The sequence below is a fragment of the Rhizobacter sp. P2_H3 genome, assembly GCF_056403355.1.
The window spans coordinates 1-57671 of record NZ_JBFUFQ010000002.1; the positions used below are offsets into that span (position 1 = coordinate 1).

The following is a 57671-nucleotide window of genomic DNA, read 5'->3' on the forward strand; positions in this document are numbered from 1 at the left end:
GCGCGGGTGCGGGCGACGGTGCGGGGGAAGGAGACGGCGCGGGAGACGGCGCCGGCGCATTGCTCGTCGGCGGCGGGCTGGCCGAGGGGCCCGAATCGTCACCTCCGCCCGAGCCGCAGGCCGACAGCGCCATCGCCGCGCTGAACATCATTGCCACCGTGGCGAGTGCCTGCGACCTGCTGCGCGACCCTGCGACCGCCGTTCTCTGCGTTTTTCCCATGGAACCCTCCCGTTTTTCCGATCAGCCGATACGGGCGGTTACCTGCCCGTGCTCGTGTGCGACTTGTTCGAGCAACGGGTGCAAGAGGCATTCCAGACCAGGAGTGTCACGTCGGCCGCGGCACGTGCCGCGCCGGCGCCATCACCAGTTGTGGATCTCCGCATTCACATACGTGAAGTCATTCGGGATCGCCAGGTTCGAGTACGAGAAGGACAGGCTCACGTCCAGCGAGGTCACCTGGTGCCACCAGCCGAGCGGCAGGAACATCGTCTCGCCCGGTTCGACGATCACCTCCAGCACCTTCACGCTCGCGAAATCGGGGTGGCGCACCAGGTCGGGCGCGTCGAGGTCGATCGGGCTGTAGACGCGGAAGTGGTTGTAGAGCTTCGGCGTCTCCAGCGGCGAGATGAAGCGCCAGCGCTTGCGGCCGACGATCTGCGTGTGCATCAGCATCAGCGTGTCGTGGTGCAGCGGCGTGCGCGTGCCGGCCGGGCCGAACCAGAACGACGAGCGCTGCGCCAGTTGCGCCGGATCGCAGATCTCGGGCAGCGTGCCGATGTCCTTCAGCAGCGGCGCGAACTCCGGGCGCCGCAGCACCTCGTTGTTGGCGGTCAGGTAGTAGTCGTTGGTCGCACCGCCGGCCAGCACCTGGTCGACGAAGTTGCCGAGCCGCACCGTGCGCCGGTGCTCCAGCTTGTTCTGCTCGTAGTTCGAGTCGGCGTTGCGCTCGGCCTGGATCTCGACGTCGAGGTGGCCGAAGCGCGTCTTCAGGTCCTGCGGCGACCAGCGCGTGACGGCCGGCCAGTCGCGCGCCGCTTCGGTGAGCACCAGCGGGCGGCTGCCGCGCACGTAGCGCTCGATGAACTCGTCGCGCGACACATGGCTGCGCTTCTCGACGCGCCCGTAGTGCGGCGACGATTCCCACAGCTTCTGCTGGTTGGCGAGCACCGATTCGAACTTGCGCTGCATCTGCTGGTAGCGCTTGGCCGCGAGGTAGGCCGGATCGCTGTCCATGCGCACGATCGCCGCCTCGCTCTCGGCGCGCGACAGGCCGGCGGCCGTCATCGTCTGCAGCATCGATTCCATCGCGCAGTTGCGCAGCTTGTTCTCGGCCACCCATTGCAGCCAGCCGTTGTCGATCGGGCGGTGCTGGGGTTGCGGGGCGGTCTGGGGTTGCGGAACGGCCTGGGCCTGGAACTCGCGCGGGCGCGGCGCGGGCATCAGCGTGGAAGAGCTCATGGCAGGGCGGGTCTCGGTTGGGATGGAAGGGCGGCGGCCGATGCGGTGGCCGCGGTGGAGTCCGGCAGGTCGGGGCCGCTGCCGCGCAAGCGACGCCGCCACGGCACCTCGATGAATCGGTAGCACAGCACCGACGCGGCCACCGTGCCGAGCAGGAACAGCAGGTGCACCGCGGGCGTGCCGGCCGCGCCGAGCCAGCCCAGGCGCAGGAAGGTCGTCACCGACCAGTGGATGATGTACAGCGCATAGCTCGCCTCGCCCAGCAGCACCATCCAGGGTTGCTGCAGCAGCACGCTGAGGAAGGTGCGCCCCGACGCCACCGCGAGGATCAGCGCGCTGAACGGCACGATGAAGATGCCGTACTTCATCGCCACGTCGAGCAGCCAGCGCCACATCTCGGGGCCGACGTAGTCGGGCAGGCCGATGCGCACGCCGGCGGCCACCAGGGCCGCCAGCACGATCGCGTCGCGCACGCGGCGGGCACGGGCATCGGTGCCGGTCAGCCAGGCGGCGCGCGGCCAGCTGCCGGCCTGCAGCTGCAGGAACGCGAGGCCGGTCAGGCAGCCGCCGAGGAATTCGCTGTAGCGCAGCAGCGGGTTGTAGACGAGCACGATGTACTGCGTCTGCCCTTCGGTGTGCAGCACGACGTTCATCCACCAGATCACGCCGACGTAGGCGCCGATGCCGAGCACGGTGGTGGCGGCCAGCAGCAGTGCGAGGCCGCGCAGGCGCAGCCGCAGGCGCAGCAGGCCGGCGCACAGGAACGGGAAGGTCGCGTAGAAGAAGAGCTCGGCGGCCACGCTCCAGGCCGGCGTGTTCCAGAACATCGCGAACGGCACCGCCGGCACCCAGGCCTGCAGGCCGACCAGGTTCAGCAGCCACGAGGCCCACCAGGTCTGGCCGACGTCGGCCAGCTGCCCCGCCTGCGCGCGCTCGACGATGTGCCACGGCGTGTCGAGCAGCAGCCCGAGCAGGTAGATCGGGTAGATGCGGGCGAAGCGGAAGCGCTGGAAGCGCCAGAAGCGGCCATCGCTGACGCCACCCGCGAACCATTCGTGGTAGCGATAGGTCAGGATGAAGCCGCTCAGGATGAAGAAGAACGTGACACCGTACTGGCCGCCGACGATCGCGCGCAGCACGCCGTCGGGGAGCGGTCCGAGCAGGTCGCGGTAATGCAGCACCAGCACCGCGAAGGCCGCGATGAAGCGCAAGCTGGTCAATTCGGGCAGGTGATCCTGCGGGGCGGCTTTCGCGCCGGGCAATGCCATGAAGATCCCTCCGATGCGGTCGACGCGGGCGTCCTGGGTGGCGTCCGTCTGCCCTCTTCCATTGCGCCGGGAATGTTACGGGCGCCAGGGGGCGTTGGACAACGGGGAATCGCCGGATCGGGGTGTGGAGGCGTAACGGTTGGTGAGCGGGTGGCCGGGCGCACTTCAGAGCACGTAGGAGGCGATGTAGGCGAGCGCCGTGAAACCCGTCATCCAGGCGAAGACCTTGGCGACCTTGCGGATCGGCCATGCACGGGCGGACGCCAGGCAGCCGGCCACGGCAAAGCAGATCGAAGGAAGGAACAAGAACGCCATGAACGCCGGCAAACACCACCAGGTCGGGTTGTGTTCCAGGTCGCATCCCCCGCCAGAAGACCGGATGCGAGGAAGCTTGGCGCGACTCACGGTGTAGAGGCACACCCAAGTGACGGCGAGTCCGAACACAAATCCGGCAAGCGTGGCAGCGAAGCGCTTCAACCAGCTCATTCCACTCATCTTGGGCCAATCATGATGCAAGGACGGACCAGGAAGAACAGAGTCCCAAGGGTCAGCGCCCCAAACACGACAGCAGTCTTCTTGATGGGCCAAGCTCGAGCCTGTGCAAGGTAGCCCGCGACAGCGAATCCAACCGACGGCAGAAGGTAGGCCGCGAGAACATCCCGATCGAGAAGCGAGCGAAGGACTCCCATGACGGGGTCAGCGTCGACTTGTTCCAGAGGTCGATGTGGTCCCCCGTGCGATGCTGACTTTCTCCTGCCACTCCTTGCCGGTCACGTTCTCCGGCTTCAGCGGCAACCCGATCAGGTGCTGCGTCTTCAGCCACGCCGCCAGTTCCTCGGCCCGGATCGCCAGCCGCTTGCCGTCGACGGTCACGGTTGCGCCTCGAAACGATTTCATGTCGACGCCCGCCGCGTGCAGCGCCACGCTGACCTTGATCGCGCACTGGTTCTCGAAGCCCTTCGGCGGCTTCGGCCTGCCGGCCTGCGCGGATCCTAGGCCAAACCCGCCTACGCCAACGCCCGGCCCCGGGGGGTACATGACTTTCGTCGCTTTACCCCCCGGGCGGCTTTTCCTACTCTGAGGACCATGGTGCACCGTCCGTGCGCCCTTCGTCTGCACAGCAAGCGCACCCATGGCCAATCCCATCACGCTGAGTTCACCGCTTCCGGCTGAAGACCTGTTCTTCGAGTCGATGACGTACTCGACCGGCCTGAGCTCGCTGGGCGACATGCAGTTGTCGCTGCTGAGCGAGAAGCCCGACCTCAAACCGCAGGACCTGCTCGGCAAGCTCGTCACCGTGAACGTGACGCTCGCCAACGGCAGCAAGCGCCATTACAACGGTTACGTCACCCGCTTCGGACTCGGCGGGCACAAGGGCCGCTACTTCGGCTACCGCGCCACCGTGCGGCCGTGGCTGTGGTTCCTGACCCGCACCACCGATTGCCGCATCTTCCAGGACATGTCGGTGCCCGACATCGTCAAGAAGGTGTTCGGCGACCACGGCGTCGCAAGCTTCGAGCCCAAGCTGTTCCGCTCGTACCAGCCGTGGACGTACTGCGTGCAGTACCGCGAGAGCGACTACAACTTCATCGCCCGCCTGCTGGAGCACGAGGGCATCTACTGGTACTTCGAGCACACCGACGGCGCGCACAAGCTGATCCTCGTCGACTCGCAGAGCGCACACGACGCGGCGCCCGGCTACGAGAGCATGCGCTACATCGAAGACAGCTCGAACGCGCCGCCCGACCAGGAGTACGTCTGCGACTGGGTGTTCGACGAATCGGTGCGCACCGGCAAGACGGTGATGACGAGCTACGACTTCGAGCGGCCGTCGACCTCGCTGGAAGTCGAGACCTCCAACACCCGCTCGCACGAGCTCGCCGACTACGAGAGCTTCGACTACCAGGGCGACTACGTGCAGAAGGCCGACGGCTCGCAGTGGGCCGAGAACCGCATGGACGAGGTCCAGGCGCGCTACACGCAGCTGCGCGGCGCGTCGAACGCGCTCGGCCTGAAGGTCGGCTGCAACATGAAGCTCACCAAGCACCCRCGCGAAGACCAGAACAGCGAGTACCTGGTCACCTCGATGTCGGTGAGGGCCGAGCTGGGCGTTCACGAATCGAGCGGCGCCGGCGCCGGCTTCCATTGCGCGTTCTCGGCGATCCCGAGCAAGCAGCAGTTCCGCCCGCAACGCGTCACGCCCAAGCCCTTCGTGCAGGGCCCGCAGACCGCGGTGGTGGTCGGCCCCGGCGGCGAGGAGATCTTCACCGACAAGTACGGCCGCGTGAAGGTGCAGTTCCATTGGGACCGCTACGGCCAGAACAACGAGAAGAGCTCGTGCTGGGTGCGCGTGTCGTCGCCGTGGGCCGGCAAGAACTTCGGCGGCATCTCGATCCCGCGCATCGGCCAGGAAGTGGTCGTCGGCTTCCTCGAGGGCGACCCCGACCAGCCGCTGATCACCGGCCGCGTCTACAACGCCGAGCAGATGCCGCCGTGGGACCTGCCGGCCAATGCGACGCAGTCGGGCATCCTGACGCGCTCGTCCAAGGGCGGCGGCTACGGCAATGCCAACGCGATCCGCTTCGAGGACAAGCAGGGCGCCGAGCAGCTGTGGCTGCACGCCGAGAAAGACCAGCTGACCGAGGTCGAGAACGACGAGGCCAAGTGGGTCGGCCACGACCGCACGAAGACCATCGACCACGACGAGACGGTGCACGTCAAGCACGACCGCACCGAGACGGTCGACAACAACGAGACCATCACGATCGGCGTCGACCGCACCGAGAAGGTCGGCAACAACGAAGACATCACGATCGGCGTCAACCGCAACGAGAAGGTCGGCAGCAACGAGACCATCGCGATCGGCGTGAACCGCACCGAGACGGTGGGCGCCAACGAGACGATCACGATCGGCAGCAACCGCACCGTGAGCATCGGCGCCAGCAAGACCGAGACGGTGGCCCTGCAGCGCACCCGCGCGGTCGGCATCAACGAGACGGTGGCGATCGGCGCGGCCCAGGAAGTGGTGGTCGGCGCGGCGCAGAGCATCTCGGTGGGCGCCACGCGCTCGGTCTCGGTGGGCATCAACGAAAGCCACTCGATCGGCGCCAAGCAGAGCATCGATGTCGGCTCCGACCGCAGCCTGAGCGTCGGCGGCAAGCAGAGCGTGCAGGTGGCCAAGGCCCGCAACACCACCATCGGCGAGGACAACACGCTGAAGGTGGGCAAGAACTACGTGCTCGAGGCGGCCGACTCCATCACGCTGAAGACCGGCAGCGCGAGCATCACGATGAAGAAAGACGGCACGATCACCATCAAGGGCAAGGACATCACGGTGGAGGGCTCCGGCAACATCAACAAGAAGGCCGGCGGCAACATCGTGATGAAGGGCTCCAAGATTCTGCAGAACTGAGGCACACGATGAGCGGCCGCGACACGCTGGACCAACAACTTCTCGAAGCGCATGCGCGCGAGGAAGCCACCCCCATCGGCGACCCGGTCGATGCGCTGCAGCCGCTGCTGCAGTCGCGCGCGGCGGTGCTGCGCAGCGAGCCGCTGCCGTCGGTCGTGGTCGGCGAGTTGATCGCGATCACCGATGACGGCGCGACGCCGCTGGTGCTCTACCCCGGCCAGCCGGGCACGGCCGCGCTGCGCGCGCGCGCGGTGCTCGACCTGCATGGCGCGCACATCGGCGCGCAGGTGACGCTGATGTTCGAGAACGGCGATGCGGCCTTGCCGATCGTCACCGGCGTGCTGCGCCCGGCTGCCGGCTGGCCGCTGGCCGACCGGCCCGACCAGGTGCAGCTCGACAGCGACGGCCAGCGCATGCTGGTCAGCGCGAAGAAGGAGCTGACGCTGCGCTGCGGCAAGGCCAGCATCACGCTGACCGAGGCCGGCAAGGTGCTGATCCAGGGCAGCTACGTGTCGAGCCGCTCGACTGGCGTCAACCGCATCAAGGGCGGCTCGGTGCAACTGAACTGACCGCACGGCTGCAGTAACCACATGGAGCTGATCAACGCGACCCGCATGACGGCGGGCTACAACATGGGGCTCGAGCCGAGCGGCCGCGAGTCGCTCGTGGTCGTCATCAAGGGCACCTTCCGCTTCCCGCAGGCCGGCGAGCCGGCCACGCATTTCGCGCTGCACGACGAGCAGCTGCCGCTGGTGATGGCCGACACCTTCACCGGCGAGCCGGGGCTGTCGGCGCCGGTGTACGAAGTGGATTTCGCGCCGCTCAAGCAGCGCGTGGACGTGTTGCTGCTGGGCAGCGCGCACGCGCCGCACGGCCGGCCGGCCACGCGCGTGGAGACCGGCATCCGCATCGGCCACTGGAGCAAGCGCATCGCGGTGGTCGGCGCGCGGCAATGGGATTGCGGCCTGGCCACGCTGCGCGCGACGCCGGCCGAGCCGTTCGTCACGCAGCCGATCAGCTACGACGTGGCCTATGGCGGCGCCGACCTGGCGCATGAAGACCCGTCGCAGCATGCGGCCTACATGGCCAACCCGGTGGGCGTGGGATTCCACAAGCACCTGAAGAAGTCCTGGGTCGACGGCAAGCCGCTGCCGCGCACCGAGGAGATCGGGCGCAGCATCAGCGACCCCGACAGCGACTACGCGCCGATGTCGTACGGCCCGCTCGGGCGCGGCTGGTCGTCGCGTTCGCGCTTTGCCGGCACGTACGACGACGAGTGGCTCGACAAGCACTTCCCCTTTTTGCCGCCGGATTTCGACGCGCAGTATTTCCAGGCGGCGCCGCTGGACCAGCAGCTGCCGCTGGAGTCGTTCGCCGGTGGGCCGGTGGAGGTGGCGCTGGCGAACCTGACGCCCGAAGGGCTGACGCGCTTCACGATTCCGAACCTGGTGGCGCCGGTGCACGTGTTTCCGAAGCGCGGCGAGCGCGAGGACTACACCGCGACGCTGGACACGATCGTGATCGAGCCTGAGTTGCAGCGCTTCAGTCTCACCTGGCGCGTGGCGCGGCCACTGCGCAAGAACATGCACGAGATCGCGCAGGTGCTGGTGGGCAAGAAGGGGCGGGAGTGGTGGCAGTTGCGGGACCAGTCCGTTTTCCCGATTCCGGTGGTGATGATTCCGGCCGGTCCGATGTTCGTCGCGGACGCCGACGACAAGGTGGCGCCGTGAGCACATCCCCGCTCGCTGTCCTCGGCACCGGCCTGGTGACGTCGGTTGGCCTCGACGCGGCCTCGACCTGCGCGGCGCTGCGTGCCAAGCTCACCAACCCCAGCGACACGCAGTTCATCGACTCCGCCGGGCGGTGGATCGTCGGCCACCAGGTGCACCTGTCCCGCGGGCATCGTGGCCTCGACAAGCTCGCGGCCATGGCAGCGATGGCAATCACACAAGCCCTCGATCAGCGCCCGAAAGAGACCTGGGCGGAGCTGCCTGTGCTGCTGTGCGTCGCGGAGGGCACGCGCCCCGGGCGCATCGCCGGGCTTGACGACCGGCTCTTCGCCGCGATCCAGGATCTGCTCGGCGCGCGCTTCTCGCCGGCTTCTGCGGTGGTGCCACAAGGGCGCGTCGGCGTGGCGGTCGCGCTGGCCAGGGCACGCGCGCTCGTGCAGCAGCAGGCGGCACGGGAGGTGCTGGTGGTGGCCGCCGACAGCCTGCTCCAGGGAGAGAGTCTCATCCACTACGACCAGGTCCGGCGCCTGCTCACCGAATCGAACACCGACGGATTCATGCCCGGCGAAGGCGCCGGTGCCCTGCTCGTCGGCGTGCCGGATGGCCCGCATCGGCTGCATTGCACCGGACTCGGCTTTGCGAGCGAGGCAGCGCACGTCGACTCGGGTGAGCCGTTGCGCGCCGAAGGGCTCAATCGCGCAGTGCGACAAGCCATCGACGAAGCGGGCGTGGCCATGCACGAGATGGATTTCCGCATCACCGATGTCTCCGGGGAACAGTACTACTTCAAGGAAGCATCGCTCGCCCTGTCGCGCTCGATGCGGGTCCTGAAGGAGGATTTCGAACTGTGGCACCCCGCCGAATGCATCGGCGAGACGGGCGCCGTGTCGGGCATCAGCATGATCGCGCTGGCCGAGGCGGCCTGCAGGAAATCGTATGCCCGAGGCCATGCGGTCCTCGCGCATTGGTCGAATGACAACGGGCTGCGCGCCGCCGCGACCCTTCACTACGGACACGCGTGATGGCGAACCAGGTCTTTGCCAACAACATGGAGATCTCGTGCAAAGCGGCCAACGGGAAGGGCATTTGCGCGTTTCCCGACGTCTGTTTCACGCCGCCGCTGACGCCGGCCACGCCGCCCGGCGTGCCCATTCCGTATCCCAACACCGGCATGGCCTCGGACTGCTCCGACGGATCGAGTTCGGTCAAGATCTCCGGCCAGGAGATCATGCTGAAGGACAAGTCGTACTTCAAGAAAAGCACCGGTGACGAGGCCGGCAATGCGCCGAAGAAGGGCGTCGTGACCAGCAAGATCACGGGCAAGGTGTTCTTCACGGTGTGGTCGATGGACGTGAAGGTCGAAGGAGAGAATGTCGTTCGCAACCTCGATCTCGCAACGCACAACCATGGCTCGATGCCGGGCAACTCGCCGCCCTGGGTCTACACCGACACCGTCGGCACGTCGGTGGGCATCACGGACGATCCTTGCAAGAAGACGCGTGACAACGCCAAGAGTGCCTGCGAGGAGGGCTACCAGAAGAACGTTCGCACGAAGGGCAAGCAGAAGGGCACCGTGAACATGGCCGGCGCCAAGCGGGAGATGTGCAAGGATCCCTGCAAGGAAGCCATGAAGTGCGTACTGGCGCCGTTCGCCTATGGCTGCTGCGACGACGATGAAGGCAACGCGAAGACGCCTCACCACCTGGTTGAAGTGCATTGCTTCACCGAGATCGGGGGGCGCGACGAAGGCCGGGTGATGTCCGAGTTCACCGGCTACGACGACACGAAGGCGCCGTGCGTGTGCGCCTCGGGCCCGCGCCATGACAAGGAGCACGGCGCCTGCCATGCCATCCAGGGCCAGTACGAGGCGGCCTACAACCAGCACGCGCGCAACGTCCCGTTGAGCAGCGGCGTCTCGAACTGGAACTACGGCGAAGCCCGCAAGGCCGGCGTCGTCGCCATGATGCTGGTCTTCCCCGACTGCGACCCCGATTGCACGGAAGCCCAACTGGACAAGTACCACAAGGCCAAGAACCCGGACGGACCGGGTGTCGACGACTCGACACCCGTTCGCTCCGACCTGGTGAACCGGTCTGCTGGCGACCTGACGTCCCGCCAGCAGGGCCAGCTCAATTCCAGCATCCTTTTCTCGATGATCCGAAGCGGCTTCTGAAACCCCTCGATCCAACATCATGAACAAACCACCGATCAGCTTCGGCCACGGCAGCGCCGAAAACGCATCGATCGTCCGCGTCATTGCCCACATCGGCGAAGGCCGCGATGCCATTCCGGCCCTCGCGCATTGGGACGGCCAGGCCGGCAAATGGGGCCTGTTCCCGATGAAGTGGATCCCCAACCGCGTGGCGACCCTGCGCGGGCCCAAGCCTTGCGCATTTGCGCTCGGGACCGAAGGCACGGTGGGCCTCGGGCACGGCGACTACCGCGAAGAGCAGATCGATGCGTCACCCGCGGGCACGCGTGCGCGTGGCCCGATGCGCGACATCCGCGTGATCGGCGACACGGTGTTTGCCGCCGGCATGGGGCGCCAAGTCTATCGGCGCACGGCGGGAGCCTGGGTGCGCATCGACGAGGGCGTGGTCGCGCCGCTGGGCGAGATCGCCGTGAGCGGCTTCTCGTCGATCCACGGCAGTTCACCCGATGACCTGTGGGCCGCCGGCATGATGGGCGAGATCTGGCACCGTGATGCGCAGCGCTGGACGAAGCACGACAGCCCGACGAACCTGATGCTGCATCGCGTGGTGGTGGTGTCGCCGAGCGAGGCCTACGCAACCGGCCAGAAGGGGCTGGTGCTGCGCTTCGACGGCGCCGGCTGGAACATGGCCGCGAGCGATGCCTCGATCGGCAACCTGTGGGGTGCCGAATGGTTCGAGGGCGCCCTCCATGTCTCCTCCGAGCAAGGCATCTTCCGCCTGCACAACGGCGCGCTGGATCCCGTGGCGGTCGATGGCGTGAAGAGCTTCGGCCATCTCGACGCCGTTGACGGCGTGCTCTGGTCGTTCGGCACCGGGAAGCTCGCCTTCACGACCGACGGCAAGGCATGGCAGTCGCTCCCGCCGCTGATCTGAGCATGTCCGCCGTTCCGATCGTCATCCAGCAGCACCACGAGGTCGCAGTCTCGCTGCGCCACACGCGGTCGGTGCTGGTGCGCGCGCCGCACCTGCGCCTGAATCGCCTGGCGCGGCTGGACGAGCGCATCGCGGCCAGCCTCGACGGCCTGTCGCTGGCCGGCGGCGAAGGCGAGCGCCTGAGCCGGATCGGACTGGAAGACCCGGGCTCCGGTGCAATGTTCGCCGCGACGGTCCTCGCCCTCGAGAGCCGCAACACGGTCTGGCTGGCCCAGTTGCTGGCGCTGGCCGAGGCCGAGCCGGCGTCGCGACGCGGCCTGGTGTCGGCCTTCGGATGGGTCAGCGCGCCGACACTGCGCGGCATCACGCGATCGCTGCTCGACTCCGGCCAGCCGATGCATCGCCGCGTCGGAATGACGGCATGTGCCATGCACGGGGTCGATCCCGGCACGTCGCTGGACGAAGCGCTCGCATCGACGCAGCCGGAGGACGTCGCCCACGCACCGGCGGTGGCTGCGGCGATCGGCCGCATCGACCTGCTGCCCGCCTGCCTGCGCCTGTTGAACGGCGTCCCCCTCGAAGCGGCGTTCCCCGCCGCGCGGGCAGCGCTTCTGCTGGGTGATCGCGGTTCCAGCCTGCAAGTGTTGCAGGCGCTGTCGGTGGATGCCGAGCACCCGAGCCGCGCCGAGGCCATCGACCTCTGGCTGCGAGTCGTCGATCCGCAACAGGGACACGATCTGCTGCGCCTGCTCGCCAAGGAGCCCTCAATGGCACGACTGCTGATGCGTGGCATCGCCGCTGCCGGCGACACCCAGTTCGTGCCCTGGCTGATCCGCCAGATGCACCAGTTGCCGCTGGCCCGCAAGGCGGGCGAGACGTTCAGCACATTGACCGGCCTCGATCTCGCGGCGCTGGACCTTGAACGCAAGCCGCCGGAGGGTGCCGAATTCGGCCCCAACGACGATGCAGCCGATGACGCCGTCGCGCTCGACGAAGACGATGGCCTGCCATGGCCGGACCCGCAGCGCATTGACGCTTGGTGGCAGTCCCAAGGCGCCAGCTTCGCCGGCGGCACGCGCCATTTCATGGGTGGGTCGGTGTCGGCGGCACACTGCCTGTCGGTGCTGCGCAGCGGTTTCCAGCGTCAGCGTGCGGCAGCCGCGCAGCACCTGTGCTTGCTGAATCCGGGCACGCCGTTGTTCAACGTCGCGGCACCTGCGTGGCGACAGCAACGGCTGCTCACCTCGATGGCTCCCCGAAGCTGAACTGGCGCAGTGCCCAGGCCTGACAAGCCCCATGCAATACTCGCCGCGCCCCCTCGCGCGGCCCGCCAGAACACCCAGGGAGAACCGATGCCACCCATCGACGCCAAGCTGATCCTCGCCATCCTCGGCCCGGCCTTCCTCGCGCTCGGCCTCGCACGCTGGCTCGCCGCCGGCCGCGTGATCCCGCAGGCCAAGGCCTGGCTGCTGGTCGGCGCGATCTTCTCGGCGGTGGCCACGTGGTTGTGGTGGCAAGCACTTTCTTCACACGGATGACGGGGTGAAGCGGTTCTGATCCGGCCCCGGGTCGGGGCACAATCTGCCGTTCGCCCCCAGCGGCGCCGCTCCCACCCGGGCGGCATCCCGGCTGCCGGGCTCCGCTCACTTCGACTGAAGATGGAACGCATGATCGCAACCACTGATCGCTCGGCACCGTCCCGCCTCGCCGGCACGGCTGCCCTGATGTCGGCGCTGGTCGCGGCGCTGGCGCTGTCGGCCTGTGCCACCAAACCGGCCGACCCACCCCCGGAACCCGCCGCCACCACGCCTGCGGCGCCGGCCCCCGCCCCCGAACCCCCGCCCCCGCCGACCCCGGCGATGCAGGCGCAGGCCCAGAAGGTCGCGCAGAGCGTCGTCGAGTTGCTCGAGGGCGGCAACGAAGAGCAGGCCCGCGCCGAGCTGCAGCGGGCGCTGAGCCTGGACCCCGCCAACAAGCTGGCGCTGAACCTGCAGAAGCAGATGACCGAGGACCCGCAGGCCACGCTCGGCCGCGAGTCGTTCCCGTACGTGGTGCGCTCGGGCGACACGCTGTCGCGCATCGCCGGCCGCTTCCTCGGCGACATCTACGCGTTCCACATCCTCGCGCGCTACAACAACATCAAGGTGCCGCGCCAGGTGGGCGAAGGCACGACGATCCGCATCCCCGGCAAGGCGCCCCCGCCGGAAGTGGCTCGCCCGACCCGGCCGGTGCCGACCAAGCCCGAGCCCGCGCCGGAGCCGACGCCGGCACCGCCGCCGGTCGCCGCCGCCCCGGTGGCACCGGCCGAGCCGTCGGCCGGCGAAAAGGCCTTCCGCTCGGCAGAAGCATCAGCCAAGGCCGGCAACCTGGAACGCGCACTGGCCGACTACAAGCAGGCCGCCAGCCTGGGCGTCGCCGCCGCCGGTCCGAAGGTGGATGCCACCAGCAAGCGGCTGGTCGACACCCATTCGCGCAATGCCCGCTCGGCGCTTGCGCGCCAGGACCTGGACGGCGCGATCAAATCCTGGGACAAGGTGCTCGAGCTCGAGCCGGCCAACGAGACGGCCAAGCTCGAAAAGCAGAAAGCCCTGCGGCTGAAGGAAAAGGTCAACGCCCTCTGACCGGGAGGAGCGGCCGGCCTGCGATGTAGGAGACGGCTTACGCCCGCACGGCGTGCCGTCCGATTTTCGTGGCCGACCGGGCCGGGGAACCTTGGGCCACCAAGGAGGACACCCCATGACGCAAGAAGCCCAGATCATCGGCAAGGTCGAATACCGCGAAGGCGACGGCCAGCCGATCGAGATCCGCCCCGGCCCGATCGAGGTCGAGACCACCCTCACCGACGCCACGCTCAGCTGGGTCGACGGCGACACGCACGGCTCCACCGCGATCCCGATCGGCGATTTCCAGCGCTACGTCGCGCGCGGCACCATCGAGCTGAAGCACGAGACGGTCTGAACCTCCGAGCGTCGCGCATAGAGTTCGAGCAGCACCTCGCTGACGTTGCCGAGCAGCAGCCGCGCGACACCCTCCGCATAGAAGTTGAACTGCGTGCTGACGCGGTAGCGTGTGCGCATCGCGAGCCGGGTGCCGCCGCGCTCGGGCTGCAGTTCGAACGCCGTGTCGAGCAGGTCGAAGTACAGGCCACCGATGCGCACGTGGTCGTCCAGCGCGCCGGCGGGCACCGAATCGGCGGCGAAGCGGTAGGTCCACGCGATGCGGCGGGCCGGCTGCCACTCGGTGATGTCGCCGTCGAAGTGGATGCCCTTGCCCATCCGGAAATGCTGCACGCGCTGCCCGGCCGCCCCGGTAACGCCCGATTGCGGCGGCGGCACGCCGATGCGGTACGCCCAGCCGCGCGCGACCTCGTCGGCCCGGATGTCGGGCAGCTGCGTCAGTTGCTGCCACACCGCCGCCGGCGGCGCAGCGATCCACAGGCTGCGTTCGACCTGGCTGTGCTCGTCCTGCAGCACGGTGCCGGGCACCAGGGCGCCCATCAGCAAGGGCAGCACGCCGGCGGCGTACAGCGTCGGCCGCGGCCAGCCCGAGACACGGCAGGCGATGCCCATCAGCAGGCCGCCGAGGCTGCCCAGCACTCCGAACAGCGGCGCGATGACGATCGCGCAGATCAGCCCCTCGATGTTGATCAGCAGCGTGCCAACGACGAACAGCGCGGTGGCGAGGAACGGCGCGCCGAGGTAATACAGCCATGAGCGCCGGTGCTCGCGTTCGGCCACGTAGACGGTGACCATGCCCACTGCGATCGGCGCGAGGAACACGAAGGCGCCCGCCATCGCGGACCAGTGCCCGCCAGCCACGCCGGAGAACACCAGCCGCAGCGCGATGCCGGCCAGCGCCCCGGCCAGCACCGGCCAGCGGTAGCGGAAGGGGAGATGATCGGCACTCATCGCGTGTGCGAGATCCACAGCAGCACCGCGAGCACGCCGATCGTCAGCTTCTGCAGCAGCGAGACGGCGTGCGCGAAGCGGCCGCGCAGGTCGATGCGCGGCTCGGGCGGGCTGATGCGCAGGCCCTGCGCCAGGGCCGTCGGCGGGCGGCCCAGCAAGGCCGGCAGCGCGTTCACGGCCGGCACGCTGCCGCGCTCCAGCAGGCGCATCGTCTCGGGGCTGAAGGCCTTCTGCGGCAGCAGCTGCGCCACACGGGCCGCGAGCTTCATCAACGGCATCGGCACCGGCAGCCACAGCGGCCGGCCCAGGCCGAGCGCCGCGCGGTAGGCGGCCAGCATCTCGCGGTAGCTCACGCTCTCGGGGCCGCCGATCTCATGCACCACGCGCAGCGTGCCGCGCTGCTCGACCAGCCGGGCGATCGCCTCGGCCAGCTCGTAGACGTGCAGCGGCTGCAGCCGTTGCGCACCGCGCCCCGGCAGGCTCACGATCGGCAGCGCCGCGAGTGTCGCGAACAGCGCGGCGCTCGCGCTGCGCGGCCCGTAGACCAGCGACGGCCGTAGCACCGCCCAGTCGATCGGCAAGGTCGCGAGCAGGTCGTCGGCGAGCAGCTTGCTGTGCAGGTATGCGCTGACTATGCCCGCGGGGCCGACGCCGAGCGCCGACACCTGGATCACCCGCCGCACACCCGCGAGCGCCGCACCGCGGAACAACTCGATCGGCCCCTGCGCATGCACGCGCTCGAAGCGCTGCCCGCGCGAAGGCACCAGGATGCCGACGCAGTTGACCACCGTGTCGACCTGCGCCTCGCGCAGCCGCGCGGCCCAGTGCTGCGGCGACACCGGGTGGGAGAAATCGAGCGGCCAGTGCTCGCGCGCCGCGCCCGGCCGGCGCGAGGCTTCGATCACCTTGTGGCCGCGCGCACGCAGCGCATGCACGACCGCTGCACCGATGCAGCCGGTCGATCCGCAGACGAGGACCTTCATGATGGACTCCTTGAGAAGCAGCAGCGCGCCGGCGCCGCGGCATCGAACGCGCGTACCGCCTCGGGTTCGAGCGCCTGCAGCGCGGCGCGGGGCGGCAAGCTGGCCGGCAGGCTGATGTCCCACACGAGGCCGGCCCGCTGCAGCGCGCACAGCACCCACCAGCCCGGATCGGCCTGGCCGGGGTACAGCCCGAGGCGGGCCGAGCCGGGAAACGCGTGGTGGTTGTTGTGCCAGCCCTCGCCGAAGGTGATGAGGCCGCAGCCGCGCACGTCGTGGCCTTGCACGCCGGCGCCGTCGACATGCCAGCTGCGGTGGCCGGTGCGGTGCGCGAAGTGGCCGACCATCCAGTGCCCGGTGAGGCCGACGACGCAGCGCAGGCACACGCCCCACAGCACCCAGCCGATGCCGCCGAGCGCGAAGAACAGCAGCGCCCACGGCAACTGCTGCAGCAGCCAGTGGCGCTCGAGGGCCATCAGCACACGGTCGTTCGCGAGGTGCGCCGGCAGCTCGAAGCGCGGCGGCCGGGCGAGGCGCAGCTCGCAGTGCAGCTGCCACCACGCGTCGACGAAGAAGCTGCGGCGGTGCGCGAAGAAGTCGTGGCAGCGCGGCTGGCGCTGCGCCCAGTCGCGCAGGTCGTGCGTGCGCATCATGCCGGCCGGGCCGGCCATGCTGACCAGCACGCCGAGGTAGACCAGCACGCGTTCGAGCCACAGCGGGCAGGCATACGCGCGGTGGATCAAGCGGCGGTGCATGCCGAGCGAGTGGCCGAGGCACAGCGTGACGGCGCTGCTCGCGAGGAACAGCGCGAGCCCGCTCCAGCTGGCGTAGCGCGTGACGGCCAGCACGCCGCCGGCGAGCATCGCGAACCACCACAGCGAGCGCTGCGGCGCCCACGCGACGCGGCCCTCGACCGCGCTGCATCCCTCCGTGGCGTGAACCGTGGTGACCTCGTTGCGCATGGCCGCCTCACTCGCCGCGGTGGGTGCGGCAGGCGCCATCGCGGCAGGCCTGCATGCGTGCCGCCATCCGCGCCGCACGGACCCGCCGGATGCCGCGCACCAGCGGTGCGCTCGCTCGCGAGATCGCCTGGCGATGGCGTGCGAACCACCGGTAGCCCAGTTCGAACGCAGGCTGCAACGGCGCCCAGCCGACCGGCTTCAGCACCCAGCCGAGACCGACGGCCTCGTAGGCCAGCCGCAGCACCTGCACGCCGTGCAGCACCCGGCCGTCGGCCGCGACGGCGTGGATCTCCTCGTTCATCGCCTGCAGCGTGATGCCATACGGTGTCGGGTCGAAGCCTTCGGCGCTGATGTCGACGAAGGCCAGGCGGCCCGCCGCATTGCGCTCCCACAGGTGGTCCATCTCCAGCGAGCACACCGGGCAGGCGGCGTCGTAGAGCAGCGTCATCGGGTACAGGGCGTTGTTCATGGCAGATCGCTCCGTCAGTAATTTCTGTCTTTAGAGAAATTAATCGGCAAAAAATTTTGAGATCAGGGCCCGAGCAACTGCGCGGGGTTGATCTCCTCGGGCGCCGCGTTGCCGTCGCGGCCCAGCAGCTTCTTGATCTTCGCGCCGAGCTTCAGCACCTTGGTCAACGTGTCGGTGTCGAGCTTCAGCATCTCGTCGCTCCACGCCGTCAGCGTGACCAGCAGTTCCTGCGTCTCGCGGATGCGCAGGCGCGCTTCGGCCGGGTCGCGGCTCAGTGCCGGATCGGCCAGCAGCTCGTTCAGCACCTCAATGGTGGGCGCGATCTCGCGGCGTTGGCGCTCACGCACCACGGTGCGCAACAGCTCCCACACCTGCGTGGAGGTCTCGAAGTGATCGCGCCGGTCACCGGCCAGGTGCACGAGCTTGATCAGGTTCCAGCCCTGCAGCTCGCGCAGGCTGTTGCTGACGTTCGACCGCGCCACATCGAGCGTGTCGGCGATCTCCTCGGCATGCATCGGCCGGCCGGTGATGAACAGCAGCGCGTGGATCTGCGCCACCGTGCGGTTGACACCCCAGCGCGTGCCCATCTCGCCCCAGTGCAGGACGAATCGGGACAGGGTCGGAGACAGGTTCATGGAGCGGACTCTAGGGTTGTCGAATATTTCTGTCAAGACAGAAATAAAGAAATCCCGGACGACACGATCCAGCCTTCGAGCGGATCGGCATCCGCCGGCCGGCCGAAGCCCGCCTGCCCGGCCGCCCAGGCGGCCTGCATCAGGCACAGCACGGCATCGAGCCGATCGCCCGACGCATCGGCCACCAGCGCATCGCGCTGCGCGTGCGACAGGCGCAGCCGCAGGCCGAGGCGCGAGCGGCCCTGCTCCAGCGCATCGAGCAGGTCCTTGCGGGCGATCAGGCGATCGGGCGTCTGCCGCGCCTTGTCGTCGGCCTTGTACGAGCGGCGGCCGATCAGCTCGCGTGCCAGCAGGCCGGGGTAGCCCTCGAGGGCGACGCGCTGCGCATCGCCCGGATGCAGCCCGGGCAGGTCGACACCGGCGTCGATCAGCAGCGGCACGCCGGCATGCAGCATGTACGCGACCGGCGGGTTGACCCACTTCATCGACGGCGACGAGCCGGCTGGGCCATCGGCCGCGCGGTGCGCGAACTTCGCGCCCACCGGGCGGGCATCGCAGAACGCCGCGAAGCGCGTGCGGATCTCGTCGCGCGACAGGCCGGCATAGTGGCGCATCAACGGCAGCCAGTCCATCGGCCAGCCGAGCGCCTGCACCAGCTCGCGCGGCAGGCCGAACGGGAAATCGAAGGCAGCGAGCCACGGGCCGGGCGTGCGCAGCCACGCGGCGAAATCATCGAAGCTCTCGTGCGTGTCGACACGTTCCAGCCGCACGACATTGCGCGACGCCTGGCCGCGCGCCACGGTGATCGGCTTGCGGCGCGTCGGCCGGCTGGTGAAATCAACGCCGGCGAGGTGCCAGTCCGGGAGAGAAGCAGAGGTCATTGGGGTGCCGGTACAGTCGAGCCCACACTCTAGCGATCTCCCATGGCCGACACCCCTGCCGACAAGTCCACGCCCTCGCCTTCTTCACGCGAGGAATCGAAAGAGCGGGACACGAAAGAGCGGGAGCCGAAGGAGCGCCTGGTCACCACCGAACACCGCACGATGGTCGGCAAGCGCAGGCTGGACTACAGCGTGACCTGCGGCACCGTCGTGCTGCGCGAGGACGAGCAGCGCGACGGCCAGCGCAGCGCCGACAAGCCGCGCGCCAGCCTGTTCTTCGTCGCCTACACGCTGAAGGGCGCGAAGCCCGAGACGCGGCCGGTCACCTTCAGCTTCAACGGCGGGCCGGGCTCGAGCAGCGTATGGCTGCACCTGGGCATCCTCGGGCCGCAGCGGGTCGTCACCGACGAGATGGGCAACGCGCCACCACCGCCCTATGCGCTGACCGACAACGAGCACACGCTGCTGACCGACAGCGACCTGGTCTTCATCGACCCGGTGGGCACCGGCCATTCGCGCATGGTCGAGGGCGAGAAGGTGACCGAGTTCCACGACTACCAGCGCGACCTCGATGCGGTGGGTGAGTTCATCCGGCTGTACCTGGCGCGCTACGGCCGCTGGGGCAGCCCGAAGTACCTGATCGGTGAAAGCTACGGCACGACGCGCGCGGCCGGCCTCTCGCTGCACCTGCAGGACAAGCACGACGTGTTCCTGAACGGGGTGATGCTGGTGTCGCTGGCGGTGGACCTGCAGACCTTGCACTTCGACCACGGCAACGAGCTGCCCTACCCCTTGTTCCTGCCGACCTATGCGGCCACCGCCTGGTACCACCGCGCGCTGGCGCCGGCGTTGCAGAAGAAGCCGCTGGCCGAGGTGATCGCCGCGGCCGAGGCCTTCGCGCTCGGCGACTACACGGTGGCGCTGATGCAGGGCTCGGCGCTCGACGCGAAGGCGCGCCAGCGCATCGCCGAGCAGGTGGCGCTGTACAGCGGGCTGAGCACCGCGTACGTGCTGCGCTGCGACCTGCGGCCGCGCGAGTTCCGCTACTTCAAGGAGCTGCTGCGCGAGCGTGGGCAGACGGTGGGCCGGCTCGACAGCCGCTTCCTCGGCATGGACCGCGACGATGCCGGCGAGGAGCCCGAGGGCGACCCGGCGATGAGCAACCTGCTGGGCGCATATGCGACCGGCATCAACCGGCTGCTGAAGGACACGCTGAAGTTCGAGACCGACGCGCCGTACGTGGTGCACGCGCCGATCTGGGACAAGTGGGGCTGGAAGGATTTCGCGGGCAAGTACGTGAACGTCGGCGGCAGCCTGCGGCGCGCGATGCATGCGAACCCTGCGATGCGGGTCTACGTGGCGAGCGGCTACTACGACCTCGCGACACCGCATGCCGCGGGCGACTACACGCTGAGCCACCTCGGGCTGCGCGAGCCGCTGCGCAAGAACATCAGCGTCAGCTACTTCGAGGCGGGGCACATGATGTACATCCACCAGCCGTCGTTGAAGCGGATGGCGGGGGAGTTGCGGGCGTTCGTGAAGGGGTGAGGCTCACCCCGTCGCCAACCCCACCACCCCGGCGGCAATGCACGCCGCCCCCGCGATGCGCGTCCCGCGCTCGCCCTCGCCCAGCAGCCGCCCGCCGAGCAGCGCGGCGAACAGCATCGACACCTCGCGCGCCGGCGCCACATGCGACAGCGGCGCCAGCCGCGCCGCATACAGCACCAGGATGTAGCCGAACGGGCTGACCACCGCCAGCACGAGCGCGTGGCGCCACAGCGCACGCGCCGATTCCATGAAGGCCTCGGGCCGCCGCAGCGCGCCGGGCAGCATGAACGGCACCCGCGCGAGGTTCCCGAAGTAGTCGATCAGGATCGGCGAGATCAGCATCACCTTCACCGAGTAGCCGTCGATCAGCGTGTACAGCGCGATCATGCAGCCGGTGGCCGCGCCGTAGCCCAGGCCCGCCATCACGCGCTGGCGCTGCACCGGGTCGTGCGCGCGCGCCCACAGCGACGGGCCGCCGGCGATCAGGAACACGCCGCCGGTGACCGCGAACACGCCCAGCACGCCGCCCAGGCTCATGTGCTCGTCGAGCAGCAGCAGCGCGCCGAACGAGCTGATCAGCGGCCCGGTGCCGCGCGCCACCGGGTACACCACCGTCAGGTCGCTCGCCGCATAGCCGCGCAGCAGCACGTTGAAGTAGACGAGGTGCGCGATGCCGCTCGCGAAGATCAGCGCCCATTCCTTCCAGCCCCACAGCGGCACCGCATCCCAGGCGGCCCAGATGCCGACCGGCGCCCACAGCACCAGGATCATCAGGCTGCACAGCAGTGCGAAGCGGCTGTCGCCGCCGGCCTTCTTGGCGACCAGGTTCCAGGCGGCGTGCAGCAGGGCGGCGATCAGGACGAGGCAGAGCGCGGTCAGGGACATGGGGTCGCAGGCGGGGCGAAACCCCGCATTGTCCGTCGTCGGGCCCGGATGCCCGACGTCGTGCGATCACCCCCGCGACGCCGCCACCCGCATCGTCACGAACTCCTCCGCCACCGTCGGGTGGATGCCGATCGTGCGGTCGAGCTGCGCCTTCGTCAGCCCCGCCTGCACCGCGACCGCGAAGCCCTGCAGCACCTCGCCGGCATCGCCGCCCACCATGTGCGCGCCCAGCAGCCGGTCGCTCGCATCGTCGACCACCAGCTTCAGCAGCGTGCGCTCGGTGCTGCCGCTCAGCGTGTGCTGCAGCGGCTTGAACTCGCTGCGGTAGATGCGCAGCACGCCGTGCCGCGTGCGCGCCACCTCTTCGCTCAGCCCCACCGTCGCGGCCTGCGGGTGCGTGAAGATCGCGGTCGGCACCGTCGCGTAGTCGAGCGCCGGCCGGCGGCCCTCGCCGAACAGCCGGTCGATCAGCACCATCGCCTCGGCCAGCGCCACCGGCGTCAACGCCTTGTGGCCGACCAGGTCGCCCAGCGCATGCACCGACGGCACGTTGGTCGTGAAGCCCTCGTCCACCGGCACCGTGCCGTCCTCGTTGACCTTCACGCCCACCTCGGCCAGCCCCAGGCCGCGGCTGCGCGCGCGCCGCCCGGTGGCGTGCAGCACGGTGTCGGCCTCGAGCACGCTGTCGTCGGCGAGCTGCAGGCGCTGCACCTCGCCACGCCGCTCCACCGCGGCGATGCGCGACTCGAGCCGGATGTCGATGCCCTTCTTGCGCATCTCGGCGGTGACGAAGCGCGCCATCTCGCCATCGAAGCCGCGCAGCAGCTGCGGCCCGCGGTGCAGCAGCGTCACCTTCGAGCCCAGCCCGTGGAAGATCGATGCGAACTCGCAGGCGATGTAGCCGCCGCCCACCACCACCAGCCGCTTCGGGAACGGCGACAGGTCGAACATGTCGTCGGAGCTCATCGCCCATTGCGCGCCCGGGCCCTCGATGCGCAGCGGCTCGCCGCCGGTGGCCAGCAGGATGTGCCGCGCGGTGAAGCGCTGCTCGTGCGTCGTCGTCTTCACCGCCACCGTGTGGGCATCGAGCAGCTTGGCCCAGCCGCGCACCAGCTGCACGTTGGCGCCGCGCAGCAGCTCGGCATACACGCCGTTCAGCCGCGCGATCTCGGCACCACGCCGCGCCTTCAGCACGTCCCAGTCGAACTCGGGCTCGGCCAGCGTCCAGCCAAAGCCGCGCGCCTGCGCGAAGGCCTCGTGGTAGTGCGCCGCGTAGCTGTACAGCTTCTTCGGGATGCAGCCGAGGTTCACGCAGGTGCCGCCGAGCGCGCTGCCCTCGGCCAGGATCACCTTCGCGCCGAGCTGCGAGGCCATGCGGCTCGCCCGCACGCCGCCGCTGCCGGCGCCGATCACGAACAGGTCGCAGTCGTAGGATGCGTCAGCTGTCACTGTCATGCGAAGGCTCCCTCTCTCTTTGTTCGCCATCATCCATCAGTGCCTGCAGCGTAGCGAGGCTGTCGGCCTCATGCAAAGGCTTGTCGCTGCGGATCCGCAGCATGCGTGGAAACCGCACGGCGATTCCGCTCTTGTGGCGCGGGCTCGCGTTGATGCCCTCGAAGCCGAGCTCGAACACCAGCGTGGGCCGCACGCTGCGCACCGGCCCGAACTTCTCGAGGGTCGTCTGTCGGATGATGCGGTCAACCTCGGCGAATTCGCCATCGCTCAAACCCGAATAGGCCTTCGCGAAAGTCACCAGCTGCAGCGCGCCGGCCTGCGCCGGCTCGCGCCGGGCGATCGCCTCGACCACCGCCTGCGCCTCGGCCGCATCGGCCGGCGGGCGGCTCCACACCGCGAAGGTGTAGTCGGTGTAGATACTCGCGCGCCGCCCATGCCCGGCCTGGGCGTAGACCAGCACCGCGTCGACGCTCAGCGGGTCGATCTTCCACTTCAGCCAGGTGCCGCCCGCCAGCCCCTCCTGCTTGCGCCGGCCGCTGCCGTACTGCGCCTCGGCATGCTTGAGCATGAAGCCCTCGACGCCCCGCGCCCGCGATTCCTCGCGCAGCGCGGCCAGCGCCGCCCAGCTGTCGCGCTGCTCGACGGGTGACACCCGCATCGTTCGCCCTGCGGACGCAGCTTCGAGCAATGCACGCCGCTCGCGCTGCGGCTTGCTGCGCAGGTCGACGCTCTCCCACTCGAGCAGGTCATACGCGATGAAGCTGGCCGGCGCATCGGCCAGCACGCGCTTGGTCAGCGTCTTGCGCGCGATGCGCTGCTGCAGCAGGTTGAACGGCGCGGGCGTGTCGCCCTTCCAGACCAGGATCTCGCCGTCGAGCACCGTGCCGTCGGGCCACTCGCGGGCCAGCGCCACGACCTCGGGAAAACGCTCGGTGACGAGCTCTTCGCCGCGCGACCAGATCCAGGTCTCGCCGCCGCGCCGCACGATCTGCGCCCGGATGCCGTCGTACTTCCATTCGACCAGCCAGTCGCCCGGCGCACCGAGCCGCGTGTCGAACTCGGGCGGCAGCCCCTCGACGGCATGCGCGAGGAAGAACGGATACGGCTGGCCGAGCGGCGCGGCCCCTTCGCCCTCCCCCGCGACCAGCGCCGCGAAGCGCGCCGCATCGGGCGTCTGCTTCGCATCGGTCCAGCCCATCATGCGCTGCGCGAGCAGCTTCGCGTCGAGCCCGGCGTGCGCGGCGAGTGCGCGCTGCACCAGCAGCTTGCTGACGCCGACGCGGAAGCCGCCGCCGATCAGCTTGGTGAGCAGGAAGCGTCCGGTCGCGTCGAGTTCGTCCCAGTAGCCGGCGATGCGTGCCGCCTGCTCGGCCGGCGAGAGCCCGCGCAACGGCAGCAGGCGCTGCTCGACCCACTCGGCCAGCCCGACATCGCTCGCGTGCTGCGGCGCCGGCAGCACCAGCGCGATCGTCTCCGCGAGGTCGCCGACCGCCTGGTAGCACTCCTCGAACAGCCAGTCGCTGATGCCGGCGCGCTCGCAGGCCAGCGTGCGCAGCGTCGCGGTCGGCACCACCTGCCGCGGCTTGCCGCCGGACAGGAAGTACACCGCCCAGGCCGCGTCACCCGGCGCGGCTTCGGTGAAGTAGCTTTGCAGCGCCGCCACCTTGGCTGAGGTGGCCGTGGTGGCATCGAGCTCCGCGAAGAGGCGCGAGAAGCGCTTCATGCGGCAGGCTCCGGATCGGCCTGCGCACCCGGGTCGGCGGCATCGCTGCGCTCGTCGTCATACTCGGTGTGGAACGCACCGGCCTGCAGCCCCTGCTCCTGCAGCCAGCGCACCATCACCGCCTCGTAGCCGTGGGTGACGATCACGCGGCTCGCACCGGTCGCGGCGATCGCGCGCTGCAACCCCGGCCAGTCGGCATGGTCGCTCAGCACGAAACCGCGGTCGATCGAGCGCCGGCGGCGCGTGCCGCGCAGCTGCATCCAGCCGCTCGCGAACGCATCGCCGTGCTCGCCGAAGCGGCGCGTCCACGGCGAGCCCTGAACCGACGGCGGCGCGATCACCAGCGCACGTGCGAGGCTGGCCTTGTCGGCGACCTCGGTCACCAGTTGCGTCGGCGGCAAGGCCACGCCGGCCGCGCGGTAGGCCTGGTTCAGCGGCTCGACCGCGCCATGCACGACGATAGTCCCGATCGACGCATCGACCCCCGCCAGCAGCCGCTGCGCCTTGCCGAAGCTGTAGGCCATCAGCAGGCTCGCGCGGCCGGCCTCGGCATTGGCACGCCACCAGGCGTCGATGTCGGCGAACACCTCGCGCTGCGGTTGCCAGCGGTAGATCGGCAGGCCGAAGGTCGATTCGGTGATGAAGCAGTCGCAGCGCACCGGCTCGAACGGCGTGCAGGTGGCGTTGTCGTCGCCTGCGCCGCTGACGAAGTAGTCGCCCGACGCGACCCACACGCGGCCGCCGTGTTCCAGCCGCACCTGCGCCGAGCCGAGCACGTGGCCGGCAGGGTGCAGCGACAGCCGCACGCCGTGGTGCTCGATCGCCTCGCCGTAGGCGAGCGTCTGCAGCGTGATGTCGTCGCCGAGCCGCGCGCGCAGCACGCCCTCGGACGGTGCCGACGCCAGGTAGTGCGCATGCCCGCGCCGCGCATGGTCGCCGTGCGCATGCGTGATCACCGCGCGCTCGACCGGGCGCCAGGGGTCGATGAAGAAGTCGCCGGGCGGGCAGTACAAGCCCTCGGGCCGCTCGACCACCAGATCGTCCGCGGCCATCAGTACCGGCCGGTCTGCCCGGCGATGCGCAGGTAGACGTGTGCGCACCAGGCAACGAAGCCGCGCCGCAGCGTGCCGGCCAGCGTGCGCGGATGGGCGAGCTTGGGATCGATCTCGCGCGACTGCGCCACCGCGGCATCGAAGCGCCCGGCCAGCGAGCGGGCGAAGCCCTCGTCGCGCACGATCACGTTGGCCTCGAGGTTCAGCAGCAGCGACAGCGGATCGATGTTCGAGCTGCCCACCGTCGCCCAGTCGCCGTCGATCACTGCCACCTTGGCATGCAGGTAGGCCGGCGTGTACTCGTGGATGCGCACGCCATGCACCAGCAACTCGTCGTACAGCACGCGCGCGGCCAGCCCGGCGATGCGGTAGTCGAGCTTGCCCTGCAGCAGCAGCCGCACCGCCACGCCGCGGTCGGCCGCATCGCGCAGCGCGCGCCGGAACGGCCGGCCGGGGTAGAAGTACGGGCTGATCAGGTCGACGCGTTCGCGCGCGCTGCGGATCGCATCGATGTAGCTGCGCTCGATGGTGCGGCGCTGGCGCAGGTTGTCGCGCAGCACGAAGGCCGCGCGCACCGGCGGCAGCGCATCGGGGCTCAGCTGCAGGCCCCTGGCGCGCGGCATGCGCAGGCGGCGCATCAGCCGCTTGGCGCGCGCGATCGGCTCGGCGCTGCGCGCCAGGGCCACCATCTCCTCGCGGAAATCCTGGCCCAGGTCGGCACGCGTCCACACCGCGCGGATCGCCTGCTCGACCGGAGCCACCACCGGCCCGCGCACCTGCACCGCGAAATCGAGCCGCGGCTGCTCGGTCGCGCCGTGCACGAGGTCGATGCGGTCGTCGATCTGGTTGATGCCGCCGACGAAGCCGACCTCGCCGTCGACCACGCACAGCTTCTGGTGCAGCCGGCGCAGCTGGCCGGGCTGGAACCAGCTCCACCAGCTGGTGATGGGCCGGAACACCGCGAGGTCGACGCCGCCGTCCTCGAACAGCGGTTGCAGCTGCGGCAAGAAGGCGCGCGAGCCGAAGCCGTCGAGCACCACGCGCACCGCGACGCCGCGCGCGGCAGCCGCCAGCAGCGCCTGCGTGACGGCGGTGACGCTGCCTTCGTGCTGGTAGATGTAGGTCGCGAGCCAGACCTCGTGCCGCGCCGCGTCGATCGCGCGCACCATCGCCGGAAAGAGTTGATCACCGCCACTGAGCAGCTCGACCTGGTTGTCGCCGCAGAACAGCGCGCGCGGCAGCGTGCTCCACAGGTCGTCGGGCAGCGCAGGCTCGGCGCGATGGCGATGGCGGCGGCTCAAGGCAGCTTGCCTCCGCAGGCACGCAAGCCTGGAACGTTTCGGTCCGCACCGGCACTGAGCGAGATCGCCGTGCCACGGCTCAATGCATGGCTCATGTCATCGCTTCCATGATTTCCACCCCATCCGCCCACCGTTTCCGGACGCTCAGCCTGTCCGAAGCCGGCGCACGGCAACTCAGGGCAAACGGCAAGGAGGTCTCCGTGGTTCGCCATGAGCTCGCCGTGAGCCACGAGACCCTGGAGCACGCGCGCGCGGTCGGGCAAGCCAATCACTGGGCCCGCAAGCTGCTCTTCCGGGGCGTGGCCAACAACGCCCGGTTGTCGCACTGTGACAAGCGCGTGCGCGACCGTGCGCTCGACCTGCTCACCGCCGAGCTGGAGGAGATCCGGCTCCACTACAGCGACCCCTGGCAGCACCTCGTCGCCAGGTGCAGGGCCATTGCCCGGCACGGCATCGGCCATTGCCACGAATGCAGCGACTTGACCTTCCTGTACCTGGTCGCCACGTTGCCGGACTGCCAGATCGATCAAGCCACGTACCCCCACAGGGATCATGTGGCGACGCTGGTGCAGAGTGGCGCGCACGTGATTCGCTGCGACCCGTGGACGACGGTCGCCGTGCCGGTCCTGCAGGGGCATGGCAACAAGCGGCTCGACGTGGATCTGATGGCCGCCAACTTGAGCACCATGGGCCTCGGGAGCAACTTCGAGGCTGGAAAGATACTGCGCTCGAGCAAGGGCATCACGGCCCAGCAGCGGCGCATGCTGAGCAAGGCAGTGGCGGAGCTGGACAGCCTGACGCCCGCGGACTGCCTGAGCGACAAGGCCATCCTCGAAGCGACTGCGCCGGCCGGCACGAAACGCAGCGAGGCATCGATGGACCCCGGCACCGAGTGGCCGCTGTCGAAGCGACGGCCCGTCACGGCCCTCGTCCATGACGACGAGCGGCTCGACCTTGACTCCTACGGCGTGAACGAGTACTTCCATGCGCTCCTCAACCCGCTGCCGCGCCGGGGCGACACGCCCTTTCCTGCGGGCTGCTTCGACTTCGCCGATGCGATCGAGCGCCTTCTCGGCAACGATCCCCAGCCCTTGCTCGGTCTCGTCGAGCACCACGGCTTCGACCCGGACGCCGTTGTCCCACTGCTGGCCGAGCTGTTCGACCTGGCGATCTCCGACGAGCCCACGCGCCAGGACGCCGCACTCAAGCTGAAAGCCGCCTGGCCGGCCACCGCCGAAGCGATCAATTCGTAGTGCCATCGAGTTCGAGCTCCGCCACCAGCGGCAGGTGATCCGACATCCGCGCCCACGCCGCGCCGCGCGGCACCGAGGTGCCGGTGCAGCGGAAGCCACGCGTGTAGATGCGGTCGAGCGAGAACACCGGCATGCGCGACGGGAAGGTGCGCTGCGAGCTGATGCCGCGCCGCTCGGCGCGGTACAGCCCGAGCGCATGCATCGGCGCATCGAGCTTGCCGCCCCAGTCGTTGAAATCGCCGGCCAGCACCACCGGTTCGTCCGGCGGCACGTGGCTCGCGACGAATGCGCCGATGCGCTCCACCTGCCGCACGCGGCTCGAATGGATCAGCCCGAGGTGGGCCACGATCGCGTGCACCACCACCGCGTTCCAGTGCACCCGCACGTGCAGCAGCCCGCGCTGCTCGTAGCGGTGGTCCGACACGTCGTGGTGCCCGATCTCGTCGCCCATCGGCCAGCGCGACAGCAGCGCGTTGCCATGCTCGCCGCCGGGCGTGACCGCGTTGGTGCGGTAGGCCGCGTGGTAGCCGTCGGGCGCCAGGTACTCCGCCTGCGGCATGCGCGGCCAGCCGATGTGGGTGTCGGGGAAGCGCCTTGCCTCGCCATGGTGGAAGTTGCGCACCTCCTGCAGGAACACCATGTCGGCATCGAGCGCCTCGATGCCCAGGCCCAGGTTGTGGATCTCCAGCCGCTTGCGCGGGCCGACGCCGCGCACGCCCTTGTGGATGTTGTAGGTGGCCACGCGCAGCACGTGCGGGGGGTGGAGGGTCGATGGTGACGCGTTCATCGCGGGGAGCTTCCGAGGTCGAGGATGGCAGCAGCGTTGGTGCGGGAGAAGCAGCGCGCGGCGGCGTCGCGCCACGGCAGCCATTCGAAGCGCAGGTGTTCGTGCGGGCTCAGGCAGACCGGCGTGCCGCGATCGACCTCGAGCGTGAAGACATGTTCGGTGTTGTGGGTGACGCCCGGCGCGTAGCGGTGCGCCCAGGCCGGCAGGATCTCGTAGACGTTCTGCCGGCCGAGGTCGCGCAGCCGATCGGCCGGCACGGCCGCCGAGCCGATCACGATGCCCGTCTCCTCGGCGACCTCGCGCCGCGCGGTGTCGCGCAGCGGCTCGGCCGGCGACGCGCGCGAGCCGGTCACGCTCTGCCAGCCGCGCGACGCATCGTTGCGCTCCAGCAGCAGCACCTCGCGCTGCGGTGAATGGATCAGCACCAGCACCGACTCCGGCAGTTTCATGCCATGAAGGATAGCGGCTCGGCGCGGGCGGCCCGTGTCGGCAGATGCCTCGCCGCCGGGTCGGGCGAACGCCCGGCCCACAACGCCCGACGAGATCCATCCGCCGTACCGGCGAATCAGCCTCGTGTCCGGTCCCGACCGATCAAGCGCATGAGCGCCTCCTTTGCGTCCACGTGGTCGCCTGCGCTGCGGGACACGAGCGACACATGGGCATCGCCCAGGCCGTTCCTGTCCGCGTCACCCGCCTCGAGCTTGCCATCGGCATTGCTCATGAACGGTCTGGAGACCGGCTCGATCCGGACAGAAGCGCCACCACGCTCCGCCCACGTCGCGATGGCGGCAAGCTCACGGCTGCTCGCCAGCGCCTGCTTCCAGGCCTCAGTCTGGGTCGACGGATTCAGCACGACGACCTCGTCCGGGTGCAGCGCAGCCTGCCAAGCCAGCAGGTCACCCCACACTGTCGGATCGTGGAGGCATTGGGCCGGATAGTGGTATGCGCCGGCGAGACCGGTCCGGGAGTTGCGTCCGGCGATGAAAAGGCAGGAGTACAGCGTGGATGACAGCACGTTCAGCTGTTGGGCAATGAGGCCCTGTCCCATTTCGATGAAGACCCTGTGCTTGCTCAGTTTGCACCGCACTTCCTCGAGCACATCGGGATCGGCCCAGCCGGCCGTCAGCAGGGTCGCCTGCTGGCGGGGCAGCGCCATTCGCGCAGGCTGGCGCCGACCGAATTCCAAGGGCCGCCCTCCCGCTTCGGGTGGAATCCATGCTTGCACCCACGGTCCGGCGACGTCGCCCATCTCGCCTGTCCATTCGACCTGCGTGCCAAGCCATGTGTTGAACGTCAGCTCGACGTTGCATTCGCCGACATCGACGATGCACGTTTTCCAATCGGGACCCGTACCTGCTTCGCGAGAGGCTCGCAGCTCGATCGACCTGCCCTCGACGAGCGGCTGTTTCACCGACAGCCCGGCATCACCCATGTCACTTTCGCGACGATCGACATCGGTCGACCGTGGAGATTCCCGGGGCGATTCCCGGCGCTTGTTGCTGCGGATGGAGGTGGAACTGAACATGGTCGGACTTCTTTGGAACCCGGAAGTGGGAACCGAATGAGTCACTCGGCGGTGAGGCGGGTTCCACCTCGCGGCCAGACGAATGCAGCCGGGACGAGCGTCCGCGCCGCTTCCATCAGCCCGCGGGCGCTCAGCCCTTCACTTTCACCGCCACCGCCGGCGGCAGCTCCTTGGCCTGCAGCATGCGCACCTGCGTCACCAGGTGGTTGTGCGCATCGAGGAACGCCGCGGCGATCACCTTGCCCTCGTTGCTGTTGCTCCAGCCGGCGCCGGCCGCGCCGCCCAGCTTGCCGAGCACCAGGCCGCCCATGCCGAGGTCGGTGACGCGCACCGAGCCGGTCGACGCCGCCAGCTGCTCGGTGGTCTCGTTGTCGGTCAGCAGCAGCGCGACCTGCGCCTCTTTCAGCTTGACGCTGTCGGCCACGCCGACGAACTTGTTCAGCACCGGGATCATCCCGAGGATGCCGCCGATCTCGCGCCCGGCGTTCTGCTCGCTGAAGGTGAGGCTGGGCGTCAGCGTGTACTGCGCCTCGTAGCCCTTGCCCTTGGCCACCGTGCCGTTCTGACGCAGCACGCCGGCGTTCTTCAGCTCCTGCTCCTGCACCGTGGCGCGCAGCCCGGCCGAGCGGTCGACGACGCGGAAGCAGCCGCTCTGCTGCGCCAGCAGCCGGATCAGCGGCACCGGCGACTGCGGCAGGTTGTAGCCCGACACCGTCGTGTAGCCGTTGGGGTTCTCGACCAGCGCGAGCGTCGCGACGGGCGCATCGCACTTCACCAGCTCGCGCGCCGCGGCACTGGCACCCGCCGGCCCGGCCGACCCGGTCACCACCGACCCGCCCTGGCCGAGTTCGGCGCCCTGCTTGCCGCAACCGGCCAAAGACACGGCCAGCGACACCGCCAAGCACACCCGCAACGGGCCGCGTGCCGTGGAAGAACCTGCTCGATTCATGACCATCCTCTCGGCAAGCGCCGTGATTCGAAGCTGGGAATCATGCCAGCGCACAAAGGCTTACAGCGCAGGACAACACCCCGACCCGCCCAAGTGAGGGATCGGATGTTGCAAACGATCCCATCCCTCCGCCTCCACGTTGTCTCCACATTTGGTGGTCAATCTCACACCCTTCTTCAGCCCAGGGATCGAACATGACACCAGCAGCGTCGCCCTCCTTCGTGCGCACCTTCACCCTCTGGCTCGGCCTGTCATTGATGCTGCTGGCAGCGTGCGGGGGTGGAGGCGGAGCAGATGAGTCCGCCGGTGATGCGAGCCTGACCGCACCGGTCGACCTGCAGGTCACCCCGGGCAACGCGTCGGCGGCGCTGAGTTTCACCGTCACGACGCCGCGCGCCGACGTGCTCTTCCACGCCACCTGCATCGCCGGCAACTCGCAGGTGACGGTCAGCATGGTGTCGCACGCGACGGGCATCGAGCAGATGCAGGTCGCCGACCTGACCAACGACCTCGCGTACTCGTGCACCGTGACCGTCAGCGATGCGAGCGGCGCCAGCGCCGTGTCGCAGGCGGTGCCAGTGACKCCCACCGCCGCTGCGACCGCGCAGGCACCGACAGCCCCGACCGACGTGCAGGCCGCGGCCGCCGACACATCGGCCATCGTCAGCTTCTCGGCGCCCGTCGCCACGGTGCTCTGGTACACCGTCACCTGCCAGGGCACTGAACTCAACGCCTACAGCAGCGGCACCGCCAGCCCCATCCCCGTGCCGGGGCTGAGCAACGGCCAGCGCTACGTGTGCAGCGTCGTCGCCACGAACATCGTCGGCGACAGCCCGGCTTCGGCGCAGGTCGAGGTGACCCCGGTGGCGCCCGCAACGCCGCCGGCGGCCCGCCCTGACACGCCGACCGTTCTCGGCGCCATGCCATCGGACGGCGCCCTGTCGGTTGCCTTCACGCCGCCGGCCGGCATCGCCCTTCAGGCGACCTACCGCGCCACGTGTTCGGCGACCGGGATCGCGGTGACGGCAGAGTCCAGCGCCTCGCCGGTGTTCGTTTCGGGGCTGCAGAACGGCGCACCCTACACCTGCAGCGTGACGGTCAGCACCGCCGCCGGCACGAGCAACCCGTCAGCCACCGTCGGTGCCACGCCACGAACGGTGCCGGATGCACCGCGCGGGATCTCGGCAACGTCCGGCAGCGGCACCGCCACCGTGACGTTCGAGGCGCCCTCGTGGAACGGCGGGGCGACCATCCAGGGATACCAGGTGCGCTGCCAGGCCGAACAACACGAGGCCCGCGTCKACACGGCCTCCGCCGGCACGGTGGTCGTCGCCGGTCTGGCGAACGGCACAGCGTACGGCTGCAGCGTCACCGCCCGCAACGATGCCGGCAGCGGCCCGGCGTCGACGCCGTCGATGGAGGTCACGCCGCTGGCGTCGGTGCCGGTGCCGGGCGCCGAGCCGGCGCCTGTCGCACCATCGCTCATCGGTGTGAGCGCGGGCAACGCGCTGGCGATCGTCGACTTCGCCCCGGGTGCCCCTGACGCGTCCATCCTTGACTACACCGCCACCTGCACGACACGTGATCTGCCGAAGGCCAGCGCCAGCGCCACGAAGGCGGCCTCGCCGATCACCGTCAGCGGCTTGTACAACAACAGGCTCTACGATTGCATCGTCACAGCGCGCAATCAGAGCGGCGACAGCCCGGCGTCCCCGAGTCTCGAGGCGACACCGCGACCGGCAAATCCCCAGGCGCCGGAGTTGTTGTATGCAGTGCCCGCCAACGCATCGGCCGTGCTGCGGTTCACGCCGCGCCCGGACAACGGTTCGCCGATCCTCCACTACGACGCGAGCTGCGGCGATCGGAGTGTTGTGGGCTCGGGCTCGCCGATCACGGTCGACGGGCTGACGAACGGCCAGCTCTATGCGTGCACGGTCACGGCCACCAACGAGGTGGGGCCCAGCGAGAGTTCGAACGCCCTGCCGGTCAGACCCCTGACCACGCCGGACCCAGTGCAGGAGCTCGCCGCCCAGCCGGGCGACGGCAGCGTGACGCTCAGCTTCAGCCCACCCGCGAGCAATGGCGGCGGCGAGCTCTCCCCCTATTCCGCCAGCTGCACCGACGGCAAGGGCACGAGCACATCCGTCCTCGCCGCGAGTTCCAGCGTCCGCTCGATCGCGATCGTCGGCCTGAGTAACGGTGTCAGCTACACCTGCACGGTGACGGCCACCAATGGCGCCGGAAACAGCACGGCCAGCCTCGTGGCGATTCCCAATGCGTCGCTGCCCGCCGCACCGACCTACACGCTCAGCGACACCATCATCGGCGATGGCACGCTGAGCTTCAAGTTCGGCAAGCCGGCCAGCAACCTGAGTGACGTCAGCTACGCGATCGACTGCAGGCAGACGACGACGCAGAGCCCGGTGACGCCGAGCAGCCTGTCCCTGGCGACCAACCCGTTCAGCGCATCGCTCACCGGCCTGCAGAACGGCAGCAGCTACACCTGCACGGCCACCGCCACCAACAGCAAAGGCTCGGTCGCAGTCAGCGCCAGCGCCGTGCCGAACAGCGCGCCCCCCACGGCACCAGGCTACGTCACCGGCAACACCGTGATCGGCGACGGCACGCTGTCCTTCTCGTTCTCCAAATCGACCTACGACGCCGGCGATGTCAGCTACGCGGCGAGTTGCAAGAATGACCTGACCGGCATCGCTGTCGATGCCACGGTCAAGCTGGACACCGATCCCTTCATCGTCTCGCTGACCGGGCTCACCAACGGCAGCAGCTACACCTGCACCGCCACCGCCACCAACAGCCTCGGATGGGTGTCGGCCAGCGCCAGCGCGACGCCGAACATTGCCCCCGCCACGCCGACCTACACCGCCAGCAACACCGTCATCGGTGATGCGACACTGAGCTTCGCGTTCGGCAAGCCGAGCAGCAATGGCAGCGATGTCGTCTACACGGCAAGTTGCAAGAAGACCGGTACCGACATCAGCGTCGCGGCCACCGTCAACCTCGACGTGAACCCATTCACCGCCTCGTTGACCGGGCTCACCAACGGCAGCAGCTACACCTGCACCGCCACAGCGCGGAACAGCCGCAGTTCGGCCTCCACCAGTGCCGCTGCCACGCCGAACAAGGCGCCTGCTGCGCCGACCTATGACGCCGGCAACACCGGCATCGGCGACGGCACGCTGATCTTCAAGTTCGGCAAGCCTGCCGACAACGGTGCCGACACGGTCTACTCGGCCAGTTGCAAGAAAACCGACACCAGCGTCGGCGTCACGGCCACCATCAGCACCGGAACGAACCCCTTCACCGCTTCGCTCARCGGGCTCACCAACGGCAGCAGCTACACCTGCACCGCGGTTGCCACCAACAGCAAGGAATCGGCCTCCACCAGCGCCAACGCCACTCCGAACAAGGCGGCGCCTGCCGCACCAACCTATGACGCCATCAACACTGTCATCGGCGACCGTACGCTGAGCTTCAAGTTCGGCAAGCCGGCCAACAACGGTGCCGACACGGTCTACTCGGCCAGCTGCACGAAAACCGCCATCGTCAGCGCCGACACGAGCTCCTTCACTGCCTCGCTCAGCGGGCTCACCAACGGCACCAGCTACACCTGCACCGCCGTCGCCGCCAACAGCAAGGGTCAGACCTCCACCAGCGCGAGCGCCACGACTTACACCGCGCCGACCGCACCCACTGTGCTGGCCGAAGGCCAGGGAAGCTCGGTCGGAAACCAGACGGCGACCGTCGCCTTCGTGGCCTCGTCGTCCAGCGGCGACACGAGCAGCAGCCTGAGCTACACCGCGACATGCACCAATGTCACCGACGCGACAGACGAAAAGAGCACCACCGGCAGCGCCAGCCCGCTCGTCGTGTCGGCGCTGACCAATGGCGCCAGCTACCTGTGCAGCGTGACGGCAAAGAACAACAACGCCTCTGTCAGCTCCCCGTCGGCCACGGTCACACTCAGCCCCTACACCACGCCGGGCGCGCCGGGGTTCAGCCTGAGCGTGATCCCGGCGCCCGCCTCGGTCGATGATGCGGACGCGGGCAGCTACTCGTCTGCCAACAATGCGCAGCTCAGAGCCAGCCTGACGGCGCCGGCATCGAACGGTGGCCGCACGATCAGCCAGTACGGCGTGACCTGCACGGCCGCGGGAAAGACGACCGTCAGCGCGACCGCGAGCTCAGCCTCGACCCTCACGCTGACCGGCATGCCGAACAACGCCAGCTACACCTGCGCCGCGATCGCGCACAACGCCGCCGGAGACAGCGCCGCAGCCACGCAGGTCGCCGTCACGGCCATCACCCAGCCGGGGGCATTGAACCTGACCACCGCGGTCGTCTGCTCAAGGAACAACATCCATGCCGGCTACTCGTACCCGACCTACAACGGCGGTGCGTCGATCAGCACCTACCACTTCACGCTGTACCTCGACAGCGACCACAACACAGCCGTCTCGACACAGACCAGCAAATCGAGCGCCGGCACCATCGATTTCGCATCGCTGTCGTACAGCACCAGGTACTACCTGGTGATGCGCGCCGTCAACAGCGTCGGCAGCGGGCCGGCCACGACCTTCACGTTGACCACGGCAGCCGCGCTCGCCGCGTCGCCCGACTGCGTGCTTTGAGCCGCGAGGATCGAGCCGGCCCGCACGGGCCGGCTCCTGAGGCTCACCCCACCTGCGTCGCCTGCGGATTCCTCAAGCGAATGTGCAACTCCCGCAGCTGCTTCTCGTCCACCGGGCTCGGCGCATGCGTCAGCAGATCCTGCGCGCGCTGCGTCTTCGGGAACGCGATCACGTCGCGGATCGACTCGGCCTTGGTCATCAGCGTCACCAGCCGGTCCAGCCCGAACGCCAGGCCGCCGTGCGGCGGTGCGCCGTACTGCAGCGCATCGAGCAGGAAGCCGAACTTCAGCTGCGCTTCCTCCGGCCCGATCTTCAGCGCGCTGAAGACCTTGCTCTGCACCTCGGCGCGGTGGATCCGCACCGAGCCGCCGCCCAGCTCCCAGCCGTTGAGCACCATGTCGTAGGCCTTCGCGATGCACTTGCTCGGGTCGGTGTCCATGTAGTCCTCATGGCCGTCCTTCGGCGCGGTGAACGGGTGGTGCACCGCGTTCCAGCGCTCGCCGTCGTCGTCGTACTCGAACATCGGGAAATCGACCACCCACAGCGGCGCCCACTTGTCCTCGAACAGGCCGTTCTTCTTGCCGAACTCGCTGTGGCCCACCTTCACGCGCAGCCCGCCGATCGCGTCGTTCACCACCTTGGCCTTGTCGGCACCGAAGAAGATCAGGTCGCCGTTGCGCGCGCCGGTGCGTGCGATCACCGCGTTGATCGCCGCATCGTGCAGGTTCTTCACGATCGGGCTCTGCAGGCCTTCACGGCCCTTGCCGGCATCGTTCACCTTGATCCAGGCCAGGCCCTTGGCACCGTAGATCTTGACGAAGTCGGTGTAGGCATCGATCTCGCCGCGGCTCATCTCGCCGCCGCCCGGGATGCGCAGCGCCACCACGCGGCCGTCCTTGCTGGTGGCCGGACCCGAGAACACCTTGAAGTCGACGTCCTTCATCACGTCGGTCAGCTCGGTGAACTCGAGCTTCACGCGCAGGTCGGGCTTGTCGGAGCCGAAGCGGAACATCGCATCGGCATACGTCATCACCGGGTACACCGGCAGCTCCACGCCGATGGTGCTGCGGAACACCGTGCGGATCATCCCCTCGAACATGCCGCGGATCTCTTCCTCGGTCAGGAAGCTGGTCTCGATATCGATCTGCGTGAACTCGGGCTGGCGGTCGGCGCGCAGGTCTTCGTCGCGGAAGCACTTGGTGATCTGGTAGTAGCGGTCGAAACCGGCCACCATCAGCAGCTGCTTGAAGAGCTGCGGGCTCTGCGGCAGCGCGAAGAACATGCCTTCGTTGACGCGGCTCGGCACCAGGTAGTCGCGTGCGCCCTCGGGCGTGCTCTTCGTCAGCATCGGCGTCTCGATGTCGATGAAGCCGTTCGCGTCGAGGAACTTGCGCACCTCCATCGCCACGCGGTAGCGCAGGATCAGGTTCTTCTGCATCGCCGGGCGGCGCAGGTCCAGCACGCGGTGCGTCAGGCGCGTGGTCTCCGACAGGTTGTCGTCGTCGAGCTGGAACGGCGGCGTGACGCTCGGGTTCAGCACCTCGAGTTCATGGCACAGGATCTCGATCTTGCCGCTGGTGAGGTTGGCGTTCTCGGTGCCGGCCGGGCGCGGGCGCACCTTGCCGACGATCTTCAGGCAGAACTCGTTGCGCACGCCCTCGGCGGTCTTGAACATCTCGGCGCGGTCGGGGTCGCACACCAGCTGCACCAGGCCTTCGCGGTCGCGCAGGTCGATGAAGATCACGCCGCCATGGTCGCGGCGACGATGCGCCCAGCCCATCAGGGTGACGGTCTGGCCCATCAGTGCCTCGCTGACGAGGCCGCAATACGTTGTTCTCATGTGTCTTCTCCGGAATCGGTCATCGTGGCCGGCGCGGCGCGTGCACCGCGCGTCGGCATCAAATCAAAGTGGTAGGCGTTGGGGGGCGCGCTTGCAAGCCCCGCGGGTTGCGCACCGGTTGAGCGGCTGCCAGGCGCTCAACCGGTCTGATTTCGGGGCTCGTCCGGCGGCAGCACGGGCGGCACCGGCGGCACCGCGGGCACGGGGATCGGCGGCGCCACCACGCCCATCGAGATCACGTACTTCAACGCCTCGTCGACGCTCATGCTGAGCACCACCACGTCGGCGCGCGGCACCATCAGGAAGAAGCCCGAGGTCGGGTTCGGCGTGGTCGGCACGTACACGCTGAGGTAGTCGCCGCTCAGGTGCGTGGCCGCCTCGCCGCCGGGCCGGCCGGTGACGAAGGCGATCGTCCACGAGCCGGCGCGCGGGTACTGCACCAGCACCGCCTCGCGGAACGCATTGCCGCTGCTCGAGAACAGCGTGTCCGACACCTGCTTCACCGAGCTGTAGATCGACTTGACGATCGGGATGTGGTTGAGCACCCGGTGCGCCTGCGTGAGCCACCACTGGCCGAACATGTTGGCGGCGAACATGCCGGTGAGCAGCAGCCCGGCGATCAGCAGCACGATGCCCAGGCCCGGGATGTTGCGCAGGTCGGTCAGCGGCTGGCGCGCCGCCTCGGGCAGCACCGCCTGCGTGGCCGAGACCATGCTGCCGAACACGTCGTCCAGCAGGCCCAGCACCGAGTGCAGCACCCAGATGGTGACGGCCAGCGGGAGCCAGACCAGCAGGCCGGCGATCAGGTATTTCTTCACTGGGTTCCTTGTGGCTTCGGCGGAGCGACCGGCGCGGCCGGGGGCGGCGCCGCGGCCGGCACATCGGCCTTCGGCGCGGCAGCGCCCTCGGGCTTGGCCGCGCCGCTGTCGGCACTGCCCTTGCCGTCGCCGCCCGACGCGGCGGTGCCGGTGGCCGGCGGGTTCGAGCCGTTGCGGAAATCGGTCACGTACCAGCCCGAGCCCTTCAGCTGGAAGCCCGCGGCCGTCACCTGTTTCTGGAAGGCTTCAGCCCCGCAGTTCGGGCAGACGGTGAGCACGGGGTCGGAGATTTTCTGCAGCACGTCCTTGGCGTGGCCGCAGGCCGCACACCGGTAGGCGTAGATGGGCATGGCTAAGCCTTTGATTCAAAACGCGAAATTATAGGTGGCAGCGCGGTGCCACCCGGCCGCCGGGGCTTGGCCGGCGGCGCCGGCCTCAGGCGTTCAGGCCGCTGACCGTGCCGTGGCGCGGCTCGTGGCGGTTCTTCAGCACCTGCGGCGCCAGCGAACCGATGATCATGCCTGCAAACGCGGCGATCAGCCCGGCCAGCTGCTTCGGGAACACCGCATCCCAGTTGGAGATGTCGGGGAAGAAGATCACCCACACCGCCACGCCGGCCGCCAGCGAGACGATCGCGCCCTGCGTGGTGGAGCGCTTCCAGTAGAGGCCCATCACCAGCGGCACGAAGGCGCCGACCAGCGTGATCTGGTAGGCCGCCGAGACCAGCTCGTAGATCGACGTGCCCTTCATCTTGATCGCGTAGGCCAGCACCAGCGCCGCGAACACGACGATGGTGCTGCGCATCGCGAACAGCTGCTCCCGGTCGGTMATGTTCGGGCGCAGGTTCTTCAGGATGTTCTCGACGAAGCTGGTGCTGGGCGCGAGCAGCGTGGCCGACGAGGTGCTCTTGATGGCCGASAGCAGCGCGCCGAAGAACAGGATCTGCATCACGAGCGGCATCTTGGTCAGCACGAAGGCCGGCAGCAGGCGCTGGTAGTCGTTCTTCGCGAGCTCCATCGCGCTGTCGCCCATCACGATGACGGCGCAGCCGACGATGAACATCGGCACGAACGCGAACAGGATGTAGCTGACGCCGCCGATCACCGCGCCGTTGCGGGCGATCTCGGGGCTGCGCGCCGACATCACGCGCTGGAACACGTCCTGCTGCGGGATGCTGCCCAGCATCATCGTCAGGCCGGCGCCGATGAACATCGCGATCTCGGTGAAGGTGGGCGCGGGCAGGAAGGTCCACAGCTGCTTGTGCTGCGCCATCGCGAACACCTTGTCGGCGCCGCCGGCCAGGTCGCTCGCGAAGATGGCGATGATGCTGAGGCCGATCACCAGCACGATCATCTGGATGAAATCGGTCCAGGCCACCGCGAGGAAGCCGCCGACCACCACGTAGATCAGCACCGCGAGCGTGCCGACGATCATGCCGGCGGTCTCGGACATCGCGCCGTCGGTCAGCACCGAGAACACCACGCCCAGCGCAGTGATCTGCGCCGCGACCCAGCCGAGGTAGCTCAGGATGATGGCGAGCGAGCAGAACACCTCGACGCCCTTGCCGAAGCGCTTGCGATAGAAATCGCCGATGGTCAGCAGGTTCTGCTTGTAGAGCCTGGTCGCGAAGAACAGGCCGACCAGGACCAGGCAGGTGCCGGCGCCGAACGGGTCCTCGACGATGGAGCCCAGGCCGCCCTGCACGAAGCGGGCCGGGATGCCCATCACGGTCTCGGCACCGAACCAGGTCGCGAAGGTGGTGGTGACCACCATGATCAGCGGCAGGCTGCGGCCGGCGATCGCGAAATCGCTGGTGTTCTTGATCCGCGTGCCGGCCCAGATGCCCAGGCCGAGGGTGCCCAGCAGGTACAGCACGACGAAGGAAATCAGGGTGGTGTTCATCGACCTAGGCTTGCGGCGCGGGGTGGGAGGCGGGCAGGATTATCCATGCAGGAGCGCCCGGCCATGCAAGTCCCGGACCCGGGTTTCACCTACCTCCAATGTGTCATCACCTGCGTCGCGACCAGCCCCAGCAGGAACCCGATCGCCCCGTAGATGATCGCCCGCAGCAGCCGGTTGGTGCGCCGCTGCTCGGCCAGCACCGCCTCCAGCAGACGCGGCTCGGTGCCGCGCGGCGTGCGCAGTGCGTCGTGCAGCAGCCGCGGCAGCTCGGGCAGCAGCTGCACGTAGCGGGGCGCCTCCTTCTTCAGGTGCAGCAGCAGGCCGCGCCAGCCGACCTGCTCGTTCATCCAGCGCTCGAGGAAGGGCTTGGCGGTGTTCCACAGGTCGAGTTCCGGGTCGAGCTGGCGGCCCAGCCCCTCGACGTTCAGCAGCGTCTTCTGCAGCAGCACCAGCTGCGGCTGGATCTCGACGTTGAAGCGCCGCGAGGTCTGGAACAGCCGCAGCAGCACCTGGCCCAGCGAGATGTCCTTCAGCGGCCGGTCGAAGTGCGGCTCGCAGACCGCGCGGATCGCCCCTTCGAGCTCATCGACGCGGGTGTTCGCCGGCACCCAGCCCGACTCCACGTGCAGTTCGGCAACGCGCTTGTAGTCGCGGCGGAAGAACGCGATGAAGTTCTGCGCGAGGTATTCCTTGTCGAACTCGGTCAGCGTGCCGACGATGCCGAAATCGAGCGCGATGTAGTGCCCGAAGGTCTTCGGGTCGACGCTGACCTGGATGTTGCCCGGGTGCATGTCGGCGTGGAAGAAGCCGTCGCGGAACACCTGCGTGAAGAAGATCGTCACGCCGTCGCGCGCGAGCTTCGGGATGTCGACGCCGGCGTCGCGCAGCCGCTGCGCCTGGCTGATCGGCAGGCCGTACATGCGCTCCATCACGATCACGCTGGTGGTGCACAGGTCCCACACCATCTCGGGCACCAGCACCAGGTTCAGGCCCTGCATGTTGCGGCGCAGCTGCGCGGCATTGGCCGCCTCGCGCACCAGGTCGAGCTCGTCGTGCAGGTAGTTGTCGAATTCGGCCACCACCTCGCGCGGCTTCAGGCGCTTGCCGTCCGACGACAGGCGCTCGATCCAGCGCGCGATGCTGCGCAGGAGTGTCAGGTCGTCCTCGATCACCGCGAGCATGCCGGGGCGCAGCACCTTCACGGCGACCTCGCGCCCGCTCTTCAGCGTGGCGAAGTGCACCTGCGCGATCGAGGCACTGGCCACCGGCTCGGCCTCGAAGCTCGCGAAGATGTCCTCGATCGGCCGGCCGTAGGCGTGCTCGACCAGTTGGCGGGCGAGCGCCGCCGGAAACGGCGGCACGCGGTCCTGCAGCCGGGCCAGCTCGTCGGCGAGGTCGTCGGGCAGCAGGTCGCGGCGGGTCGACAGCACCTGGCCGAACTTGACGAAGATCGGCCCGAGCCGCTCCAGCGCTTCGCGCAGCCGCACGCCGCGCGGCGCGTGCAGGCGGCGGCCGAGCGTCATCACCCGCACCAGGGCCCGCACCCAGCGCTGGCGGAAGCCCGACAGCGCGAGCTCATCGAGCCCGTAGCGCAGGACGATGAAGCCGATGAACAGCAACCGCAGCAGGTGCCTCATCGTCAATCGCCGCGGCGCTTGACCAGGCCCTGCAGCACGTGCACCGCCTCGCGCAGGCCACCGGCCACCATCGCGGCGAAGCGCGAGAGTTCATGCGCCGGGGCCGGGCCGATGATCTTGGCCAGGTCGTCCTGCAGGTCCCAGCGCAGGTTGTCGATCAGCCAGCTGACGTCGGCGGCGAAGGCCGAATCGCCCTCGATGCCGACCTTCGGGCGCACGCCGCCGAACCACTGTGCGGCCAGGCGCGCCGGGTTCGACGCGTCGAGCGTCAAGCGGAGATCGGGGTTGGCGGGCGGCTCCTCGCCACACCATTCGAGCAGGCCGGCCGGCGTCACGCGGAACGCGATCTGCGGCGGCGGGGGCAGCAGCGAGGGCCAGCCGGTGAGCGAGAGCTGCACGCTGCGGCCGGCATGCGGCTTGAGCCGGTCGGTGGCGACGGTCTCGGACGCGATCACGTGGTTGAGCAGCAGGGTGATGCGCTCCAGCGCACCGGCGCCGAGCGACGCGAAGAAGGCATTCAACATGCGCGGGATTGTAGGTGGCGGACCGTGACCATCCATCCCGGGGGCTGTCGGGCGGCGGGGTGCCCCCTATGATCCAGCGCCCTGCCCCTGCTGCGCATTCCATGCCCACCATCCTGCTGACCGGTGCCACCGGCTACATCGCGTCCCACACCTGGCTTGCGCTGCAGGCCGCCGGTTTCGACGTGGTGGGTGTCGACAATTTCGCGAACAGCTCGCGCATCGTGCTGCAGCGCCTGGCCGAGCTGGGCGGGCAGGCGCCGGTCTTCATCGAGGCCGATGTCTGCGAGCGCGCCGCGATGGATGCGGTGTTCCGGCAGCACCGCATCGACGCGGTGGTGCACTTCGCGGCGCACAAGGCGGTCGGCGAATCGGTGCAGAAGCCGCTGGAGTACTACCGCAACAACCTGGGCGGGCTGATCAACGTGGCGCAGGCGATGCAGGACCATGGCTGCAAGCGGCTGGTGTTCAGCTCGTCGGCCACCGTCTACGGCCAGCCCGAGCGGCTGCCGATCACCGAGGATGCGGCGCTGTCGGCCACCAATCCGTACGGCACGACCAAGCTGCTCGGCGAGGAGTTGCTGCGCGAGCTGGCGCGCTGCGATGCGGCGTGGCAGATCGCCTTCCTGCGCTACTTCAACCCGGTGGGCGCGCACCCGAGCGGGCGCATCGGCGAGGACCCGCGCGGCGTGCCGAACAACCTGATGCCGTACGTCGCGCAGGTGGCGGTCGGCCAGCGCGAGTTCCTGCAGGTGTTCGGCGACGACTACGACACGCCCGACGGCACCGGCGTGCGCGACTATATCCACGTGATGGACCTGGCCGACGGGCATGTGGCGGCGCTGCGCTTCCTGCTGGAGCGGCAGCGCTCGGTGACGGTGAACCTGGGGACCGGCCGCGGCTACAGCGTGCTGGAGGTCGTGAAGGCCTTCGAGCGCGCGAGCGGCAAGGCGGTGCCGTACCGCATCGCGCCGCGGCGGCCGGGGGACGTGGCGGCCTGCTATGCGGATCCGGCGCTGGCGCGCGAGCTGCTCGGCTGGTCGGCAACGCGCGGCATCGATGCGATGTGCGCGGATGCGTGGCGCTGGCAGAGTGGGAATCCGCGCGGGTTCGCGTAGCGCCTGCATCAGGGCGATGCACGCAGGCCCTGTTCGCAATTCAATTCAGCAGACAAGGCACTTGTTCGGCTTCGGCTCGAAACGGCTTTCTTGCACTTCGGCTAGAAGGGCACGCCTTTGGCGCCACTCATCCTGTCGTCGAGTATCAATGTAAGGTTCGATGCTTTGCCCCGCAATTGCTTGGTCAATGGACCCTGCGATCGCATCCCTCACCTTGTCGAACTTCTTTTTCGTCGAGTCATTCATGCAGTCCTTGACGACCATCCACAAGGCTTTCGCTTGCCCCACATTGACGACGAGCAGGTCATCGAAAAGACGGAGAAGGAATTCCGGAAGTTCACCTTTGCACAGGAGTGTCCCCATCTTCTCCTCATTGATCGTCAGTTCGCATGTCTTCCAGTCAAACCCGGAGATGACTTCCGCCTGGACAGCCAACCCGATCACCCGGGCGAGATTCGGCGCCTTCGCCAATCGTCCCGACTGCGCAGAAAGCTCTTTCAACAGCGGGCGGATCCGGTCACGGTCGTTCTTATGAATTTTGGAACCCTTGTTCTTCAGAGTACGGGATGCACCCCTGAGCCTCGCGCAGAGGAAACTGATCCTTCTTGGGGAATCACACCGCAAGGCCCTGATCGTTTCCATGATCTCCTGCTTCTCACTCTTGCGGCCATCGGTCGCGGCATTCACATAGGCATCGGCCAATGCCGTGCATTCCCCTTCGAACAGTTTTTGATGCAACGCCTCCGCGTCATGAATGGGAATGGGCAACAACTTCGCAAGATCAATCACGAAATCCACCCCCATCTTGACGAAGCAATCCGCCATCTCCTTCGCCAAGTCACCGGGCAGGCCTCGCCCAGCGGCTGCGATACGAGCACCAGCGATTGCAACCGACAGCTGCAAATCCCGGCCTTTGTGCCCCTTTGGGTCGAGTGAATGGCTCGGTCTGTTTCCGGGGGCGGTCTTGGGTTTGATGCGGTTCATGTCAACGTGGCAATGCGTGATGCAACTGCGTACGGGAACGCGTCCCGCACACGAGTCCACTGAGTGACACGCGCTCGCTGATGGTTCCAAACGCCCGTATGACTCGCCGGTTTCGACAGGCTCAACCCGAACGGGTTGTCAGCCTGCGCCCGATCGCCGCCACCAGCCGCAGCCGTGCCGCCTCGCGCGAGAACGTGTGGTCCGCCTCGTCGATGAACTGCAGCGCCAGATCGCCGGTCTTCAACGCCCGCCGTGCCGTCTGCCGCGCACCGTCCTGCAGCATGTCCCAGCCCGGATCGTTGGACGACACGAACAGCGACACCTTCTGCTTCGCCGCGAACAGCTGCCGCAGTTGCCGCGACAGCAGTGGCCCGCGGGACGGGAACAGCAGCTCGTTGACGGCGCTCACCCGCGACATCACCTGCTTGCGCAGGTGCGACAGCAGCACGCCGCCGAGGTAGACCAGGTTCACCTGCCCGCGCAGCAGCTTCTTCCAGCTGTCGAGCCGGCGCATCGTGCCCTTGTAGTGCGCCACCGCCGAGAAGTGCTGCGTGTCCACCGCATCGCCCTCGACCCAGCGCCAAGTCAGCGGGTTGATCAGCACCAGCTCGCTGACCAGCGACGGCTCGACCAGCCCGGTCTGGAACGCGGTGTAGGCGCCGGAGCACAGCCCCATCAGCACGAAGCTGTGCACGCCGAAGCGCTCGCGCAGGCTGTGCAGGATCTGCCGCGCATCGGGCACCGCGCTGTCGGGGTACGGGTGGTTCTCGCGACCGGTCCCGCGCTGCACGCTGTCGCCCAGGCCCTCCAGGTCGCAGCGCACCGTCGGGAAGCCGAGCGCGGCGAACTCGCGCGCGAGCGTCACGTACAGCCGGTTCGGGCCGACGTGGTGCACGGTGCCGGAGTTGAACAGCACGATCATCGGCCGCGTGGCATCCACCCCATCGGCCTGCACATGCAGCCCGAACAGCTGCCCTTCGCTGCCGAGCGCACACAGCGTCTCGGTCAGCGTGATCGTGCGGCCGTCGGCCATCGCATGCGCGAAGCGCGCCTGCGCCGCGCCGGCCGGCGTCGGCAGCAAGGGCGGTGCCGCCTCGCGCAGCGCGGTCTGCGCCACCATCCACTGCACGATGCCGTCCAGCGCCTGGCGCGGCACGACGGTGTGCACCGGCTCAGCCATCATGTCGGCATAGCCGGCGCAGGCGATCGCATCGGTCGCGATGCCGAGCGTCAGCAGGTGCTCGCGCAGCGCTTCTTCCTCGCCGATCAGGTCGTCGCGCGCGACGAGCAGCGCGCGGCCGCTGACACGCAAGGCCTCGCGCGTGAGCTGCACGCCCTTCACGGCCTCCTGCGTCTCGCGGGTCACGAGGAAACCCGCCGGCTCCAGCGGAGCGCTGACCGGCCGCTGGCCGCCGCCGGCCGCCATGTCGAGCGCCTGCAGCTCGCGCACATGGCGCCGGCCCGAGGCGCACACGTTCCACAGCACCAGCCAGTCGACCTCGCGCTGCACGGCGACCAGCGCCGCCAGCGTCGCGCCCAGCCGCACGCCGAGCAAGCCGACGCGCGCGCTGCCGCTGAGCGATTGCGCCGCGGCGATCGCCGCATGGATGTCGTCCTGCCAGCGCTGCAAGCGGCCGGCGTCGGTCTCCAGCCCCGGCGAATCGCCGGTGCCGTGGTAGTCGAAACGCAGCGCCGGCACGCCCGAGCGCGCGAGGTCGTCGGCCAGGTGGCGCAGCGAGCGGTGGCCGTGCGCGTACTCGTAGCCCATCGGGTTGCAGATCACGACGACCGCATCGCGGCGCGGCACCGCATCGGCCACGTGGTACCAGCCGAACAGCGGCTGCTCGGCGGTGCCGAGCATCAGCGGCTCGCGCCTTACCTCAGGGCGCCGCGTGGCGTCCGGCTGCAGCGGGATGTCGTCAGTCCGCACGGACGGTCACCGTCTCTCGCAGGTTCAGCGCGCCGAGGTGCGCCTTGAACTTGCGCGGCGCGGCGTCGAGCGGGCGCAGGCGCAGCGTGCGACGCGACTGCGGCGCCAGGTGGAAATGCAGGTCGTCGGCCGCGTAGCCGGCGCACTCGATGTACAGCGACTGGATGAGCGCCGTGCTCTCCAGCATCAGCTCGATGCTGCCGTCGTCGAGGCGCGCGGCCTGCGCCGTCAACGCACCGGCGCGCTGCGGCGGCAGGTCCAGGCCATGCGGGAAGTGGAAGTCCTCGGCCAGCGTCCGGCCTGCCTCGTCAATCAGCCGCGCGACCGCCACATCGTGCTGCGGCGGCCCGAACCGGTACGCATACGCGGTGTCGGCGAAATGCCCGACCAGCGCGTCGGCCTGCAGCGCAAGGCGCTCGTTCGCCGCCAGCATCACGCCGATGCTGCCGCCGGCGGTGCGCACCTGGCCGTCCTGGTACAGCGTGAACTCGACGCTGCCGGCGAACGGCGCGCTGCCCTCGTTGTGCACCTGCAGTTGCRGTCCGTCGAGCCCGCCGTCGGTGATCAGCACGGTGCGCGCCGCCCAGGCGCGCTTCAGCGCCCAGTACACCGCCTTCGGCCGGCCGGTGCTGTCGACCAGCCCCCAGCCGGCGCCGGGCCACAGGTCCTTCAGGAACCACACCAGAGCGCCGCCGCAGACGCTGCCGGGAGCCCGCCATTCGGCGAACACGCGCTTCAGCACCTCGCCAGTGACCGCGCGCGACACGGCCAGGTAGCGCGCGATGTCGGTGCTGCGCAGCGCGACCGGATCGAGCCCGGTGAGCTCGCGCAGGTAGTGGTCGCGGATGTCCTCGAAATCCCAACCGGCGCCGTTGTCGCGCGGCTGGCGCTGCTTCCACAGCGGGTGGTGCGGCGCGATCGTCGGCTGGCCGGCCAGCAGCTCGATCGTCTCCGGCTCGGGCACGTGCGAGAAGCCGAGGCACTCGGTGGTGAACTTGACGCCCGCGTGCTTCGCATCGCTGACCGGCCGCCGGTACGCGCCGACGCCGTAGTAGTGCGAGATGCCGACGCCCACGTGGAAGGGCAGCGCCCCTTCGCACGGCGACGAGCGGAAGTACGGCACGCCGGCATGGCGGGCGGCGCAGCGCGCCGGCAGCGTCTCGCTGAAGAAATCGTTGCTCCACGCCGAGGCCGGCAGGCCCAGCATCGCGGCCTGCTGCTCGACCTCGCTGCCGCCGCAGTACGCGGCGATGCACGGGTGGGCCTGCAGCCGGCCGAGCTGCTGGTCAGCCTCGCGCTCGATCTCGGCGCGGAAGGCCTCGTCGGCGACGGGATAGTCCATGTTGGCGAACATGAAGTCCTGCCAGACGAGGATGCCGAGCTCGTCGCACAGCGCGTAGAACGCGTCCGACTCGTAGGTCATCGTGCCGCCGATGCGCAGCATGTTCAGGCCGCCGTCGCGCGCGAGCGTCAGCGTGCGGCGCAGCTGCTGCGGGTCGCCGTGCAAGCGCAGGAAATCGTCGGTGGTCCAGCAGGCACCGCGGCAGAACACCGGCGTGCCGTTGACGTGGAACTGCACGAGGCCGTCGTCGCGCCGCACCTCGACCTGCCGGAAGCCGATGCGGCCGCGGTCGATCGAGGTCCAGTGCGTGCCCTGGCGCAGCTCGATCGCGCAGCTCACCAGCGCTGGCGCGCCGTGCGTGTGCGGCCACCACAGCGGCACCTCGGGCAATCGCAGGTCGGCCGCCAGCGTGTCGCCGTCGAGCACCAGCGCATGGGTCTGGTCGCCGATGCGCAGACGCGCTTCGGCGATGTCGCTGCCGGCGGTCAATGCGGCGCGCAGCCGCAGTCGAGCGACGCCCGCGTCGGCATCGCACTGCAGGTCGATCGACGCGAGGCCGCCGGGCGAGACCGTCTCCAGCCACACCGGTTTCCACACACCGACCGGGTGGATCGGCGGTGTCCAGCCGGGGATGCGGCCGAGCAGCGTGGTGCGCACCCAGCGCAGGTTCTGCGCATCGACCAGCGCGGTCTTCCAGCGCGGGCGCGGCTTGCGGGCCGCGAGTTCGGCGTCGAGCGATCGGAAGCGGATGCGCAGCTCGTTGTCGGGCCGCAAGCGGCCGGTCACGTCGACCCGCTCGGTGGTGAACATGTTGCGCGTGCCCAGCACCGGCTCATCGTTCAGCCACACCTCGGCGAGGCCGGCGAGGCCGTCGAAGCGCAGTTGCTGGCGGTCGCTGCCCCGTGGCGCAGCGCCGGGGAAGCGGCAGCGGTACCACCAGTCCTGCGCGTCGTAGCGGCCGTGCGGCGTGTCGAGTTCGACGCCGAGGCTGGCGCCCACGGTGCCGAGTTCGCGCACCGGTGCCCAGGCCGTCGGTTCACCGGCTGCGTCAGGCGCACCCGCAGCGATCTCCCAGCCGCTGTCCAGTGCGATCGCCGAGTTCATGGCCGCGTGCGTCACCCGTGCCGTCGGCGCAGCTCGGCGATGCCCAGCGCCCAGGCCTCGCCCATCGCATCGATCGGCGACAGGTCGAGCGCCTTCTTGCGGGCCATCGAGCGCGCGAGCTGGAACTGGAAGGCTTTCGCGGTCTGCGAGATCTGAGCGAACGCATCGGCCGGCGCCGCCACGTCGACGCCCTGCCCCGCGAGCCAGCGCAGGTAGGTCTCAGCCAGCTCGAAGCAGGCGCCGTACTGGCGCAGCGTCGCGAACGAATAGGTGTGGAAGACCGCGATGTCGGACTGCATCAGCCAGTCGAGGTCTTTCGCGAACTGCGTCTTGAAGCGCTCGAACGGGTTCGTCGCCGGCACGCGCGTCAGGTGCTTGCTCAGCAGCGCGAGCGAGCCGTCGACGAGGGCGGCGCCGGTCGGCGGCGTGAAGCCGGGCCGGGCCTTCAGGTACTCGATGTACGGCGGCAGCATGCGTTCATGCACCAGCCCGTCGAGCTGGAACACGTCGCGGAAGTCATCGCCTTCCAGCGCGTAGAAGCCCTGGTTGTGGAAGTAGTCCATGCGACGCGCCTTCACGTCGATCGCATTGACGCCGACCGTCGACTTGGTGTGCGCCAGCTGGTAGGCCGAGCCGGCGGTGTCGGGCAGGAACCACGAGTCGAGCTCCACGAGCACCGGCCGGCCTTGCGCGACCTGGTCCTCGATGTGGTCGACCAGCGGGCGCCAGACGGCGAGTTCCTGGATGTCGACGCCATACAGGTCGTACAGGTCGCCGTCGGGGAACTTGAAGAAGGTCCACTGGTCGCCTTCGAAGTCGACGCCGAGCGTGAACGCGAGGGCCGGCACCGGGTCGTGGCCGAGGCCGTGCAGCAGCTCGATCAGCACGTCGGCGTAGCAGTTGGTCTCGGCCCAGGTGCGCGGCTCGGTGTGGATCGGGTGGCGCTGGAAGCTCGCCGGCTCGATCGGCAGGACACGTTTCATGCGGTCCTCGTCAGGCCATCGCAAGCTGCTGGCGCACCTCGTGCGGCCAGCGCTTCGGGTCGAAGCCGTGCGTCTTCAGCAGCGCGAGCGCGATGCGCTCGAGCCCGAAGCCGATGCAGGCGGTGTGGGCCGGCGTGCCATCGGCCTGCAGGATGTCGAACGAGACGCCGAAGTGGTCGAGGTGGTAGTTGCACGAGGTGATCGCGGTCGGCTTGTCTTCCTTGCAGATCGGCACCACCAGCTCGTACTTCAGGTCCTGCTCGCGCTGCGTGGCCTTCATGATGCGCGCGCCGCGCCCGAAGAACGGGTCGTCGGCCAGCACCTTCTTGACCGGCAGGCCCACCGATTCGAGGATGGCCTGGCCACGCGCCAGCCAGTCGTTGCGGTGGTTCAGCGCCTGGTCCGGCGTGCCGAGGCGCACGAACTCGCGCTGGCGGAAGATCTGCATGCGCGCCGGGTCGTCCGACGGCTCATGGCGGAACACGAAGGTCTTCAGGTCGACGACACGGCCCTGGGCCGACAGCGTGCCGGTGGCGGTCGGGTACAGCGGGTAGCAGGCGGCGGGCACCAGCATCACCTCGGCCGGCGACAGGGACGAGGTCCAGTCTTCCTTGGCCTCGAACTTGCCGAGCATGGCCTGGTGTTCTTTCTCGCCGCCGAGGAAGCTGTGCACCGAGCCCATCAGGTCGGGGAAATTGTTGATGTGGTCGATGCGCGCGTAATTCGCCCGCGGAAAGATCGGCGGGAAGCGCATCACCTCGGCGTTCTGGAACGCGCCTTCGCGCGTCACCAGGCCCTCGAACTGGTCGATGATGTTCTCGAAGGTGCCGCTGCGGCCGTAGACGCCGCGCACGCCCGAGGGAATCAGCAGGCCGGCTTCGATCAGTTCGGCCTGGTACTGCTTGTAGGGATCGTCGTGTTGGGTGCACATGGCAATCAGTTCCTTGCAAGAAACACAGAAGGTGCCAGCGCGCGCCAGCCTTGCGATCCAGCGGACGCCGCGGAGCCGGCTCTGCCGGGCCGCTGGCGGCGCCCCCTAGAGGGGGAGGCGCCGAAGGCGCTTCGGGGGTGGGTCATATCTATCGCTGGACAATTTGCATCGTGGCGCTCTGGCCCAGGATGCGGTCGTTGTTGACCATCAGCGCCGCGCCATACGCATCGCGCAGATGGCGGCCGAGCGTCAGCTTCGAATCGTTGCGGTAGCCCTGGATGCCGCAGATCAGCATCGCCTTGCCGACCACCTCGACGACGAACTGCGAGGCCGTCAGCTTCAGGTTGTTGATGTTGATCGCGAAGGCGAAGCCCGTGTAGGCCTCGGGATCGTTGGCGATCAGCAGGTCGTGGTACTCGCGCAGCGTCTGGTACACGCCGCCGCGCATCGAGAACAGCACCGTGTCCAGCTCGGCCAGGCGCGTCGCCGAGATCGGCGTCACGCTCGGGTTCTTGCGCGCCTCGGCCCGCACCGCGCTGCGCGCCCGGTTCACCGCGTCGATCGACAGGCCCAGCCACAGCGAGGCCCAGACCACGTGCGAGAACGGGTGCATCGTGCGGCGGTGGATGTCGGCATACGGCTGCGGCAGGATCTGCTCGGCACGGCCCTGCGACTTCAGCACGAAGCCCTCGCTGCAGGTTCCCCGGAAGCCCAGCGTGTCCCAGCCCGACAGCTTCGTCAGCTCGTAGTCGCTCTTGCGCACCAGCACCTGCACCTGGTCGTTGCGCGCCGCGTCTTCCGACTTGCGGCAGGTCACGAGGATCGCATCGGCCGTCGCGCCGTACGAGATCACCGGCGTCTGCTTCTCCAGCGTGAAGCGGTCACCACTCACCTGCACCGCGCACAGGCTCGAGCGCACGTCGCCGCCGATGCCCAGCTCGGTGGTGGCCGACGCGATCAGGTACTGGTGCTCGACCATCTCGCGGGCATAGCCGCGGAAGAACTCCGATTCGAGCGCGTGGTGCACGATGCAGCCGACCTGGATCTGGTGCATCGCGAAGATCATCGCGGTGGAACCGCAGTACTGGCCCAGCACCTCGCAGATCTGCGACAGGTCGCTGATGTTCAGGCCCATGCCGCCGTACTCCACCGGCACGTAGCAGCTCAGCAGCTTCTGCTGCTTCAGCGCCGCATACGCCTCGTGCGGAAAGCGCGCATCGCGGTCCACCTCGGCGGCGTGCGGCGCGATGATGTCGCGGCCGATGCCGTGCAGCCCTTCGAGCAGGGCGGGCAGTTGGGGGCTCAGGCGGGTCGGTTGCGACATGTCTTCTCCAGGAATGGCGGCAGTGCAGCGCTTCAGGCGCTGACGAGTTCTTCGATGGCTTCGGACAGCGAGCGGATGCTCTCGAAGGTCTTGCGGCCCAGCATCTTGTCGGAGAACTCGATGTCGAAGCCGTCTTCCAGCGCCAGCATCAGGTTGACCGTCGTCAGCGAGGTCAGCCCGGCGGCGTACAGGTCGCTGTCTTCGGTCAGCGTGGCGGCGTCCACCGACAGGCGGGCGTGCTTGGCGATGATGGAACGGATCTTCTCGGTGTGCATGGCTGTGTCCTGCTGCGGTTCAATCAAAAGAAAGCTCTGCTGCGCACCGCGTGTCGCGCAGCCTCGCGGAAATCAGACGGTCTGGCGGGCGCGCTGCACGTACCAGCCGATCGCCTCGTGCAGCCCGGCGCGCACGTCGTGGCTGGGTTCGTAGCCGAGCAGCCGGCGCGCCTTCGACACGTCGGCCAGCGAATGGCGCACGTCACCGGCGCGGAAGCTCGCGTACTGCGGCGCCTCGACGCGCAGCTGCGGGCATTCGCGCTGCAGCGCCTCGGCCAGCGCGCCGTGCAACTGGTTCAGCGTGGTGCGGTCACCGACCGCCACGTTGAACACCTGGTTCGACGCCTCGGGGTCTTCGCAGAGGCCGGCGCGCAGGTTGGCCTGCACCGCGTTCGTGACGAAGCAGAAGTCGCGCGAGGTCTCGCCGTCGCCGTTGATCACGCAGCGCGAGCCTTCGAGCATCTGCGCCGCCCAGCGCGGGATCACCGCGGCATACGCACCGTTCGGGTCCTGGCGCGGGCCGAACACGTTGAAGTAGCGCAGCCCGATCGTCGACAGCCCGTAGCAGCGGCCGAACACCTCGGCATACAGCTCGTTCAGGTACTTGGTGACGGCATACGGCGACAGCGGCCGGCCGATCGTGTCCTCGACCTTCGGCAGCGTCGGCGAATCGCCATACGTCGAGCTCGACGCGGCATAGACGAAGCGCTTCACGCCGGCGCTGCGTGCCGCCTCGAGCATCGTCAGGAAGCCGGTCGCGTTCGAGCGGTGCGTGGTCAGCGGGTCCTTGATCGAGCGCGGCACCGAGCCGAGCGCCGCCTGGTGCAGCACGATCTCGGCGCCGTCGCAGGCCTGCGTGCAGCTCGCCAGGTCGGCGATGTCGCCGCGGATGAAGGTGTGGCGCGACCAGGCCTCGTCGCCGACGGCGCGGCGCACCTCGTCGAGGTTGGCCTGGTGGCCGGTCGAGAAGTTGTCGAGGCTCGTGACCTGCTGGCCGGCACGCAGCAGGTTCTCCAGCAGGTGCGAGCCGATGAAGCCGGCACTGCCGGTGACGAGCCAGCGGCGCGGCGCGGCGCGCAGCTGCGCGAGCACCGGGTCGAGGAATTCGTTGGGGGTCATCAGAGTCGCCACACGTTGAGGCCGCGCGCCTGCAAGGCCTTCGCATCGGCCTGGCTCTTCACGTCGACATACAGCCCGTTCGGCACCAGCTTCGCGACGTAGTCGTCGATCGGACGCGCCTTCAGCGCCTTGTGCGCGACGGCGGCGACCACGGCCTGCGCCTGCGGCAGCGCGTCCCAGCCGACCAGGTCGACGCCGTACTCGTGCTTCGCCTCGTCGGCCGCGGCCACCGGGTCGTGCACATGCACCGTCACGCCGTAGCTCTCGAGCTCGCGCACCACGTCGATCACCTTCGAGTTGCGCAGGTCCGGGCAGTCTTCCTTGAAGGTCAGGCCCAGCACGATGACGTTGGCGCCCTTCACCTGGAAGCCGGCCTGGATCATGTTCTTGATCGTCTGCTCGGCCACGTACTTGGCCATGCCGTCGTTGATGCGGCGCCCGGCCAGGATGACCTGCGGGTGGTAGCCCAGGCGCTCGGCCTTGTGGGTCAGGTAGTACGGGTCGACGCCGATGCAATGCCCGCCGACCAGGCCCGGGCGAAACGGCAGGAAGTTCCACTTGGTGCCGGCGGCCTCGAGCACCTCGAGCGTGTCGATGCCGATGCGGTGGAAGATCAGCGACAGCTCGTTGACGAGCGCGATGTTGAGGTCGCGCTGGGTGTTCTCGATCACCTTCGCGGCCTCGGCCACCTTGATGCTCGTCGCCTTGTAGACGCCGGGGGTGATGATGCTGCCGTACATCTCGGCCACCAGCTTCAGCGTCTCGGGCGTGTCGCCCGACACCACCTTGGTGATGGTCGTCAGCGTGTGCTGCTTGTCGCCCGGGTTGATGCGCTCCGGCGAATAGCCGACGAAGAAGTCCTGCTTCCACTTGAGGCCGGACTCACGCTCGATGATCGGGATGCAGACCTCTTCGGTCGCGCCGGGGTACACGGTGGATTCGAAGACGATGGTCGCGCCGCGCTTCAGGTTGCGGCCGACCGAGGTGCTGGAGCCGACCAGCGGCGACAGGTCGGGGTTGTGGGCGTCGTCCACCGGCGTCGGCACCGCGACGACGATGAAATCGGCCTCTTTCAGCGCGCTGGCGTCGGTGGTCGGGTGCAGCTGACTCGCGGCCTTCAGCGCCTCGGTGCTGACTTCGCCGGTCGGGTCGATGTGTTCTCGGTAGGCGGCGATTTTCGGCGCCGACAAATCAAACCCGATGGTCTTGTATTTCTTGCCGAATTCAACTGCAAGCGGCAATCCGACATACCCCAGGCCGACGATAGCAACGGTGGTCATGAATCTATGGTTTGAAAGTGGGCCGCGAATCTCGCGCGGCATATTGAAAAAGCCCAGCGTTGCCACGGAAGAGAGCGCATCGCCGGACGAAAGACAGATGGTAGTTGAAGGGTTTGTTTCAAACTCGCCCCGATTACCGATACAGCCCCCGAACCTTGCTGCCGCTCCCCTTTTGGAATGGTCGGGATGATCGGAGAACCACCCCGCAGCGCCAATCCCTGAGTTACGGGGTTGGTGCTGCAACTTCTGCCGCGCCGGCCCCCGGCAGCCGGCAGACTTTTCCGATTGTTTTTGTAACAGACTCCCCGCGAACCAGGGGGGTGCACGCAGCCCGCCCGCCGGGCCGGCGAAGCGGCTGCCGTTGCAGGCAGCCGACAGTCCGCCACCGCGATGTCAAGCATTCGGACATCCGATGGATGAACCGTGTGCGCTGCACCACGAATCGCGGCGAGCGAGCACCCACGCGCCGATCGACCGTCAGATGCCGACCACAGCCGTCTGTAACCTGTCCATCCCACATCTGGACACAGGTCGGTGAGTGGGTGCCAACACAATCCGCCTCGGCCGGGGCCCGTGTCGGATCCCAGCGTCAGATGGAAGCTAGCGATGTCCCCGACCCTGATCCCTGCGTTCTCTTGTGTCTCGAAGTATCTGACCCTGGTGGTGATCGGCGCGGCCCTGGTGGCCTGCGGTGGTTCGAAGAACGAGGACGCCGCCTCGCCCGAGCCGCAGATGTCGGTGCTGTCCATCAGCCGGGTCGGCCAGGGCACCGTGGCCTCGACGCCGAACGGCATCGACTGCGGCAGCGACTGCTCCGGCTCGTACACGAAGAACACCGAGGTCACCTTGCATGCCGCCGCGGCGCAGGGCAACCAGTTCGTCGGCTGGAGCGGCGTCGGCGTCGACTGCACCGGCACCAGCGATTGCAGCCTGATGCTCGACCAGTCGAAGTCGCTGGTCGCGACCTTCAGCACGGTGAACGCCACCGAGTACCCGCTGGCCGTGACGATCGCCGGCGCCGGTAGCGTGGCCGCCAACACCACGCCGTTCTCGTGCGCCACCGCCACCGATTGCAGCGGCAGCTTCGCCGCCGGCACCGTCGTCACGCTGACGGCCACGCCCGCCTCCGGCTACACCGTCGGCGCCTGGAGCGGCAGCGGCGTCAGCTGCACCGGCAGCACCTGCCAGGTCACGATGAGCGCGGCGCGCAGCGTCAGCGTCAGCTTCACCGCGGTCGCGACGCCGACCTTCGCACTCGGCGTCACGGTCACCGGCTCGGGCACGGTCAGCTCGTCGCCGGCCGGCATCTCGTGCGGCAGCACCTGCACGCACAGCTACGACCAGAACACCGTCGTCACGCTGAACGCCTCGCCGGCCAGCGGCTATTCGTTCAGCGGCTGGAGCGGCGCGGGCTGCTCGGGCACCAACACCTGCGTGGTGACGATGTCGGCCGCGCGCGCGGTCAGCGCCGCCTTCGCGGCGGTGCCGGCCAGCAGCTTCGCACTGACCACCACCGTGACCGGCACCGGCCAGGGCACGCTGGTCTCGAACCTGTCCGGCATCAACTGCCCGACGGCCTGCAGCAGCACCGTGAGCGCCGGCACCAGCGTGACGCTGACCGCCGCCAGCGGCAGCGCGTCGCACTTCAGCGGCTGGACCGGCGCCTGCGCGTCGACCGGCACCGTGACGACCAGCGGCGGCACCTGCACCGTGCAGGTCAGCGCCGCGACGACGGTCGGCGCCGCGTTCGCGCTGAACACCTACACGCTGACGGTCGTCAAGCAAGGCAGCGGCACGGTCGCGTCGACCGGCGGCAGCATCGCCTGCGGCAGCACCTGCAGCGCAAGCTTCAATGCCGGCACCGCCGTCACGCTGACGGCCACGCCGGCCAGCGGCTACACCTTCACGAACTGGAGCGGTGCCTGCACCGGCACCAGCACGACCTGCCAGCTGACGGTCAACGCCGCCGGCAGCGCGACCGCCGTCTTCACCGCCGTGCCGACCTATGCGCTGACCGTGGCGACCACCGGCTCGGGCAGCGTCGGCGCCTCTCCGGCCGGCACCGCCTGCGGCACCGGCTGCAGCAGCTTCGCGTCGGGCACCAGCGTCACGCTGACCGCCACGCCGGCCAGCGGCTACACCTTCACCGCCTGGGGCGGTGCGTGCTCGGGCAGCAGCAGCACCTGCGCGGTCGCGATGACGGCCGCGAAGTCGGTCAGCGCCACCTTCACCGCCACCAGCACCGGCGGCGGTGGCGGCACCAGCGGCAAGAGCTGGTTCGTCGCCACCACCGGCAGCGACAGCGCCGCCGGCACGCTGGCCGCGCCGTTCAAGAGCCTCACGAAGGCAGTCGGCGTCGCGACCGCGGGCGACATCATCGAGGTGCGCGCCGGCACCTACTCCGAGGCGGTGGTGATCCGCACCGCCGGCACCTCCACCGCCCGCATCACGATGCGCGGCTACAACGGCGAGCGCCCGGTGCTGCAACGCACCGGCGCCGGCCCGACCATCTACTTCTACAACAGCGCCTGCGACGAGGACGCCATCGGCAGCGGYACCGGCAACACCGACTGCTTCGCCAGCTGGTGGACCATCCAGGGCATGGAAGTGCGCGGCAGCACGGCCGGCGGCGACGACGGCAACGTG

Annotated in this window: 49 protein-coding genes (1 of these 49 running past the window's edge); 15 read left to right on the forward strand and 34 right to left on the reverse strand. The window is 68.9% G+C overall.

The window, feature by feature from the left end; all coding sequences use genetic code 11:
- Window positions 1-361: 361 nt before the first annotated feature.
- From AC1D1T_RS00475 to AC1D1T_RS00490, 4 genes are all read right to left on the reverse strand, one after another.
- Window positions 362-1459 (reverse strand): cupin-like domain-containing protein, encoded by a 1098-nt coding sequence (locus AC1D1T_RS00475; RefSeq protein ID WP_465113843.1) that lies wholly within the window; start codon window positions 1457-1459, stop codon window positions 362-364.
- Window positions 1456-2727, reverse strand: a complete 1272-nt coding sequence (locus tag AC1D1T_RS00480) for an acyltransferase family protein (RefSeq protein WP_477991212.1) — start codon at window positions 2725-2727, stop codon at window positions 1456-1458. Before AC1D1T_RS00480 ends, AC1D1T_RS00475 begins: the two co-directional genes overlap by 4 nt.
- Window positions 2728-2892: 165 nt before the next feature.
- A complete protein-coding gene (locus AC1D1T_RS00485; protein ID WP_477825438.1) occupies window positions 2893-3213 on the reverse strand; it encodes a hypothetical protein in 321 nt (106 codons plus the stop codon).
- A 210-nt stretch (window positions 3214-3423) separates the two neighbouring features.
- Complete coding sequence (locus tag AC1D1T_RS00490; RefSeq protein WP_477825439.1) at window positions 3424-3765, reverse strand: T6SS effector amidase Tae4 family protein; 342 nt, start codon at window positions 3763-3765, stop codon at window positions 3424-3426.
- A gap of 94 nt (window positions 3766-3859) precedes the next feature.
- On the opposite strand from AC1D1T_RS00490, the gene AC1D1T_RS00495 reads away from it, so the two are divergent.
- The 10 genes from AC1D1T_RS00495 (at window position 3860) to AC1D1T_RS00540 (ending at window position 13913) form a co-directional block, all read left to right on the forward strand.
- Window positions 3860-6139, forward strand: a complete 2280-nt coding sequence (locus AC1D1T_RS00495) for a type VI secretion system Vgr family protein (protein WP_465113847.1) — start codon at window positions 3860-3862, stop codon at window positions 6137-6139.
- A gap of 8 nt (window positions 6140-6147) precedes the next feature.
- On the forward strand, window positions 6148-6708 hold the full coding sequence (locus AC1D1T_RS00500) for a DUF6484 domain-containing protein (RefSeq protein ID WP_465113848.1): 561 nt from the start codon (window positions 6148-6150) through the stop codon (window positions 6706-6708).
- Window positions 6709-6729: 21 nt separating this feature from the next.
- Window positions 6730-7869 carry a DUF2169 family type VI secretion system accessory protein gene (locus AC1D1T_RS00505; RefSeq protein WP_465113849.1) on the forward strand — a complete coding sequence of 380 codons (1140 nt, stop codon included), beginning with the start codon at window positions 6730-6732 and terminating at the stop codon, window positions 7867-7869.
- Window positions 7866-8891 carry a hypothetical protein gene (locus tag AC1D1T_RS00510; RefSeq protein WP_465113850.1) on the forward strand — a complete coding sequence of 342 codons (1026 nt, stop codon included), beginning with the start codon at window positions 7866-7868 and terminating at the stop codon, window positions 8889-8891. Before AC1D1T_RS00505 ends, AC1D1T_RS00510 begins: the two co-directional genes overlap by 4 nt.
- A complete protein-coding gene (locus AC1D1T_RS00515; protein WP_465113851.1) occupies window positions 8891-10042 on the forward strand; it encodes a PAAR-like domain-containing protein in 1152 nt (383 codons plus the stop codon). Before AC1D1T_RS00510 ends, AC1D1T_RS00515 begins: the two co-directional genes overlap by 1 nt.
- 19 nt (window positions 10043-10061) lie before the next feature.
- Window positions 10062-10955 carry a beta propeller repeat protein gene (locus tag AC1D1T_RS00520; protein WP_465113852.1) on the forward strand — a complete coding sequence of 298 codons (894 nt, stop codon included), beginning with the start codon at window positions 10062-10064 and terminating at the stop codon, window positions 10953-10955.
- A gap of 2 nt (window positions 10956-10957) precedes the next feature.
- Complete coding sequence (locus tag AC1D1T_RS00525) at window positions 10958-12220, forward strand: TIGR02270 family protein (RefSeq protein WP_477825443.1); 1263 nt, start codon at window positions 10958-10960, stop codon at window positions 12218-12220.
- A gap of 87 nt (window positions 12221-12307) precedes the next feature.
- Window positions 12308-12493, forward strand: a complete 186-nt coding sequence (locus AC1D1T_RS00530; RefSeq protein ID WP_047503190.1) for a hypothetical protein — start codon at window positions 12308-12310, stop codon at window positions 12491-12493.
- 129 nt (window positions 12494-12622) lie between these two features.
- The gene (locus AC1D1T_RS00535; RefSeq protein WP_477991215.1) at window positions 12623-13576 is read left to right on the forward strand and encodes a LysM peptidoglycan-binding domain-containing protein; all 954 of its coding nucleotides are present in this window, start codon (window positions 12623-12625) and stop codon (window positions 13574-13576) included.
- Window positions 13577-13691: 115 nt separating this feature from the next.
- The gene (locus AC1D1T_RS00540) at window positions 13692-13913 is read left to right on the forward strand and encodes a hypothetical protein (protein WP_047503195.1); all 222 of its coding nucleotides are present in this window, start codon (window positions 13692-13694) and stop codon (window positions 13911-13913) included.
- Here the strand turns inward: AC1D1T_RS00540 and AC1D1T_RS00545 are convergent.
- From AC1D1T_RS00545 to AC1D1T_RS00570, 6 genes are all read right to left on the reverse strand, one after another.
- On the reverse strand, window positions 13868-14863 hold the full coding sequence (locus AC1D1T_RS00545) for an SRPBCC family protein (RefSeq protein WP_477826312.1): 996 nt from the start codon (window positions 14861-14863) through the stop codon (window positions 13868-13870). The genes AC1D1T_RS00540 and AC1D1T_RS00545 overlap by 46 nt on opposite strands.
- Complete coding sequence (locus tag AC1D1T_RS00550) at window positions 14860-15846, reverse strand: NAD-dependent epimerase/dehydratase family protein (RefSeq protein ID WP_477826311.1); 987 nt, start codon at window positions 15844-15846, stop codon at window positions 14860-14862. Before AC1D1T_RS00550 ends, AC1D1T_RS00545 begins: the two co-directional genes overlap by 4 nt.
- Window positions 15843-16805, reverse strand: a complete 963-nt coding sequence (locus AC1D1T_RS00555) for an acyl-CoA desaturase (RefSeq protein WP_052211509.1) — start codon at window positions 16803-16805, stop codon at window positions 15843-15845. The genes AC1D1T_RS00550 and AC1D1T_RS00555 overlap by 4 nt, the downstream gene beginning before the upstream one ends.
- A 7-nt stretch (window positions 16806-16812) precedes the next feature.
- Window positions 16813-17274 carry a thiol-disulfide oxidoreductase DCC family protein gene (locus AC1D1T_RS00560; protein WP_052211483.1) on the reverse strand — a complete coding sequence of 154 codons (462 nt, stop codon included), beginning with the start codon at window positions 17272-17274 and terminating at the stop codon, window positions 16813-16815.
- Between the two features lie 62 nt (window positions 17275-17336).
- Entirely contained in the window at window positions 17337-17909 is a 573-nt protein-coding gene (locus AC1D1T_RS00565) for a GbsR/MarR family transcriptional regulator (protein WP_047503199.1), read from the reverse strand.
- Between the two features lie 32 nt (window positions 17910-17941).
- Entirely contained in the window at window positions 17942-18790 is an 849-nt protein-coding gene (locus AC1D1T_RS00570; RefSeq protein ID WP_477826309.1) for a DUF429 domain-containing protein, read from the reverse strand.
- A gap of 42 nt (window positions 18791-18832) precedes the next feature.
- Between AC1D1T_RS00570 and AC1D1T_RS00575 the strand changes: the two genes are divergently transcribed.
- The gene (locus AC1D1T_RS00575; protein ID WP_477826308.1) at window positions 18833-20338 is read left to right on the forward strand and encodes a S10 family peptidase; all 1506 of its coding nucleotides are present in this window, start codon (window positions 18833-18835) and stop codon (window positions 20336-20338) included.
- Window positions 20339-20341: 3 nt separating this feature from the next.
- Here AC1D1T_RS00575 and AC1D1T_RS00580 read toward each other — a convergent pair whose 3' ends face one another.
- The 5 genes from AC1D1T_RS00580 to clsB all read right to left on the reverse strand — a co-directional run bounded on the left by AC1D1T_RS00580 (window position 20342) and on the right by clsB (window position 26754).
- Entirely contained in the window at window positions 20342-21223 is an 882-nt protein-coding gene (locus AC1D1T_RS00580; RefSeq protein ID WP_477826630.1) for an EamA family transporter, read from the reverse strand.
- 66 nt (window positions 21224-21289) lie between these two features.
- On the reverse strand, window positions 21290-22678 hold the full coding sequence (gorA, locus tag AC1D1T_RS00585) for a glutathione-disulfide reductase (protein WP_477826631.1): 1389 nt from the start codon (window positions 22676-22678) through the stop codon (window positions 21290-21292).
- Window positions 22662-24401 carry an ATP-dependent DNA ligase gene (locus tag AC1D1T_RS00590; protein ID WP_477826632.1) on the reverse strand — a complete coding sequence of 580 codons (1740 nt, stop codon included), beginning with the start codon at window positions 24399-24401 and terminating at the stop codon, window positions 22662-22664. The genes gorA and AC1D1T_RS00590 overlap by 17 nt, the downstream gene beginning before the upstream one ends.
- Window positions 24398-25453: a ligase-associated DNA damage response exonuclease gene (locus AC1D1T_RS00595; RefSeq protein ID WP_477840505.1), complete on the reverse strand. Its 1056-nt coding sequence runs from the start codon at window positions 25451-25453 to the stop codon at window positions 24398-24400. Before AC1D1T_RS00595 ends, AC1D1T_RS00590 begins: the two co-directional genes overlap by 4 nt.
- Window positions 25453-26754, reverse strand: coding sequence for a cardiolipin synthase ClsB (gene clsB, locus AC1D1T_RS00600; protein WP_477991217.1), 1302 nt, complete (start codon window positions 26752-26754; stop codon window positions 25453-25455). Before clsB ends, AC1D1T_RS00595 begins: the two co-directional genes overlap by 1 nt.
- Before the next feature lie 86 nt (window positions 26755-26840).
- Between clsB and AC1D1T_RS00605 the strand changes: the two genes are divergently transcribed.
- The gene (locus AC1D1T_RS00605) at window positions 26841-28007 is read left to right on the forward strand and encodes a hypothetical protein (protein WP_477828910.1); all 1167 of its coding nucleotides are present in this window, start codon (window positions 26841-26843) and stop codon (window positions 28005-28007) included.
- On the opposite strand, the gene AC1D1T_RS00610 is transcribed toward AC1D1T_RS00605, so the two are convergent.
- The 4 genes from AC1D1T_RS00610 to AC1D1T_RS00625 form a co-directional block, all read right to left on the reverse strand.
- Window positions 27997-28794 (reverse strand): endonuclease/exonuclease/phosphatase family protein, encoded by a 798-nt coding sequence (locus AC1D1T_RS00610; protein ID WP_465113864.1) that lies wholly within the window; start codon window positions 28792-28794, stop codon window positions 27997-27999. The genes AC1D1T_RS00605 and AC1D1T_RS00610 overlap by 11 nt on opposite strands.
- A complete protein-coding gene (gene nudB, locus AC1D1T_RS00615; RefSeq protein ID WP_477991219.1) occupies window positions 28791-29243 on the reverse strand; it encodes a dihydroneopterin triphosphate diphosphatase in 453 nt (150 codons plus the stop codon). The genes AC1D1T_RS00610 and nudB overlap by 4 nt, the downstream gene beginning before the upstream one ends.
- Before the next feature lie 116 nt (window positions 29244-29359).
- Window positions 29360-30319: a hypothetical protein gene (locus AC1D1T_RS00620; protein WP_477826331.1), complete on the reverse strand. Its 960-nt coding sequence runs from the start codon at window positions 30317-30319 to the stop codon at window positions 29360-29362.
- A gap of 130 nt (window positions 30320-30449) precedes the next feature.
- Window positions 30450-31268: a CsgG/HfaB family protein gene (locus AC1D1T_RS00625; RefSeq protein WP_477826332.1), complete on the reverse strand. Its 819-nt coding sequence runs from the start codon at window positions 31266-31268 to the stop codon at window positions 30450-30452.
- Between the two features lie 194 nt (window positions 31269-31462).
- Here AC1D1T_RS00625 and AC1D1T_RS00630 point away from each other — a divergent pair, with 194 nt between their 5' ends.
- Entirely contained in the window at window positions 31463-35917 is a 4455-nt protein-coding gene (locus AC1D1T_RS00630; RefSeq protein WP_477991221.1) for a fibronectin type III domain-containing protein, read from the forward strand.
- Window positions 35918-35960: 43 nt separating this feature from the next.
- On the opposite strand, the gene aspS is transcribed toward AC1D1T_RS00630, so the two are convergent.
- The 6 genes from aspS to AC1D1T_RS00660 all read right to left on the reverse strand — a co-directional run bounded on the left by aspS (window position 35961) and on the right by AC1D1T_RS00660 (window position 42638).
- On the reverse strand, window positions 35961-37757 hold the full coding sequence (gene aspS / locus AC1D1T_RS00635) for an aspartate--tRNA ligase (RefSeq protein WP_047503217.1): 1797 nt from the start codon (window positions 37755-37757) through the stop codon (window positions 35961-35963).
- A 137-nt stretch (window positions 37758-37894) separates the two neighbouring features.
- On the reverse strand, window positions 37895-38575 hold the full coding sequence (locus tag AC1D1T_RS00640) for a DUF502 domain-containing protein (protein WP_477828232.1): 681 nt from the start codon (window positions 38573-38575) through the stop codon (window positions 37895-37897).
- The gene (locus AC1D1T_RS00645) at window positions 38572-38925 is read right to left on the reverse strand and encodes an FmdB family zinc ribbon protein (protein ID WP_477840205.1); all 354 of its coding nucleotides are present in this window, start codon (window positions 38923-38925) and stop codon (window positions 38572-38574) included. The genes AC1D1T_RS00640 and AC1D1T_RS00645 overlap by 4 nt, the downstream gene beginning before the upstream one ends.
- An 85-nt stretch (window positions 38926-39010) precedes the next feature.
- Window positions 39011-40477 carry a high affinity choline transporter 1 gene (locus tag AC1D1T_RS00650; protein ID WP_477991223.1) on the reverse strand — a complete coding sequence of 489 codons (1467 nt, stop codon included), beginning with the start codon at window positions 40475-40477 and terminating at the stop codon, window positions 39011-39013.
- An 89-nt stretch (window positions 40478-40566) separates the two neighbouring features.
- Window positions 40567-42114 carry a ubiquinone biosynthesis regulatory protein kinase UbiB gene (gene ubiB / locus AC1D1T_RS00655; protein ID WP_465113871.1) on the reverse strand — a complete coding sequence of 516 codons (1548 nt, stop codon included), beginning with the start codon at window positions 42112-42114 and terminating at the stop codon, window positions 40567-40569.
- 2 nt (window positions 42115-42116) lie between these two features.
- Window positions 42117-42638: a hypothetical protein gene (locus AC1D1T_RS00660; RefSeq protein WP_047503224.1), complete on the reverse strand. Its 522-nt coding sequence runs from the start codon at window positions 42636-42638 to the stop codon at window positions 42117-42119.
- Between the two features lie 101 nt (window positions 42639-42739).
- On the opposite strand from AC1D1T_RS00660, the gene galE reads away from it, so the two are divergent.
- Window positions 42740-43753 (forward strand): UDP-glucose 4-epimerase GalE, encoded by a 1014-nt coding sequence (galE, locus tag AC1D1T_RS00665; protein WP_047503225.1) that lies wholly within the window; start codon window positions 42740-42742, stop codon window positions 43751-43753.
- A gap of 45 nt (window positions 43754-43798) precedes the next feature.
- Here galE and AC1D1T_RS00670 read toward each other — a convergent pair whose 3' ends face one another.
- The 9 genes from AC1D1T_RS00670 to AC1D1T_RS00710 form a co-directional block, all read right to left on the reverse strand.
- Window positions 43799-44737, reverse strand: a complete 939-nt coding sequence (locus tag AC1D1T_RS00670; RefSeq protein ID WP_477991225.1) for a hypothetical protein — start codon at window positions 44735-44737, stop codon at window positions 43799-43801.
- A gap of 121 nt (window positions 44738-44858) precedes the next feature.
- Entirely contained in the window at window positions 44859-46667 is a 1809-nt protein-coding gene (locus tag AC1D1T_RS00675; protein ID WP_477826257.1) for an alpha/beta fold hydrolase, read from the reverse strand.
- Window positions 46657-49113 (reverse strand): glycoside hydrolase family 2 protein, encoded by a 2457-nt coding sequence (locus AC1D1T_RS00680; protein WP_477991227.1) that lies wholly within the window; start codon window positions 49111-49113, stop codon window positions 46657-46659. The genes AC1D1T_RS00675 and AC1D1T_RS00680 overlap by 11 nt, the downstream gene beginning before the upstream one ends.
- Before the next feature lie 11 nt (window positions 49114-49124).
- The gene (locus tag AC1D1T_RS00685; protein WP_477826259.1) at window positions 49125-50096 is read right to left on the reverse strand and encodes a DUF1839 family protein; all 972 of its coding nucleotides are present in this window, start codon (window positions 50094-50096) and stop codon (window positions 49125-49127) included.
- A gap of 10 nt (window positions 50097-50106) precedes the next feature.
- The gene (locus tag AC1D1T_RS00690; protein WP_465113877.1) at window positions 50107-51027 is read right to left on the reverse strand and encodes an amino acid--[acyl-carrier-protein] ligase; all 921 of its coding nucleotides are present in this window, start codon (window positions 51025-51027) and stop codon (window positions 50107-50109) included.
- A 148-nt stretch (window positions 51028-51175) separates the two neighbouring features.
- Window positions 51176-52351 carry an acyl-CoA dehydrogenase family protein gene (locus AC1D1T_RS00695; RefSeq protein ID WP_052211490.1) on the reverse strand — a complete coding sequence of 392 codons (1176 nt, stop codon included), beginning with the start codon at window positions 52349-52351 and terminating at the stop codon, window positions 51176-51178.
- Window positions 52352-52383: 32 nt separating this feature from the next.
- On the reverse strand, window positions 52384-52626 hold the full coding sequence (locus AC1D1T_RS00700) for an acyl carrier protein (RefSeq protein ID WP_047503230.1): 243 nt from the start codon (window positions 52624-52626) through the stop codon (window positions 52384-52386).
- Window positions 52627-52698: 72 nt separating this feature from the next.
- Window positions 52699-53745, reverse strand: a complete 1047-nt coding sequence (locus AC1D1T_RS00705) for an SDR family oxidoreductase (protein ID WP_477828372.1) — start codon at window positions 53743-53745, stop codon at window positions 52699-52701.
- On the reverse strand, window positions 53745-55025 hold the full coding sequence (locus tag AC1D1T_RS00710) for a nucleotide sugar dehydrogenase (protein WP_477838477.1): 1281 nt from the start codon (window positions 55023-55025) through the stop codon (window positions 53745-53747). The genes AC1D1T_RS00705 and AC1D1T_RS00710 overlap by 1 nt, the downstream gene beginning before the upstream one ends.
- Window positions 55026-55631: 606 nt before the next feature.
- Here AC1D1T_RS00710 and AC1D1T_RS00715 point away from each other — a divergent pair.
- Window positions 55632-57671, forward strand: the 5' portion of a protein-coding gene (locus tag AC1D1T_RS00715; RefSeq protein WP_477826869.1) for an InlB B-repeat-containing protein. Its footprint extends 948 nt past the window's final position; 2040 of the gene's 2988 nt are visible here — the first part of the coding sequence; the start codon lies at window positions 55632-55634; its stop codon lies off the right edge, out of view.

Bases quoted from the DNA above. Each gene is read 5' to 3' on its own strand.
- AC1D1T_RS00475 (WP_465113843.1), bottom strand. From the start codon at position 1,459: ATGAGCTCTTCCACGCTGATGCCCGCGCCGCGCCCGCGCGAGTTCCAG.
- AC1D1T_RS00480 (WP_477991212.1), bottom strand. From the start codon at position 2,727: ATGGCATTGCCCGGCGCGAAAGCCGCCCCGCAGGATCACCTGCCCGAA.
- AC1D1T_RS00485 (WP_477825438.1), bottom strand. From the start codon at position 3,213: ATGAGCTGGTTGAAGCGCTTCGCTGCCACGCTTGCCGGATTTGTGTTC.
- AC1D1T_RS00490 (WP_477825439.1), bottom strand. From the start codon at position 3,765: ATGTACCCCCCGGGGCCGGGCGTTGGCGTAGGCGGGTTTGGCCTAGGA.
- AC1D1T_RS00500 (WP_465113848.1), top strand. From the start codon at position 6,148: ATGAGCGGCCGCGACACGCTGGACCAACAACTTCTCGAAGCGCATGCG.
- AC1D1T_RS00505 (WP_465113849.1), top strand. From the start codon at position 6,730: ATGGAGCTGATCAACGCGACCCGCATGACGGCGGGCTACAACATGGGG.
- AC1D1T_RS00515 (WP_465113851.1), top strand. From the start codon at position 8,891: ATGGCGAACCAGGTCTTTGCCAACAACATGGAGATCTCGTGCAAAGCG.
- AC1D1T_RS00520 (WP_465113852.1), top strand. From the start codon at position 10,062: ATGAACAAACCACCGATCAGCTTCGGCCACGGCAGCGCCGAAAACGCA.
- AC1D1T_RS00525 (WP_477825443.1), top strand. From the start codon at position 10,958: ATGTCCGCCGTTCCGATCGTCATCCAGCAGCACCACGAGGTCGCAGTC.
- AC1D1T_RS00530 (WP_047503190.1), top strand. From the start codon at position 12,308: ATGCCACCCATCGACGCCAAGCTGATCCTCGCCATCCTCGGCCCGGCC.
- AC1D1T_RS00535 (WP_477991215.1), top strand. From the start codon at position 12,623: ATGATCGCAACCACTGATCGCTCGGCACCGTCCCGCCTCGCCGGCACG.
- AC1D1T_RS00540 (WP_047503195.1), top strand. From the start codon at position 13,692: ATGACGCAAGAAGCCCAGATCATCGGCAAGGTCGAATACCGCGAAGGC.
- AC1D1T_RS00545 (WP_477826312.1), bottom strand. From the start codon at position 14,863: ATGAGTGCCGATCATCTCCCCTTCCGCTACCGCTGGCCGGTGCTGGCC.
- AC1D1T_RS00550 (WP_477826311.1), bottom strand. From the start codon at position 15,846: ATGAAGGTCCTCGTCTGCGGATCGACCGGCTGCATCGGTGCAGCGGTC.
- AC1D1T_RS00555 (WP_052211509.1), bottom strand. From the start codon at position 16,805: ATGCGCAACGAGGTCACCACGGTTCACGCCACGGAGGGATGCAGCGCG.
- AC1D1T_RS00560 (WP_052211483.1), bottom strand. From the start codon at position 17,274: ATGAACAACGCCCTGTACCCGATGACGCTGCTCTACGACGCCGCCTGC.
- AC1D1T_RS00565 (WP_047503199.1), bottom strand. From the start codon at position 17,909: ATGAACCTGTCTCCGACCCTGTCCCGATTCGTCCTGCACTGGGGCGAG.
- AC1D1T_RS00570 (WP_477826309.1), bottom strand. From the start codon at position 18,790: ATGACCTCTGCTTCTCTCCCGGACTGGCACCTCGCCGGCGTTGATTTC.
- AC1D1T_RS00575 (WP_477826308.1), top strand. From the start codon at position 18,833: ATGGCCGACACCCCTGCCGACAAGTCCACGCCCTCGCCTTCTTCACGC.
- AC1D1T_RS00580 (WP_477826630.1), bottom strand. From the start codon at position 21,223: ATGTCCCTGACCGCGCTCTGCCTCGTCCTGATCGCCGCCCTGCTGCAC.
- gorA (WP_477826631.1), bottom strand. From the start codon at position 22,678: ATGACAGTGACAGCTGACGCATCCTACGACTGCGACCTGTTCGTGATC.
- AC1D1T_RS00590 (WP_477826632.1), bottom strand. From the start codon at position 24,401: ATGAAGCGCTTCTCGCGCCTCTTCGCGGAGCTCGATGCCACCACGGCC.
- AC1D1T_RS00595 (WP_477840505.1), bottom strand. From the start codon at position 25,453: ATGGCCGCGGACGATCTGGTGGTCGAGCGGCCCGAGGGCTTGTACTGC.
- AC1D1T_RS00605 (WP_477828910.1), top strand. From the start codon at position 26,841: ATGGCTCATGTCATCGCTTCCATGATTTCCACCCCATCCGCCCACCGT.
- AC1D1T_RS00610 (WP_465113864.1), bottom strand. From the start codon at position 28,794: ATGAACGCGTCACCATCGACCCTCCACCCCCCGCACGTGCTGCGCGTG.
- nudB (WP_477991219.1), bottom strand. From the start codon at position 29,243: ATGAAACTGCCGGAGTCGGTGCTGGTGCTGATCCATTCACCGCAGCGC.
- AC1D1T_RS00620 (WP_477826331.1), bottom strand. From the start codon at position 30,319: ATGTTCAGTTCCACCTCCATCCGCAGCAACAAGCGCCGGGAATCGCCC.
- AC1D1T_RS00625 (WP_477826332.1), bottom strand. From the start codon at position 31,268: ATGAATCGAGCAGGTTCTTCCACGGCACGCGGCCCGTTGCGGGTGTGC.
- aspS (WP_047503217.1), bottom strand. From the start codon at position 37,757: ATGAGAACAACGTATTGCGGCCTCGTCAGCGAGGCACTGATGGGCCAG.
- AC1D1T_RS00645 (WP_477840205.1), bottom strand. From the start codon at position 38,925: ATGCCCATCTACGCCTACCGGTGTGCGGCCTGCGGCCACGCCAAGGAC.
- ubiB (WP_465113871.1), bottom strand. From the start codon at position 42,114: ATGAGGCACCTGCTGCGGTTGCTGTTCATCGGCTTCATCGTCCTGCGC.
- AC1D1T_RS00660 (WP_047503224.1), bottom strand. From the start codon at position 42,638: ATGTTGAATGCCTTCTTCGCGTCGCTCGGCGCCGGTGCGCTGGAGCGC.
- galE (WP_047503225.1), top strand. From the start codon at position 42,740: ATGCCCACCATCCTGCTGACCGGTGCCACCGGCTACATCGCGTCCCAC.
- AC1D1T_RS00670 (WP_477991225.1), bottom strand. From the start codon at position 44,737: ATGAACCGCATCAAACCCAAGACCGCCCCCGGAAACAGACCGAGCCAT.
- AC1D1T_RS00685 (WP_477826259.1), bottom strand. From the start codon at position 50,096: ATGAAACGTGTCCTGCCGATCGAGCCGGCGAGCTTCCAGCGCCACCCG.
- AC1D1T_RS00690 (WP_465113877.1), bottom strand. From the start codon at position 51,027: ATGTGCACCCAACACGACGATCCCTACAAGCAGTACCAGGCCGAACTG.
- AC1D1T_RS00695 (WP_052211490.1), bottom strand. From the start codon at position 52,351: ATGTCGCAACCGACCCGCCTGAGCCCCCAACTGCCCGCCCTGCTCGAA.
- AC1D1T_RS00700 (WP_047503230.1), bottom strand. From the start codon at position 52,626: ATGCACACCGAGAAGATCCGTTCCATCATCGCCAAGCACGCCCGCCTG.
- AC1D1T_RS00705 (WP_477828372.1), bottom strand. From the start codon at position 53,745: ATGACCCCCAACGAATTCCTCGACCCGGTGCTCGCGCAGCTGCGCGCC.
- AC1D1T_RS00710 (WP_477838477.1), bottom strand. From the start codon at position 55,025: ATGACCACCGTTGCTATCGTCGGCCTGGGGTATGTCGGATTGCCGCTT.